This is a genomic window from Spongiibacter tropicus DSM 19543, assembly GCF_000420325.1.
Lineage (GTDB): Bacteria > Pseudomonadota > Gammaproteobacteria > Pseudomonadales > Spongiibacteraceae > Spongiibacter > Spongiibacter tropicus.
On sequence record NZ_ATUS01000001.1, the window covers coordinates 545,147 to 601,578 of the forward strand.

Annotated in this window: 60 protein-coding genes (2 of these 60 running past the window's edge); 18 read left to right on the forward strand and 42 right to left on the reverse strand. The window is 56.8% G+C overall.

Going from position 1 to position 56,432, the window contains the following annotated elements; genetic code table 11:
• The 4 genes from G411_RS0102620 to G411_RS22380 all read right to left on the reverse strand — a co-directional run.
• Positions 1 to 211, reverse strand: partial view of an acyl-CoA synthetase gene (locus G411_RS0102620; protein ID WP_022957618.1) — the 5' end (the start) only. The gene continues 1,421 nt to the left of window position 1, outside the view; 211 of the gene's 1,632 nt are visible here — the first part of the coding sequence; it begins with the start codon at positions 209 to 211; its stop codon lies beyond the left edge, outside the window.
• 206 nt (positions 212 to 417) lie between these two features.
• Complete coding sequence (locus G411_RS0102625; RefSeq protein ID WP_022957619.1) at positions 418 to 1,581, reverse strand: thiolase domain-containing protein; 1,164 nt, start codon at positions 1,579 to 1,581, stop codon at positions 418 to 420.
• Entirely contained in the window at positions 1,581 to 2,639 is a 1,059-nt protein-coding gene (locus tag G411_RS0102630; RefSeq protein WP_022957620.1) for a thiolase domain-containing protein, read from the reverse strand. The genes G411_RS0102625 and G411_RS0102630 overlap by 1 nt, the downstream gene beginning before the upstream one ends.
• 1 nt (position 2,640) lies before the next feature.
• On the reverse strand, positions 2,641 to 3,618 hold the full coding sequence (locus tag G411_RS22380; RefSeq protein ID WP_022957621.1) for a Zn-ribbon domain-containing OB-fold protein: 978 nt from the start codon (positions 3,616 to 3,618) through the stop codon (positions 2,641 to 2,643).
• A 199-nt stretch (positions 3,619 to 3,817) separates the two neighbouring features.
• Here G411_RS22380 and G411_RS19070 point away from each other — a divergent pair, with 199 nt between their 5' ends.
• Positions 3,818 to 4,249, forward strand: coding sequence for a YbaN family protein (locus G411_RS19070; protein ID WP_022957622.1), 432 nt, complete (start codon positions 3,818 to 3,820; stop codon positions 4,247 to 4,249).
• 12 nt (positions 4,250 to 4,261) lie between these two features.
• Entirely contained in the window at positions 4,262 to 4,978 is a 717-nt protein-coding gene (locus tag G411_RS0102645; RefSeq protein WP_022957623.1) for a ZIP family metal transporter, read from the forward strand.
• Between the two features lie 98 nt (positions 4,979 to 5,076).
• Here G411_RS0102645 and G411_RS0102650 read toward each other — a convergent pair whose 3' ends face one another.
• From G411_RS0102650 to rpsB, 37 genes are all read right to left on the reverse strand, one after another.
• The gene (locus tag G411_RS0102650) at positions 5,077 to 5,463 is read right to left on the reverse strand and encodes a group III truncated hemoglobin (RefSeq protein ID WP_022957624.1); all 387 of its coding nucleotides are present in this window, start codon (positions 5,461 to 5,463) and stop codon (positions 5,077 to 5,079) included.
• 26 nt (positions 5,464 to 5,489) lie between these two features.
• On the reverse strand, positions 5,490 to 6,905 hold the full coding sequence (gene der, locus G411_RS0102655; RefSeq protein ID WP_022957625.1) for a ribosome biogenesis GTPase Der: 1,416 nt from the start codon (positions 6,903 to 6,905) through the stop codon (positions 5,490 to 5,492).
• A 37-nt stretch (positions 6,906 to 6,942) separates the two neighbouring features.
• Positions 6,943 to 8,094, reverse strand: coding sequence for an outer membrane protein assembly factor BamB (bamB, locus tag G411_RS0102660; RefSeq protein ID WP_028968080.1), 1,152 nt, complete (start codon positions 8,092 to 8,094; stop codon positions 6,943 to 6,945).
• A 9-nt stretch (positions 8,095 to 8,103) separates the two neighbouring features.
• The gene (locus G411_RS0102665) at positions 8,104 to 8,775 is read right to left on the reverse strand and encodes a YfgM family protein (protein WP_022957627.1); all 672 of its coding nucleotides are present in this window, start codon (positions 8,773 to 8,775) and stop codon (positions 8,104 to 8,106) included.
• A gap of 27 nt (positions 8,776 to 8,802) precedes the next feature.
• The gene (gene hisS, locus G411_RS0102670; protein WP_084495224.1) at positions 8,803 to 10,077 is read right to left on the reverse strand and encodes a histidine--tRNA ligase; all 1,275 of its coding nucleotides are present in this window, start codon (positions 10,075 to 10,077) and stop codon (positions 8,803 to 8,805) included.
• 26 nt (positions 10,078 to 10,103) lie between these two features.
• The gene (gene ispG, locus G411_RS0102675; RefSeq protein WP_022957629.1) at positions 10,104 to 11,216 is read right to left on the reverse strand and encodes a flavodoxin-dependent (E)-4-hydroxy-3-methylbut-2-enyl-diphosphate synthase; all 1,113 of its coding nucleotides are present in this window, start codon (positions 11,214 to 11,216) and stop codon (positions 10,104 to 10,106) included.
• Complete coding sequence (locus G411_RS0102680; RefSeq protein ID WP_022957630.1) at positions 11,213 to 11,992, reverse strand: helix-turn-helix domain-containing protein; 780 nt, start codon at positions 11,990 to 11,992, stop codon at positions 11,213 to 11,215. The genes ispG and G411_RS0102680 overlap by 4 nt, the downstream gene beginning before the upstream one ends.
• Positions 11,993 to 11,994: 2 nt before the next feature.
• Positions 11,995 to 12,795: a type IV pilus biogenesis/stability protein PilW gene (pilW, locus tag G411_RS0102685; protein ID WP_022957631.1), complete on the reverse strand. Its 801-nt coding sequence runs from the start codon at positions 12,793 to 12,795 to the stop codon at positions 11,995 to 11,997.
• 16 nt (positions 12,796 to 12,811) lie between these two features.
• Positions 12,812 to 13,960, reverse strand: coding sequence for a dual-specificity RNA methyltransferase RlmN (gene rlmN, locus G411_RS0102690; RefSeq protein WP_022957632.1), 1,149 nt, complete (start codon positions 13,958 to 13,960; stop codon positions 12,812 to 12,814).
• Between the two features lie 13 nt (positions 13,961 to 13,973).
• Positions 13,974 to 14,402 carry a nucleoside-diphosphate kinase gene (gene ndk / locus G411_RS0102695; RefSeq protein ID WP_022957633.1) on the reverse strand — a complete coding sequence of 143 codons (429 nt, stop codon included), beginning with the start codon at positions 14,400 to 14,402 and terminating at the stop codon, positions 13,974 to 13,976.
• A 109-nt stretch (positions 14,403 to 14,511) separates the two neighbouring features.
• Positions 14,512 to 14,712, reverse strand: a complete 201-nt coding sequence (gene iscX / locus G411_RS0102700) for a Fe-S cluster assembly protein IscX (protein ID WP_022957634.1) — start codon at positions 14,710 to 14,712, stop codon at positions 14,512 to 14,514.
• A gap of 24 nt (positions 14,713 to 14,736) precedes the next feature.
• The gene (gene fdx / locus G411_RS0102705; RefSeq protein WP_022957635.1) at positions 14,737 to 15,075 is read right to left on the reverse strand and encodes an ISC system 2Fe-2S type ferredoxin; all 339 of its coding nucleotides are present in this window, start codon (positions 15,073 to 15,075) and stop codon (positions 14,737 to 14,739) included.
• 10 nt (positions 15,076 to 15,085) lie between these two features.
• Complete coding sequence (gene hscA, locus G411_RS0102710) at positions 15,086 to 16,939, reverse strand: Fe-S protein assembly chaperone HscA (RefSeq protein ID WP_022957636.1); 1,854 nt, start codon at positions 16,937 to 16,939, stop codon at positions 15,086 to 15,088.
• Positions 16,940 to 16,973: 34 nt separating this feature from the next.
• Positions 16,974 to 17,504 (reverse strand): Fe-S protein assembly co-chaperone HscB, encoded by a 531-nt coding sequence (hscB, locus tag G411_RS0102715; RefSeq protein WP_022957637.1) that lies wholly within the window; start codon positions 17,502 to 17,504, stop codon positions 16,974 to 16,976.
• 118 nt (positions 17,505 to 17,622) lie between these two features.
• Positions 17,623 to 17,961 carry an iron-sulfur cluster assembly protein IscA gene (gene iscA / locus G411_RS0102720; protein WP_022957638.1) on the reverse strand — a complete coding sequence of 113 codons (339 nt, stop codon included), beginning with the start codon at positions 17,959 to 17,961 and terminating at the stop codon, positions 17,623 to 17,625.
• A gap of 5 nt (positions 17,962 to 17,966) precedes the next feature.
• Positions 17,967 to 18,347, reverse strand: a complete 381-nt coding sequence (gene iscU / locus G411_RS0102725) for a Fe-S cluster assembly scaffold IscU (RefSeq protein WP_022957639.1) — start codon at positions 18,345 to 18,347, stop codon at positions 17,967 to 17,969.
• A 25-nt stretch (positions 18,348 to 18,372) separates the two neighbouring features.
• Positions 18,373 to 19,587: an IscS subfamily cysteine desulfurase gene (locus G411_RS0102730; RefSeq protein ID WP_022957640.1), complete on the reverse strand. Its 1,215-nt coding sequence runs from the start codon at positions 19,585 to 19,587 to the stop codon at positions 18,373 to 18,375.
• Between the two features lie 79 nt (positions 19,588 to 19,666).
• On the reverse strand, positions 19,667 to 20,140 hold the full coding sequence (iscR, locus tag G411_RS0102735; protein ID WP_022957641.1) for a Fe-S cluster assembly transcriptional regulator IscR: 474 nt from the start codon (positions 20,138 to 20,140) through the stop codon (positions 19,667 to 19,669).
• Between the two features lie 111 nt (positions 20,141 to 20,251).
• A complete protein-coding gene (gene trmJ / locus G411_RS19075) occupies positions 20,252 to 21,055 on the reverse strand; it encodes a tRNA (cytosine(32)/uridine(32)-2'-O)-methyltransferase TrmJ (RefSeq protein WP_022957642.1) in 804 nt (267 codons plus the stop codon).
• Between the two features lie 52 nt (positions 21,056 to 21,107).
• On the reverse strand, positions 21,108 to 22,436 hold the full coding sequence (gene tilS / locus G411_RS0102745) for a tRNA lysidine(34) synthetase TilS (protein WP_022957643.1): 1,329 nt from the start codon (positions 22,434 to 22,436) through the stop codon (positions 21,108 to 21,110).
• An 18-nt stretch (positions 22,437 to 22,454) separates the two neighbouring features.
• Entirely contained in the window at positions 22,455 to 23,405 is a 951-nt protein-coding gene (locus G411_RS0102750; RefSeq protein WP_022957644.1) for an acetyl-CoA carboxylase carboxyltransferase subunit alpha, read from the reverse strand.
• Positions 23,406 to 23,487: 82 nt separating this feature from the next.
• A complete protein-coding gene (gene dnaE / locus G411_RS0102755; protein WP_037508645.1) occupies positions 23,488 to 26,970 on the reverse strand; it encodes a DNA polymerase III subunit alpha in 3,483 nt (1,160 codons plus the stop codon).
• Positions 26,971 to 27,015: 45 nt separating this feature from the next.
• Positions 27,016 to 27,645, reverse strand: coding sequence for a ribonuclease HII (rnhB, locus tag G411_RS0102760; protein WP_022957646.1), 630 nt, complete (start codon positions 27,643 to 27,645; stop codon positions 27,016 to 27,018).
• Complete coding sequence (gene lpxB, locus G411_RS0102765) at positions 27,645 to 28,811, reverse strand: lipid-A-disaccharide synthase (protein WP_022957647.1); 1,167 nt, start codon at positions 28,809 to 28,811, stop codon at positions 27,645 to 27,647. Before lpxB ends, rnhB begins: the two co-directional genes overlap by 1 nt.
• Positions 28,812 to 28,850: 39 nt before the next feature.
• Positions 28,851 to 29,648 carry an acyl-ACP--UDP-N-acetylglucosamine O-acyltransferase gene (lpxA, locus tag G411_RS0102770; RefSeq protein WP_022957648.1) on the reverse strand — a complete coding sequence of 266 codons (798 nt, stop codon included), beginning with the start codon at positions 29,646 to 29,648 and terminating at the stop codon, positions 28,851 to 28,853.
• Positions 29,648 to 30,088, reverse strand: a complete 441-nt coding sequence (gene fabZ, locus G411_RS0102775; protein ID WP_022957649.1) for a 3-hydroxyacyl-ACP dehydratase FabZ — start codon at positions 30,086 to 30,088, stop codon at positions 29,648 to 29,650. Before fabZ ends, lpxA begins: the two co-directional genes overlap by 1 nt.
• Before the next feature lie 3 nt (positions 30,089 to 30,091).
• Positions 30,092 to 31,153 carry a UDP-3-O-(3-hydroxymyristoyl)glucosamine N-acyltransferase gene (gene lpxD, locus G411_RS0102780; RefSeq protein WP_022957650.1) on the reverse strand — a complete coding sequence of 354 codons (1,062 nt, stop codon included), beginning with the start codon at positions 31,151 to 31,153 and terminating at the stop codon, positions 30,092 to 30,094.
• 3 nt (positions 31,154 to 31,156) lie between these two features.
• Complete coding sequence (locus G411_RS0102785) at positions 31,157 to 31,666, reverse strand: OmpH/Skp family outer membrane protein (RefSeq protein WP_022957651.1); 510 nt, start codon at positions 31,664 to 31,666, stop codon at positions 31,157 to 31,159.
• A gap of 30 nt (positions 31,667 to 31,696) precedes the next feature.
• A complete protein-coding gene (gene bamA, locus G411_RS0102790; RefSeq protein WP_022957652.1) occupies positions 31,697 to 34,276 on the reverse strand; it encodes an outer membrane protein assembly factor BamA in 2,580 nt (859 codons plus the stop codon).
• 83 nt (positions 34,277 to 34,359) lie between these two features.
• Complete coding sequence (rseP, locus tag G411_RS0102795; protein ID WP_022957653.1) at positions 34,360 to 35,718, reverse strand: sigma E protease regulator RseP; 1,359 nt, start codon at positions 35,716 to 35,718, stop codon at positions 34,360 to 34,362.
• Positions 35,719 to 35,729: 11 nt separating this feature from the next.
• Positions 35,730 to 36,908, reverse strand: coding sequence for a 1-deoxy-D-xylulose-5-phosphate reductoisomerase (gene ispC / locus G411_RS0102800; RefSeq protein ID WP_022957654.1), 1,179 nt, complete (start codon positions 36,906 to 36,908; stop codon positions 35,730 to 35,732).
• A complete protein-coding gene (locus G411_RS0102805; protein WP_022957655.1) occupies positions 36,908 to 37,744 on the reverse strand; it encodes a phosphatidate cytidylyltransferase in 837 nt (278 codons plus the stop codon). Before G411_RS0102805 ends, ispC begins: the two co-directional genes overlap by 1 nt.
• Positions 37,745 to 37,759: 15 nt before the next feature.
• Entirely contained in the window at positions 37,760 to 38,518 is a 759-nt protein-coding gene (gene uppS, locus G411_RS0102810) for a polyprenyl diphosphate synthase (RefSeq protein ID WP_022957656.1), read from the reverse strand.
• 23 nt (positions 38,519 to 38,541) lie between these two features.
• Positions 38,542 to 39,063, reverse strand: coding sequence for a ribosome recycling factor (gene frr / locus G411_RS0102815; RefSeq protein ID WP_374962710.1), 522 nt, complete (start codon positions 39,061 to 39,063; stop codon positions 38,542 to 38,544).
• Positions 39,064 to 39,130: 67 nt separating this feature from the next.
• The gene (gene pyrH / locus G411_RS0102820) at positions 39,131 to 39,862 is read right to left on the reverse strand and encodes a UMP kinase (RefSeq protein WP_022957658.1); all 732 of its coding nucleotides are present in this window, start codon (positions 39,860 to 39,862) and stop codon (positions 39,131 to 39,133) included.
• A 77-nt stretch (positions 39,863 to 39,939) separates the two neighbouring features.
• Positions 39,940 to 40,803 (reverse strand): translation elongation factor Ts, encoded by an 864-nt coding sequence (gene tsf, locus G411_RS0102825; RefSeq protein ID WP_022957659.1) that lies wholly within the window; start codon positions 40,801 to 40,803, stop codon positions 39,940 to 39,942.
• A gap of 110 nt (positions 40,804 to 40,913) precedes the next feature.
• Entirely contained in the window at positions 40,914 to 41,660 is a 747-nt protein-coding gene (gene rpsB / locus G411_RS0102830; protein ID WP_022957660.1) for a 30S ribosomal protein S2, read from the reverse strand.
• A 289-nt stretch (positions 41,661 to 41,949) separates the two neighbouring features.
• Between rpsB and map the strand changes: the two genes are divergently transcribed.
• The 16 genes from map to G411_RS0102910 all read left to right on the forward strand — a co-directional run bounded on the left by map (position 41,950) and on the right by G411_RS0102910 (position 55,179).
• Positions 41,950 to 42,741, forward strand: a complete 792-nt coding sequence (gene map / locus G411_RS0102835; RefSeq protein ID WP_028968089.1) for a type I methionyl aminopeptidase — start codon at positions 41,950 to 41,952, stop codon at positions 42,739 to 42,741.
• A 6-nt stretch (positions 42,742 to 42,747) separates the two neighbouring features.
• Complete coding sequence (locus tag G411_RS0102840; RefSeq protein ID WP_022957662.1) at positions 42,748 to 45,414, forward strand: [protein-PII] uridylyltransferase; 2,667 nt, start codon at positions 42,748 to 42,750, stop codon at positions 45,412 to 45,414.
• Positions 45,411 to 46,601 carry a succinyldiaminopimelate transaminase gene (dapC, locus tag G411_RS0102845; protein ID WP_022957663.1) on the forward strand — a complete coding sequence of 397 codons (1,191 nt, stop codon included), beginning with the start codon at positions 45,411 to 45,413 and terminating at the stop codon, positions 46,599 to 46,601. The genes G411_RS0102840 and dapC overlap by 4 nt, the downstream gene beginning before the upstream one ends.
• The gene (gene nth / locus G411_RS0102850; protein WP_022957664.1) at positions 46,601 to 47,287 is read left to right on the forward strand and encodes an endonuclease III; all 687 of its coding nucleotides are present in this window, start codon (positions 46,601 to 46,603) and stop codon (positions 47,285 to 47,287) included. Before dapC ends, nth begins: the two co-directional genes overlap by 1 nt.
• Before the next feature lie 73 nt (positions 47,288 to 47,360).
• Positions 47,361 to 47,720, forward strand: coding sequence for an ArsC family reductase (locus G411_RS0102855; RefSeq protein WP_022957665.1), 360 nt, complete (start codon positions 47,361 to 47,363; stop codon positions 47,718 to 47,720).
• Positions 47,721 to 47,739: 19 nt separating this feature from the next.
• Positions 47,740 to 48,777, forward strand: a complete 1,038-nt coding sequence (gene dapD, locus G411_RS0102860) for a 2,3,4,5-tetrahydropyridine-2,6-dicarboxylate N-succinyltransferase (RefSeq protein ID WP_022957666.1) — start codon at positions 47,740 to 47,742, stop codon at positions 48,775 to 48,777.
• Between the two features lie 349 nt (positions 48,778 to 49,126).
• Positions 49,127 to 49,795, forward strand: coding sequence for a PEGA domain-containing protein (locus tag G411_RS21280; RefSeq protein ID WP_169530605.1), 669 nt, complete (start codon positions 49,127 to 49,129; stop codon positions 49,793 to 49,795).
• Positions 49,796 to 49,941: 146 nt separating this feature from the next.
• Complete coding sequence (locus G411_RS0102870) at positions 49,942 to 50,127, forward strand: PLDc N-terminal domain-containing protein (protein ID WP_022957668.1); 186 nt, start codon at positions 49,942 to 49,944, stop codon at positions 50,125 to 50,127.
• A gap of 5 nt (positions 50,128 to 50,132) precedes the next feature.
• Complete coding sequence (locus G411_RS19085; RefSeq protein WP_022957669.1) at positions 50,133 to 50,612, forward strand: MgtC/SapB family protein; 480 nt, start codon at positions 50,133 to 50,135, stop codon at positions 50,610 to 50,612.
• The gene (locus G411_RS0102880) at positions 50,602 to 51,684 is read left to right on the forward strand and encodes an AI-2E family transporter (RefSeq protein WP_022957670.1); all 1,083 of its coding nucleotides are present in this window, start codon (positions 50,602 to 50,604) and stop codon (positions 51,682 to 51,684) included. The genes G411_RS19085 and G411_RS0102880 overlap by 11 nt, the downstream gene beginning before the upstream one ends.
• Positions 51,668 to 52,684: an amidoligase family protein gene (locus G411_RS19090; protein WP_022957671.1), complete on the forward strand. Its 1,017-nt coding sequence runs from the start codon at positions 51,668 to 51,670 to the stop codon at positions 52,682 to 52,684. Before G411_RS0102880 ends, G411_RS19090 begins: the two co-directional genes overlap by 17 nt.
• Before the next feature lie 2 nt (positions 52,685 to 52,686).
• Positions 52,687 to 53,367, forward strand: a complete 681-nt coding sequence (locus G411_RS0102890) for a gamma-glutamyl-gamma-aminobutyrate hydrolase family protein (RefSeq protein ID WP_028968090.1) — start codon at positions 52,687 to 52,689, stop codon at positions 53,365 to 53,367.
• On the forward strand, positions 53,364 to 53,792 hold the full coding sequence (locus G411_RS0102895; RefSeq protein ID WP_028968091.1) for a YqaA family protein: 429 nt from the start codon (positions 53,364 to 53,366) through the stop codon (positions 53,790 to 53,792). Before G411_RS0102890 ends, G411_RS0102895 begins: the two co-directional genes overlap by 4 nt.
• A 17-nt stretch (positions 53,793 to 53,809) precedes the next feature.
• On the forward strand, positions 53,810 to 54,364 hold the full coding sequence (locus tag G411_RS0102900) for a YaeQ family protein (protein WP_022957673.1): 555 nt from the start codon (positions 53,810 to 53,812) through the stop codon (positions 54,362 to 54,364).
• Positions 54,365 to 54,373: 9 nt separating this feature from the next.
• Positions 54,374 to 54,790: a VOC family protein gene (locus G411_RS0102905; protein WP_022957674.1), complete on the forward strand. Its 417-nt coding sequence runs from the start codon at positions 54,374 to 54,376 to the stop codon at positions 54,788 to 54,790.
• Between the two features lie 182 nt (positions 54,791 to 54,972).
• On the forward strand, positions 54,973 to 55,179 hold the full coding sequence (locus G411_RS0102910; protein ID WP_022957675.1) for a hypothetical protein: 207 nt from the start codon (positions 54,973 to 54,975) through the stop codon (positions 55,177 to 55,179).
• Between the two features lie 5 nt (positions 55,180 to 55,184).
• Here G411_RS0102910 and G411_RS19095 read toward each other — a convergent pair whose 3' ends face one another.
• A protein-coding gene (locus G411_RS19095; RefSeq protein ID WP_022957676.1) for a transglutaminase-like domain-containing protein crosses the window boundary here: on the reverse strand, positions 55,185 to 56,432 show its 3' portion. 264 nt of this gene lie beyond the right edge of the window; the window shows 1,248 of its 1,512 coding nt (coding positions 265-1,512); its start codon lies off the right edge, out of view; its stop codon occupies positions 55,185 to 55,187.

Below are 56,432 nucleotides of genomic sequence, written 5' to 3' on the forward strand. Positions count from 1 at the left end.
CCTCCAGATATTCGCTGCAGTTGTACATGTACAGGCCAACGTGATCGCCCGCCTTGACGCCTTGACTGGCAAGGTAGTGGGCCATGCGATTTGCGCCTTTCTCCAGATCGGCATAAGTGGAGCGGCTATCGCCACAGATCAACGCTTCGCGGCTCGGTACTTTGTCAGCGACGGCTTCAAACAAATCCGCAAGATTAAAATGCATGCTCATAGTGGGTCCCTGTTAGATCGATACCGCCCTGTCGCGGCATCTAAAATTGAATTCTTATCACTTCTTGTATTGCGACATTTCTTGTCATTATTACTGCGCAAAGGGCTGTCCGCTGATCCAGCGAACAGCCCAGAACATTAACATGCGGCCGAAATGCGGCCATCCTCCCAAGGGACGAGAATGGGAGAATGGCGCATGACGATTTGTTAATGCTTCTCGCTGCTGACCACCCACATTGAGTAGAACTGGGCACCACCACCGTAGGCGTGACCCAGGGCGGTTTTAGCGCCGTCTACCTGATGGTCGCCAGCCGCGCCGCGTACCTGCTGCGCCGCCTCGGCAAAACGAATCATGCCGGAAGCCCCAATGGGGTTGGAGCACAGTACACCACCGGAACAGTTCCAGGGGATGTCACCGCCTTCTATCAGGGACGTAGCACCGCTCATGGTCAGCTCCCAGCCCTTGCCTTCTTCAGCAAAGCCGAGATTTTCCAGCCACATGGGCTCGTACCAGGAGAACGGCACATAGACTTCGGCACAGTCGAGGTCTTTGCGCGGATTGCTGATACCGGCCTGCTTGTACACATCTTTGGCACAGTCGCGGCCAGCTTGAGGGTTAACCTGCTCGCGACCCGCATACATGGTGGGCTCTGAGCGCATCGCTGCACCGCGAATCCACGCCGGTTTGCCGGGTGACTGAGCCGCCAACTCTTCGTTGGCAATGACCATGGCACAGGCACCATCAGACGATGGGCAAGCTTCCAGGAAGCGCAGCGGCTCCCACAGCATGGGGCTGTCTTCAACTTCTTTCATGTTGATTTCGGGAAGCTGCAAATGCGCCAGCGGATTCTTCGCACCGTGCAGGCGGTCTTTCACTGCCACCTTGATCCCCGCGTCATAGGGCGCTTTGGAACGGCGCATATACTCGCGAATGATCGGCGCGAAGTAACCACCCGCACCGGCATTGAGGTGTGGGGAAAATGGCTGAGGGTTAGACAGCGCCCACATGGCGTTGGATTCTGACTGCTTCTCGAAAGAGACGGTCAAAATGCGCTTGAACACACCACTCTGAACATAGGAGGCCGCCACGATCGCGGTTGAGCCACCCACCGAGCCGGCCGTGTGAACACGCAGCATGGGTTTGCCGTTACAGCCCAGTGCATCGGTCAGATACAGCTCGGGCATGATCACGCCTTCAAACATATCGGGGGCTTTACCCAGGATGACCGCATCGATTTCATCCCAGCCCAAACCGGCATCATTCAGGGCATTTTGCGCAGCTTCGCGCACCAGGCCGGCGATAGATACGTCGGCACGCTTGGTTTTGTATTTGGTCTGACCGACGCCGACCACAGCAGCTAATTGAGCCATTATTGGGCCTCCAGTACAGTTACCAGGTTCTGTTGCAGACACGGACCAGAAGTCGCATGCGCCACACCGCGCTTGCCTTCGCCGTTGATCAAACGCATGGCGACTTCGCCGATGCGAGACAGACCAGAGGCCATCATCAGATTTCCGGCCAACACACCACCAGACTGGTTGACTTTAGTGCTGTCGCCTAGGCCAAGTGCCCGACGCAGAATAATTTCCTGATGGCTGAACGGCGCATAGATTTCAGCGATATCCACATCACCATTGCCCAGGCCAGCGGCCTCAGCAGCTTGCTTGGTAGATACCGATTGAGTCAGGTCGCGCGAACCAATGTGATGAGTCTCGATACGGTGGTCGATACCCTTGATTACCGCGTAGGGCTTGCCCCACTCTTTCGCCTTCTCGACAGTACAGATCACCATGGCGCAGGCACCGTCGGAAATCGGGCAGCAGTCGTGGCGACGCAGGGGCGCCTCGTAAACCGGCTCTTCCAGCAGTTGCTCGGCAGAGACATCGCCCTTCAACTGTGCGTGGGGATTGTTCATGGCGTTGCGACGGGAGTTGGCAACCACCTCGGCCATGTCTTTCTCAGTGATCAGCCCCTGATCCAGCATGGTCCGCGCTTGCATCGCTGCAAAAGCGATGGTGTCTACCCACAATGGCGCCAGGTAGTAGGGATCCAGTTGCTGAGACAGAACGATAGGGAGTTCACCGGGAGACGATTTACCGAAACCGTAAATCAGTGCCGATTCGGCCTGTCCCATCTGGATTTTCAGCCAGGATTCGTACAGCGCCCAGGCAGCATCCATTTCAACGTGAGATTCTTTGATCGGCGGTACGGCACCCAGAGCATCGACACCTGCCACAAAGGCAAACGCGGCGCCCTGCTGGTAGTCGCAGCTACCCGAGCAAGTGAAATCTACATCCTGTGCACTCTGCAAACCGGCCTGTTTATAGACTTCGGTGAGCACGGGCATGATCAGCTCAACTTCGTTGCGCGCACCGGCGTCACGCATACAGTCGGACTGGGCAAAAGCTACAATCGCTACATCGCGCATCTTAACGGCCCTCTTTTTTCAGTTTGCCAATTTCTTCCACCGGAACATCGGGCTCGTCGATGGGCTTGAAGTACTGGATATTCTCCATGGCGTGCGTCCACTCCTCTTCGGGCTTCCACACTGCCTCAACACGCATACCAATGCGTACGTCTTCGTTCTTACACTCGCTCAGCAGGTGCAGGAAGCTGATGTTGGCACCATCGAGAACCAGGTTCGCAATCACGTATGGCGGCTTGATCGGGTTGTTCGGAATCGGAATGTAAACGATGGTGAACGACTCAACGGTCGCCTTGTTACCCAACTCAACTTCGTCAGTCGTTGCCACACCGCAGGCCGCACAGCTTCCGCGGGGCGGAATGTAAACGTTGGAGCAAGAAGGACAGCGCTGACCTACCAGCTTGCCTTGCTTCAGCTTGACCAGGTAGCGCGCTGTCGCTGCACCGGCGGTGAAGTTATAAGTGAGGTAGCTGGGAGCATCGATACCAGTAACCGGCTCGTCACTTTCATTGGGCTGATAGTCTTCCACCAAGGTGGTCGCTTCGGGAACGAAGCCGTTGATGTCGCTAATCTGGCCTTGCGTCTGCGCAGCCCAGCGAACTTTAACGCGCATACCCGTGCTCATGGCGTCGATGCTTTCTGCATCCACCCAGTGCAGCATGGGCGTATCGGCACCATCCAGTTGAATCAGTGCCCAGGCGAAAGGCCGGTCTGAGGGGTGTGCTTTGCGGGGTTCAGTAACCCAGGCCCAGGTTTTAACAACACCGGTATCCGCGACATCGACAAACTCGCTCAGTGCTTCCGCACTGACGGGGTCGAACTCAACGGGCGGCATCAGCACCTTGCCATCGCTGCCCTTGATGCCGACCATTTTGCGGTCGCGCAGGGCGGTGAAAAACTTCCCGACAACGGGACCTGTCGAACGGGTATAGGTATACCCTAAGGTAAAGGCCTGACTTAGAATTTCAGCCGATGAAGACATCTCGTCTCTCCTTGGTAATGTGCCCTGCCCCGAACCCCCCGGCCAACTCGGTGGTCACAGCAGCAGAAACAGGTGCAGATTTGGCTTGCCGAGCGAGTATCCCCGTGGGGCTAAAATCAGACAATGTCGCTGCTGATCAAGGCGCTGACAAAAACGATCAGCTTGCAAACTGCCGGAGAGAGGATATTCTCACTGCCCCATGAAACCGCCTTTTGAACACCGCAACCCGGTCATTCGCTACAGCCTGATTTTTATCGGTTGGCTGTCTTTTGTACTGGGCATGATCGGCTTGCTGCTGCCGGTGGTGCCCACTTCGCCCTTCCTGATACTCAGCGCGGCCTGCTTTTTGCGCAGCTCACCACGGTTTTACTATTGGCTGACAGAGCACCGCTGGTTCGGTCGATACATCCGCTACTACATTGAGGGCGAGGGAATTCCCCGGCGCATTAAATGGATCATTCTGCTGGTGCTTTGGACCACAATATTGACCAGCGCCCTCCTGATCGTGCGAATACAGTGGGTATCGATAGCCATGATCGGCATTGCAGTGGGCGTCTCCATCTACATCATTCGCCACCCCGAACCCCGGGAAACGCCGCCGGAAGAGCCACCGGCCGACCCAACGGACTGAGAGCCCTAATCCATGGATGAGATTTACCAGATTATTCTTCTTGCCGGGCTCTCTGGCGCGGCCATTCCGCTGGGCGGCCTGCTGGCCCAGATCAGCCGCCTGCGGCCGCAGTGGCTGGAAAAGGAGTTTCGCCATTTCGTCATCGCGTTTGGCGGAGGCATTCTGCTGGGCGCGGTTGCGCTGGTACTGGTGCCGGAAGGGGTCGACGCCAGCCCCCACCCGGCCCTGTCCATTCTGCTGATCGTCGCGGGGGGTGTCTGTTTCTTTTTCCTTGAACGGGCGCTGGGACTGCGCCGTCATGAGTCACCACAGTTAATGGGCATGTTGTTGGACTATGTTCCCGAAGCGATTGCCCTGGGCGGCCTCATCGCCAGCGGCTCGAGTACCGCCGGACTGATGGCGCTGCTGATTGGCCTTCAGAATCTACCGGAGGGATTCAACGCCTACCGTGAATTGATCCGCGTACAGCGAAGTTACGGACGTACCATGATACTCATGTTGGCGCTGGTGCCTATCGGCCCCATCGCAGGCCTGCTGGGCTACAGTTTATTAGGCGATTATCCCGCCGCACTCGCCGCAATTATGCTGTTTGCCTCCGGGGGCATCCTGTATCTGATCTTTCAGGATATCGCGCCGCAATCGCGACTGGAGCGCCACTGGGCACCGCCATTGGGCGCGGTAATGGGGTTCTGCCTGGCCTTGGCAGGCACCCTCGCTCATCAGGGCTGAGCGCTCTGGCTCGGCAACTGGAAGGCTCAACAACTGAAAGGGTTAGCGACTGAAAGCGTCAGCAACTCAAGAGGCCAGCAACTCAAGGGGGAGGCAACTCAGGAGTTCAGCGACTTTTCCATGTTTGCGGCAATGCGACTGGCAATCAATTTAGCGCGCTCTGTTTTCGGGCCCTGAAAGTAGCGATCTGCCGTGTCGTGGAAATACTGCAGCCAGCGCGTGAAATCCTCATGCGTCAGTTGCTGTTTGTCGTTCAGTACGCGGTGGATATTCATCGTATGCCGATGATAGTCATCCCTGCCCAACAGCAGTTTCTCCCAGTACGCCTGTATACGGGGGAAGTGCTCACGGATATCGATGGCGGCCACATCGATAAAAAGCGGGGCCAGCTGCTTATCGGCCAGCAACTGCTCATAGAAGTGTTCAACGAACAGCCGGATCTGCTCCGGACTGTCCATATCGGGCTTGGCAGGTGAATCCATCATAGTAAAACAAGGCTCGGGCGCCGCAATCAGCGCCCGCGCTTTTTCTTGTTCTCTTTCTTCTTCACAAAGCTGACCAGGCGACGTTTGCGGTCAATCTGACGCTTGCTGAGCTGATTCTTTCGCCCCTCATAGGGGTTGTCAGAGGTTTTGTATTCTATGCGGATCGGCGTACCGACCATGTTCAGCTCACGACGGAAGACTTTTTCAAGATATCGGGTATAGCTCTGCGGAACCTTATCGGTCTGATTTCCGTGAATCACCACGATGGGAGGATTGTGTCCACCGGGGTGGGCGTAGCGCAGTTTGATTCGGCGACCGTTGATCATCGGTGGCGCATGGTCGTATACCGCGCCTTCAAGAATCATGGTCAGGCGGCGAGTCTGCAGGTCCTGGGTCGCCGATCGGTAGGCCTTTTCGATAGATTCGTAAAGATGCCCGACGCCCGTGCCATGCAAAGCAGAAATAAAATGTACTTCGGCAAAATCGATAAACTGCAGTCGGCGATCCAGCTCGGTCTTGATGCGATTCTTCTGGTCGGCAGTGAGGCCATCCCATTTATTGATAGCCACCACCACGGCCCGGCCGGCATCCACAACCTGACCCAGCAAATGCAGGTCCTGCTCAACGATATTCTCGCGGCCATCCATCACCAGAATCACAACGTTGGCATCGTCGATGGCTTTCAGGGTTTTAACAATAGAAAACTTTTCGACCGCCTCGTTGATATGGCGGCGCTTGCGTACCCCGGCAGTATCTATCAGCGTGTAGGCTTCGCCGTCGCGCTCGTAGTTGATATAAACGCTGTCGCGAGTGGTTCCCGGCTGGTCATACACCACCACGCGGTCTTCTCCCAGCATGCGGTTGACCAGCGTCGACTTGCCCACATTTGGACGTCCCACCACGGCAATCTTTTTACCCGTTGCTTTCTCCTGCTCCCCTGCCTCATCGGCTTCCGGGAAGAGTTCAAGCACATCTTCAACCAGCTTGCGCACGCCTTTGCCGTGGGTGGCTGTCAGCGGATAGATATCGGCAGCACCCGTCTGGTAAAACTCAGCCATGGCGACATTGGGGTCGGCGCCATCAATTTTATTGGCAACCATGAACACGGGCTTGGAACAGCCGCGCAAGTGCTCAATTAGACCCTGGTCCGCAGGCATAAGACCTGCGCGAGCATCCAGCATCAGCAACACGGCATCAGCTTCGTCAATGGCCTGCAGAGACTGCTGTGCCATCGCCTCATCAATACCCTCTTCATCGCCATTGATACCCCCTGTATCAATTACGATAAAGCGGCGATCCCCAAGCACCGCATCCCCATACTTGCGGTCACGCGTCAGGCCGGGAAAGTTGGCGACCAGCGCGTCACGGCTCTTGGTGAGGCGGTTGAACAGGGTCGATTTGCCCACGTTGGGGCGTCCAACCAGGGCGATTACGGGAACCATAGTGTGTTTACCTGAGTGCGCTGGCGCCGGGTGGCGCTCAGCGATCCTGAATCTTGTAAGCGACCAGTTTGCCACTGTTGCCATAGACATACAGCAGTCGGCCGTCGACCAGCATGGGTGAGCGCAGGCCATCACTGTCGACACGGCTGCGACCGACCAACTGACCATCCAGCTGTCCCAGCAGGTGGAGATAACCGTCAAAGTCGCCGACCGCAACGACACCGCTCAACACTGCGGGTTCGGTGAGACGACGGCGTGCCAGCACGGTCTGCGTCCAGGCAATACTTTGTCCGCCTTCCGCGATAGCACTGACACCGCCCTCGGCATCCACTACATACACATTGCCAAGCGCCTCGGCAGCACCGACATAGCTGGAGTTATCTTTGGCCCACAATGGACGGCCGCTATTGATATCAATAGCCATCACCTGCCCCTGGTAGCCGTTCACCACCACGATGCGCTCGTTCTCAATCAGTAGCAGGCGGCCATCAATATCGACCAGACGGTCAATTTCCGTGCTGCCTTGGGGAACCGAAATACGCTGATCCCAAAGGATGCTGCCGTTTTCAGCATTGAAGGCCATCAGCCGGCCACTGGCGAAACCGACCAGTGCAACGCCGCGGACAATCAACGGGCTGCTGGTACCGCGCATGGTCAACCGTGGCACCTGTGAGGTGTAGGTCCACAGGCGTTTGCCATCCTCGGCATTAAAGCCGTGCACAAGACCGCTGTAAGTCTGAACAATCACCACCCGACCATCGCCTGCCGGGGCGCCCAGCACTTCGCCATTGACTTCGGCACGCCAGAGAATGTCGCCATTCTCGCGATTCAAGGTCACGAGTTCGCCATCGGCGGTACCGACGTAAAGTTGATCACCGGCCACGCCGATGCCACCGGAAATGTTCAGCTCATGGAACACCTTCCAGCGTTTCTTTCCCGTCTTTTTGTTCAGCGCCGCAACGCCGCCGTCCATAGACAGGGTATAAATTTCATCGCCATCGATAGCCGGCGTAAAACGGTAGTAAGCCTCTTCCTGACCATCACCCAGCGAATACGACCAGACTTTTTTCAGGCGTTTGCTTTCCTGGAAATCCGTCAGCGGCGCCGGATCATTGCTCTTTGGTGTCGATGAACAGGCCACCAGAAACAGGCCGATCACCACCACCGCGAGGGTGCGAAACACAGACATGGGCATCCCCTATTCCTCAGCAGCGGCGTGGATCGCCGACAGACTGTTGATTTTCATTTCCAGCAACGGGCTGTTCAGCGGGCTTTGCTGCTGCGCATTCACGGCCTTGGCCTGTTGATATGCGGCCAACGCCTCAGGGAAATCGCCCTGTTTCTGCAATACATCGCCACGCAGCTCCAGTGCCTGCACCGCAGCCGCACCATCGAGCAAAGGCTGTAAAGCGGTCAGCGCGGCATCGTAATTTTGCTGAGCATATTCCAGACGTGCCAGACGCAGTTGGGTCTGGGCTTTCACAGCGGGTTCCGGCTGCTGATCCAACACCCATTGCAGCTCGGTTTCTGCGGCCGCATAGTCACCGTCCTTGACCGCATACTTGGCCAGTATCAGCGCGGCATAGTGCGCGTAACTGTGGGCACTGAAGCCATCTTTCAATGTTGTCGCCAGGTGCTCGGCCGTCGCCCGTTTTGTCGGATCACGTTCAATCAACTGATCAGTTTGCAGAAGATTGTCATAAATCAGCGAGGCATCGCCGGCACGCTCGACTTGATGAGCATTCCAGCCACGCCAGCCAAATACGGCGGCCAGCGCCAGCGCCACGCCGATGACGGTGAACTTGCCATTCTCCTGCCACCAGCGCTTGATGGCTTCGAGTTGTTCTTCTTCTGTACGGTAGGTATCCACAGCTATCCCCAAACGAGTCTGCACTGATCAGTGCAGCGCATTTTCAATGTAATTGGCCAATTCTTCCAGCGCGACGCTCTGTTGTTCGCCGTCACCGCGCAGCGGTTTTACTGCAACGCGCCCCGCTGCCAGCTCATCTTCGCCGAGCACTATAGCCAGTGCAGCACCGCTCTTGTCGGCCTTTTTAAACTGGCTTTTAAAGCTGCCGCCACCGCAGTTAAGCAGCACTTTTATACCCGGTTGCGCATCGCGAAGCTGCTCGGCAATACTCAGCGCACGCACTTCACAATCCTCGCCAGTCGCCACGATGTAGACGTCCGCGAGCGGCGCAGGTTCCGGCAAGGCATCGAGGGTTTCCAACAGCAGACAAAGGCGTTCAAGCCCCATTGCGAAGCCCACCGCCGGGGTCGGCTTGCCGCCGAGCTGCTCGACCAGCCCATCGTAGCGACCGCCCGCACATACTGTGCCCTGGGCGCCCAGTGCAGTGGTGGTCCATTCAAACACCGTCAGGCCATAGTAATCCAGCCCCCTGACCAGTTTGGGGTTCAGCGTATAGGCAAGTCCGGCGGCATCGAGACGGGCACAAAGGCCATCGAAATGGGCTTTGGACTGTTCGTCCAGATAATCATTTAACACCGGCGCGTCGGCCAGCAGCGCCTGAGTTTCAGGCACTTTACTGTCGAGAATACGCAGCGGGTTGCTGTCCAGACGGCGCAGGCTGTCGGCGTCCAGTTGGTCCTTGAATTGACCAAGATAGTCCACCAGCGCCTGGCGATAGGTCGCGCGGGATTCACTGCTACCGATGCTGTTCAGCTCCAGGGTCAGCGCCTCGCTGATACCCAGCTCCTTCCATAGACGCGCGCTCAGCAGAATCAGCTCGGCATCGATATCCGGACCTGACATGCCAAAGGTTTCGACACCGATCTGGTGGAACTGACGCAGGCGACCCTTTTGCGGGCGCTCGTGGCGAAACATGGGGCCGGCATACCACAGGCGCTGCAGCTGATTGTGCAGCAGACCGTTTTGGTCACAGGCGCGTACACAGCTCGCCGTTCCCTCAGGGCGCAGTGTCAGGCTATCGCCATTGCGGTCCTCAAAGGTGTACATCTCTTTTTCGACAATATCGGTGACCTCACCGATAGAACGCTTAAATAACTCGGTCTGTTCGAGAATGGGAAAGCGAATTTCACGGTAACCGTAGCGTCCCAGCAGGCGCGCCACAGTGGACTCCAGATACTGCCAAAGCGGTGAATCGTCGGGAAGAATATCATTCATCCCGCGGATGGATTGAATACGTGCCAATTGGATACCTTGCTAAATCCTTGCGCCTAACTGCGGGCGATCAGATCCTTGTCCTGTTGTTCTTTAAGGGCGACTTTTTCTCGAATCAGTTTTTCGAGATGGTCGATCAGCTCGGGGTTCTGCACCTTGTGATCTTTCTGGCCATTCACATACACCAGGTTGTTCGGGGTGCCACCCGTCAAGCCGATATCGGCTTCTTTGGCTTCGCCCGGACCGTTAACGATGCAGCCGATAACTGCCACATCCAAGGGTGTCGTGACATCCTCAAGTCGAGACTCCAATTCGTTCATGGTGCCGATCACATCGAAGTTCTGTCGCGAGCAGCTCGGGCAGGCAATGAAATTAATCCCTTTGCTGCGCAGCTTGAGACTTTTCAGAATTTCGTAGCCAACCTTGATCTCTTCAACCGGATCGGCGGCCAGCGAAATCCGAATCGTGTCGCCGATGCCATCCATCAGCAGCATCCCCAGCCCCACCGCTGACTTGACGGTGCCGCCACGCAAACCCCCTGCTTCGGTAATGCCCAGATGCAGCGGTTGCTCAATCTGGGAGGCCAGTTGCCGATAGGCCGCTACCGCCATGAAGACATCAGAGGCTTTCACACTGACCTTGAAGTCCTGAAAGTCCAGGCGATCGAGAATATCGATGTGCCGCATGGCCGATTCTACGAGTGCTTCTGGCGTCGGCTCACCGTATTTGCGTTGCAGCTCTTTTTCCAGCGACCCGGCATTCACACCGATACGGATAGGAATATTGCGTTCTTTCGCCGCATCAATCACCGCCTTCACCCGATCTTCCCGGCCGATATTGCCAGGATTGATGCGCAGGCAGTCCACGCCGTATTCCGCCACTTTAAGTGCAATCTTGTAATCAAAGTGAATATCCGCCACCAGTGGGACGGTCACTTGTTCGCGAATCTGCTTAAAGGCCTCGGCGGCCTCCATGCTGGGAACCGACACCCGCACGATGTCGGCGCAAGCGTCTTCCAGACGCCGAATCTGTGCGACCGTCGCCGCCACATCGCAGGTATTGGTATTGGTCATGCTCTGCACCGAAATCGGCGCATCGCCACCCACTGCCACATTGCCAATATGAATCTGGCGAGATTTGCGGCGTTTTATGGGTGATTCCATCTTCATAATTCACCTATCTGTACGCGTACCGCGTTACTTTCGGCAAGCCCGTCCAAGGCGACGTCTTGCTGGTTGTACTGAATACGAACGGCAGGCCAGTAAGCCACGGCCAGCTGCACCGGGCCCTTCACGTCCAGGCTCTGCGACTGCCCCGCCTCCAACTGGCCACGAAACTGTACCGTGCCATCGGCATCGCGAAGCTCAAGCCACACGGTTTGCACAGCGTCCAGACGCACACTGGCCGGGTGCGAGAGCAGTTCCGGGGAGAGCTCAGCGTCGCTGACCGTGGTGGGCACCTGCAACAGCGATTCGCCCAACAGCGAGCGACTGCGCAGTTCCTGCAGGGGAACGTAACGCTCTTCCATCAGGCTGACATCAAGTCTGGGCTTGGGCTCACCGCCGAACAGCAGGTAACTCACTCCCCAAATAATCAAGGCGACCAGCGCGGCCACTGAGAGACGTGCCTGTATAGGGGCCTGTGTACTGCCTTTGGGACGGCGCTGCTGCGCCTGCTCTTCATCGCGACGACATATCCGCTCGCTGTCTTTGAGCAGCGGTGCCTCATCCAGACCAAAATGGCGGGCATAGCTGCGGATGTAACCACGCGCAAACATCGGCGAGTTAAATCGTGAGTAATCATTACACTCAAGCGCTTCAACGTGGGTGGTGAGCAAATTCAATGCTTCCGCCACCTGCTCCACCGATTTTCCTGCGCTAAGCCGGGCGTCTCTCAGTACAGACCCCGGTGGCGCAATATAGTTATCGCTGTGCGCCTGATTCATGCTTACTCAACTCCGCTGTTGGTCAGAGAGGCCTTGTACAGCAGATATTCTTCCGATTTGGGAAAAAGATTCTTCAGCGCCAGTGCGTAACTGGCATAGGCATCTTCATCATCAAACACGTCTGCCAGGCGAATACCCAGCCACAGCGAAGCCGCCGACTGGCGGGGATTCATTTCACGGAATGCGTCGTAGTAGCGCTGCGATTGGGGGTAATCCTGTTTGCGAAAACTCACTTCCGCCATCGACAACACAACGGTGGGATCATCGCGTTCCATCAGCAACGCGCGCTTGAATGCACCTTCGGCACGATCCAGTTCATTTAATTTCAAATAGCAGCGCCCGAGATTAACAAAGGCATCGACGCGACGCTCATACAGCAATTCGCCGACCACAACCTCAAGCTGCGCAGCCGCCTCTCGATACCGCTCCTGCTCGTAGAGATAGGCAGCGTAATTATTGCGGATACGCATGGCTTTCGGGTCTTGCTCGATAGCGCGGCGATAGTAGTTCTCCGCCATCTCCAGCTCCCCGGTATTCTGGTAGACCAGCGCAAGGGCTTCCAAGGTTTCGGGGTTGTGCTTGTCGACCGTTTCCACATACTTCAAATGGCGCTTGGCCTGCTGCCAATTGCCGTTGGAAATGTAGGTTTTGGCCAACTGCAGGGAGGTTTCGTAGGCTTTTTTCTCATCGGCCTTTTCGGCAAAGCCGCCGGTCTCGGTGGTGACGCAGGCGCAAAGCAGAAGCGCCAGCACACTCAGAAGCAAAACCCGGCCATGACGGCTTAATCGCGGTACTCTCGACATCACTGGCCTGTGCTCCTCACGTAATACGAATGGCTTGAAGTTCTTCCGATTTTCGGCGGTGACGCTCCGCGCGGCGCGTACGGTCCTGCACCTGCCCGGCAAGCTGACCGCAGGCGGCGTCAATGTCGTCGCCGCGAGTGGTGCGAACGGTTGTTACGTAACCGGCATCGGTCATCACTTGCCAGAATCTCGATACGGCATTTTTTGACGGACGACGATAGTCTGACAAGGAGAACGGATTAAAGGGAATCAGATTCACTTTGCACGGCAATTCGCGGAGAACGTCCGCCAGCTCTCTCGCCTGCTCGACGCTGTCGTTGACGCCGGCAATCAGGGTGTACTCAACAGTAACCACACGGTGTTTATCAGGCTGTTTATCGAGATAACGACGACAGGCAGCAAGAAGTTCGGCAATGGGGTAACGGCGATTGATCGGTACCAGCTCGTTGCGCAGCGCATCGTTAGGCGCATGCAAGGAGACAGCCAGGGACACTTCTGACACATCGCCCAGCTTGTCCAGCATCGGCACAACACCGGAGGTACTGAGGGTAACCCGACGCTTGGACAAGCCGTAACCGAAATCGTCCATCATCAGGCCGGTGGCATCCACCACATTGTCGAAATTGAGCAGCGGCTCACCCATGCCCATCATCACCACATTGGTGACTACCCGTGAGCTGCCTGCTTGAAAAGCGTCGAACGACTGAATCGCCAGCCAAACCTGACCGATAATTTCTGCGGCTGTCAGGTCGCGCTGGAAACCCTGTTTGCCGGTAGAGCAAAAACTGCAATCCAGACTGCAACCTACCTGCGACGAGACACAGAGAGTGCCCCGCTGCCCGTCGGGAATAAAGACGGTTTCAACCAGATTGTTGCCACCGACTTCGATGGCCCACTTGCGCGTGCCATCCTTGGAATCCAGTTGGCGCACCACTCGCGGGGGCCGAATCTCGGCAATCTCGGCCAGCTTGGCACGCAAGCCTTTGCCGAGGTTACTCATCTGTTCGAAATCATCGATACCCGAGTGGTGAATCCATTTAAGAATCTGTTGGGCACGGAACGGCTTTTCACCAATAGAAACCAGCCAGGCCTCCATTTTCTGGCGTGTCATGCCAAGCAGGTTTACACGCTCAGGCTGTTGAATCACCGCCTCTTGCACGTCCATGCCCGGTGCCTCCTCAGGCGCGCTCGCAGAGCTCGCTGGTAGCGAAGAAGAAGGCGATTTCGCGAGCAGCAGAGGCTTCGGAGTCAGAACCGTGAACGGCGTTGGCGTCGATAGACTCGGCAAAGTCCGCGCGAATAGTGCCCGCCTCAGCTTCTTTGGGGTTAGTGGCACCCATCAGTTCGCGGTTTTTCGCAATAGCGCCTTCGCCTTCCAGCACCTGGACGGTAACCGGACCGGAGGTCATGAAATCAACCAGCGCGGGGAAGAACGGACGACCTTTGTGCTCGGCGTAAAAACCTTCTGCCTGCTCGCGGCTCAGACGCAGCATTTTCGCTGCAATAATCTGCAGGCCAGCTTTCTCAAAACGGCTGTAGATTTCGCCTACAACGTTTTTGGCAACCGCATCGGGTTTAACAATGGAAAGGGTGCGTTCTACGCCCATGTAAGTATCTCCGGCTTAAAGTTCAAACGGTGGGGCGGTGCCCCGAAAAAATAGGAGGGAATTATACGCGCATTCGCGGCAAATAGGTACGCAACCGCCCCTGGCTGTGTCAGTCGCGCTCGTCGAGCCAGGCCGCTTGAATTGCCTCCAGAATTTTCTCGCCACTGCGCTTGGGGTCGTCGTCAAAATCATCCAGCGATACAACCATTTTATGCAGGTCGACAAAGTTGATATACGTCGGGTCAACATCCGGGTGCGACTCCGCCAGCTCAATGCCAATATCCAGCACATCAGTCCATTTCAGTCCCATGACAGTCTCCTCTCAAGGCAGCGATCAGTGGCGCTCAGACACCATATTGATGGTATAGCGGGGAATTTCCACAACCAGATCTTCATCCGCGACCACAGCCTGACAACTCAGGCGCGACTCCGGCTCCAGCCCCCAGGCTTTGTCGAGCATATCCTCTTCCAGCTCGTCGGCCTCGTTCAGCGAATCAAAGCCTTCGCGCACCACAACGTGGCAAGTCGTGCAGGCACAGGATTTTTCACAGGCATGCTCGATGTCGATACCATTGGCCAGCATGGCATCGCAGATGGTTTCACCACTGGCCACTTCCAACACTTCACCCTCCGGGCAAAGCTCTTCATTTGGCAGTACAACTATGCGTGGCATCGGGAACTCCTCAAAGGTCGTCCACTCGCCGACCGGCGAGGGCTTTCTTGATACTGGCGTCCATACGACGCTCAGCAAAAGTTTCACTGGCGGCACCGACAATTTCAATCTGCCGGGCGATACTGGCCGCCGTGCCGCTATCTTTTTCGCGGTGCAGCGCTTCCATTTTGTCCAGCAGCTCGCGCTGTTCGGATTCGCTGAGCAGCGCCTCACCGTCAGCTAGCAGCGCCGCAGACAGTGACTGCAATAGCGCTTCGGCATCTACCTGTTGCTCGCGCAAGGCACGGGCTTCTTTATCCTGGCCCGCCGCCTCAAATGACGAGGTCAGCATATCGGCGATATCGTTGTCGCTGAGGCCGTAGGACGGCTTCACCTGTACCTGGCTCTCTGCGCCGGTGGTCTCCTCCCGGGCAGATACTTGCAACAGACCATCGGCATCAACCTGGAAGGTAACGAGAATGCGCGCCGCCCCCGCCACCATGGGTGGAATACCACGCAATTCAAAGCGCGCCAGTGAGCGACAATCGTCTACCAGCTCACGCTCGCCCTGCACCACGTGAATCGCCATGGCCGTCTGACCGTCTTTGAAGGTGGTAAATTCCTGCGCCATCGCGACCGGGATGGTGGTGTTGCGATGAATGACTTTTTCCGTCAGCCCCCCCATGGTCTCCACACCCAGCGACAGCGGAATGACATCCAGCAACAGCGTTTCCTCGCCACTGCGATTGCCGATCAACTGTTCGGCTTGCGACGCCGCGCCCAGCGCAACCACTTTATCCGGATCGATATCCACCAGGGGCTCGCGGCCGAACCACTCAGCCACCCGCTCCCGCACACGCGGCACGCGAGTCGAACCGCCGACCATCACCACATTGAGAATCTCATCACTGCGCAGACGGGCATCTCGCATCGCTCTTTTGCAGGCGCGGATCGCGCGATCAATCAAGGGATCCACCAGCGTATTGAACTCTTCTCGGCTCAACACCAATTGCTGCGAATCCAGACTGACGTCCACCTGCTCAGCGCCCGTCAGCGCTTCTTTCGCAGCGCGACTGGCATCCAGCAAACGACGGCGCTGCTTGCCGTCCAGTGAATCGAGGCCGGTTTTTTCGATGAACCAGGCCGCTATCGCCTGATCGAAGTCGTCGCCACCCAGCGCCGAATCACCGCCTGTCGACAGAACCTCAAATACGCCCTTACTCATCTGAAGTACCGAGATATCGAAGGTGCCGCCACCGAGATCAAAAACGGCAATAGCCCCCTCTTCTTTCTCGTCCAGACCGTAAGCCACGGCGGCTGCAGTCGGCTCGTTCAGCAGACGTAAGACATTGAGCCCTGCCAGTCGCGCCGCATCTTTGGTCGCCTGACGCTGACCGTCATCGAAATATGCGGGAACGGTAATCACAACGCCTTGCAGTTCATCACCCAGACTACGCTGCGCACGATCAGCCACGCTGCGCAAAATATCTGCAGAAACCTGCACCGGCGACAAGTCGCCCGCCTGGGTCCGCAGCTTCACCATATCGTCGCCGCAATCCACCAGCGTATAGGTCGACAGCACTTCCGCGGCACTGGCATCGGCATAGCTGCGCCCCATCAGGCGCTTTATCGACGCCAGCGTGTTTTCGGGATCGTCAGCCGCCATGGCCTGAGCCGCAGCACCCACTGCATCGGCGCCCTGCGCGCCGTAGTGCACAACCGATGGCAACAGGTGTCTTCCCTGCTCGTCCGGCAGTGTTTGCAGGTGGCCGTTGCGGAATGCCGCAACCAGCGAATTGGTGGTGCCGAGGTCTATCCCCGCCGCCAGCTTGCGCTGGTGGGGTTCGGGACTCTGCCCCGGCTCTGAAATTTGCATTAATGCCATAAGATAAATTCGGTCCGTTTACGGGCTCTGCCGTTCAGTAGTCCAGCAGTTCACTCTCTTTCTGCTCCGCTTCGCTACGCAGCTTTTCCAGAAACTGCAGCTTGGCGTAGGCCGCCTTCGCCTGCTCGATATCGGCATCCAGCCCTGTGACAAAGACGGCCTTTTGCTCAGCCATGGCGTTATCCACGTCGCAGTAGAAGGCATCGAGCGCCGCCTCGGGGTCCGTCGCATCATGCAGGTCTGACAATTCTTCGCGAAGCTGCAACTGCTGCATCAGAAACTCTGGGTCGCTGAAAGTAGTATTACTGGTATCCACTGGATGACCAGCCAGCTTGAGCAGGTAGGCCGCGCGGCGCGTTACCGAGCGCAGTGTTTCGTAGGCTTCATTGATCTGCGAGGATTTTTGCACCGCCAGACGTCGCTCTCGGTCGCTGCCACCAGCGAAGCGATCAGGGTGCACACTGCGCTGCAGCTCTCGGTAGGCGCGGGTCAGTGACGCTTCGTCCACGTCAAACTGACGCGGCACACCCAGCATACTGAAATAGTCTGCTGCCTGTTCGCTCATAACACCCTTCTCCGCAACTGAGGGTTCACACCAGAGAGGCTGAAAATCACCTCCGCAAATATGCAAAAGGCGCGATCGGCCATCCACCGAAACGCGCCAGCACTCGCTCACACAGCCGTTAAACCGTGAAGCTCTCTCCGCAACCGCACTCCGCAGAGACATTGGGGTTGTTAAATTTCAGCCCTTCGTTCAAGCCCTCTTTGACAAAATCCAACTCCGTGCCATCGAGGTAAACCAGGCTTTTGGGATCGACATAAATCGACGCCCCAAAGGCTTGAAACACTTTATCTTCGGGCTGCGGCTCGTCGACAAACTCAAGGACGTATGCCATACCGGAACAGCCCGAGGTACGAACGCCCAGGCGAATACCCAGGCCACGCCCACGACCTTCCAACTGGCGTTTGATATGACCAGCCGCAGATTCCGTCAGGCTGACTTTCATATCTACTTCAGCCATCAGACTCAGGCGCCTTTCTTCTTGCGATAATCGGAAACAGCGGCCTTGATCGCATCTTCAGCCAACACAGAGCAGTGAATCTTCACCGGAGGCAGAGCCAGCTCCTGCGCAATTTCCGTGTTTTTGATGTGTTCAGCTTCTTCCAGCGTTTTGCCTTTAACCCACTCTGTGAGCAGTGAGCTGGAAGCAATCGCACTGCCGCAGCCGTACGTTTTGAACTTGGCGTCTTCGATGACACCCTCGTCGTTCACTTTGATCTGCAGACGCATCACGTCACCGCAGGCCGGCGCGCCGACCATGCCAGTACCGATTTCATCACTGTCATCGAATTTACCGACATTACGGGGGTTCTCGTAATGGTCCAGTACTTTTTCACTATATGCCATGGTTAATCCCTCCTCTTGAGTCGGCTCAGTGAGCCGCCCATTCAATGCTGTCCAGGTCGATACCGTCTTTGTACATATCCCACAGCGGCGACAATTCTCTCAGCTTGTCGACCGCCTTGCGAACCTGGGCAGCGGCGTAATCTACTTCCTCTTCAGTGGTAAAGCGACCGAAGGAAAAACGCAGCGAGCTGTGGGCGAGTTCATCGTTCAAACCCAGCGCACGCAGCACGTAAGAAGGCTCCAGACTGGCCGACGTACAGGCCGAACCGGATGATACCGCCAGATCTTTCAGCGACATGATCAGCGATTCGCCCTCAACAAACGCCAAGCTGATATTCAGGTTACCCGGCAAACGGTGCTCCAGCGAACCGTTCACGTGCACCTGTTCGATATCCTTCAGTGCTTCCCAGAAACGGTTGCGCAAGGCCAGCGAGTGCGCCGCGTCTTTTTCCATCTCCAGGCGCGCCAGCTCACAGGCTTCGCCCATGCCCACAATCTGGTGGGTGGCCAGCGTGCCGGAGCGCATACCGCGCTCATGACCGCCGCCATGCATCTGCGCCTCCAGCCGAACCCGTGGCTTGCGGCGTACATACAGCACACCAATGCCCTTCGGTCCGTAGAGTTTGTGCGCCGAAATGGACAGCAGGTCCACTTTCATCGCTTCCATATCCACCGGAATCTTGCCGACACTCTGTGCGGCATCGACATGGAAAACGACTTTGCGTTCGCGGCACAACTCGCCGATGGCAGCGATATCACTGATCGTGCCGATCTCGTTGTTGGCGTGCATGATGCTGACCAACACCGTGTCATCGCGCATTGCCTGCTCGACGGCTTCAGGCGTGATAATACCGTCGGCATTGGGATCCAGGTAGGTCACGTCGAAACCTTCCCGCTCCAGCTGGCGGCAGGGGTCCAGCACAGCTTTGTGCTCAATTTTCGAGGTGATTATGTGTTTGCCCTTCTTGCTGTAGAAGTGGGCAGCACCTTTAATCGCCAGGTTATCGGACTCCGTCGCGCCCGAGGTCCAAACAATTTCGCGGGGGTCAGCATTAATCAGGTCAGCGACCTGGCGACGGGCATTTTCCACCGCTTCTTCCGCTTTCCAGCCAAACAGGTGAGAACGCGACGCAGGGTTACCGAAATTCCCCGCGGTCGTGAGGCAGGTCATCATTTTCTCGGCAACACGCGGGTCTACCGGCGTGGTTGCGGAGTAATCCAGATAAATCGGCAACTGCATAGCTCTCTCCTCATGTCGGCCGCACGGAACATCAGCGCGGCCTGGTCGCTCACAGTTCAACTGTGACAAACCGTTAAGCCTATTCGATGGTTGTCAGCGCGATGGTCTGACCAGGTTGGCTGCGTCGTTGACGTGCAGACACGGCCTGCACGTCGCGGCGCTGCACGAGACTTGCCAGACTGATATCACTGAGAAAATGGTGTATCTGATCACTCAGGTCAGACCAGAGGTGATGGGTCAGACATGTGTGCCCATCCTGACAATCGCTGTTCCCGGAACAGCCGGTTGCGTCTACGCGCTCGTCAACAGCATCGATGATTTCGGCAACAAATATTTCTTCGCCGGGACGATTAAGACGATAACCACCGCCCGGGCCACGGATGCTGCGCACCAGCTCCCGACGTCGCAGCTTGGCGAACAGCTGCTCCAGATATGACAGTGAAATATCCTGTCGACCGGAAATATCGGCAAGGCTGATCGGCCCCTGGTCGCCATAAAGCGCCAGATCCAGCATCGCCGTTACCGCATATCGTCCTTTGGTCGTCAGTCGCATAATCGTACCTACTCTCCGTAGGACAAATTATGCAATAACCAAGTATTTCTATCAACTATTTACCTGATTAAAACACTCGGCTTTTGCCGATGGCAGCAAAAAACGGCGGCATTATAGCGATTCATCGCTTTCCGCTCCATCGCCCTTCTGCGGGAGAGCCTCGCCGCGGGCCTTGCGCACCCAATATTGGGTGGACGTGAGAATGCCGCGCAAAATATTGACTTCCATTTCGTCCAAGCGGGTACGCTGGTACAGGCGACGCAGGCGCAACATCAATTTCTTCGGCGCCTGCGGCCGCAGGAAATTAATGTCGTACAGCGTCTCCTCCAAGTGAACAAGATAGCGCTCCAGCGCCTCGGCATTCGCTACCGGCTGATCCCACTCCGCCATCGCATTGGCATCCAGCTCACCCGATACCTGCAGCATCCGCAGCTCATAAGCCATCACCTGAACAGCCATGCCCAAATTCAGCGAACTGTATTCCGGGTTGGAGGGAATATGCACATGCAGATTGCAGCGCTGCAGTTCTTCGTTGGTCAGTCCACGGTCTTCACGACCAAACATGAGGGCGATTTTGTGCCCACCCTGCGCTTCTCGGTAGGCCTCCTGCATGCAGTGACGCGGATCCAATAGCGGCCAGGGGACTGTACGCTCACGAGCACTGGTCCCCACCACCAACTGGCAATCGGCGATCGCCTCGTCGAGCGTTTCGCAGACCACGGCATTCTCAAGGATATCGGTGGCGCTGGCAGCACGCCATGTGGCCTCATCGTGGGGAAACTTGCGCGGCGCCACCAGATACAGCTGCGACAGACACATGTTTTTCATCGCACGCGCCACCGCGCCGATATTGCCCGGATGCGAGGTATTCACCAGTACGATGCGGATGTTGTCGAGTGAGTTTGTCTGAGTCATAAGCGCCGCCCTGTTTGCAAGCGGCGCATTCTATCAGAGGCCGGATGACGGGTCAGCGATCAGCGGCATCTTGCCAATGAAGCGCAACCCCCTGCTCACCGGGTTGCGCCAGATACCCCTCGCATATCGCAAGATCAGCAATCGCAGCCAATTGGCCGTCACAATAGATCAACGGCAATCGCTCGCGACGGCGCGGGGCAAGCTGCCAAGCCTGAAGTAGCTTTTTCAGTGCCCGACTATGAGTTTCGCCCGCCAACTGGCAGCGCTCTCCGCCCTGCCGGAAGGCGACCTCCACCCGGCCGCGAGGCGCGAAGCTGCCGCCGGGGGCCGCACTCAGCCGCCCTTGAGGCAATTCCAAGGGCATATCGACTCCCCAAGACTGAACAGCAGGCAGCCCCTCTTGCGCCAGGGTTTCCGGCTCGGCGATCAACTGTCGGGCAAAGCGGTAGAACCGCCAACCGTCAACACAGACCTCTGGCACGGCATCCACATCCGCCGTCAAAAACTGCCCGGCAAAATCCTCAAGCTGCGGGCGACTCAACACGACTCCCCAGCAGCGCTCAAGATATCGCCGCAGCAAGGCGAGCTGACGATACTCAGCCAGATCACCGAGCGGCCCCAGTGACAGCGCCTTGCCATCGAGCAAAGGCGCCAGGTCAGCATCCAGGTAGTCATTTAACAAGGCCTGACTGTCACGCAGATTCTCCGCCGCCCGCGACAGGGCTTGCCGGTAGCTCGACCAGCGCTCTGCCATGGCCGGCATGACACGATGGCGAAGATAATTGCGGTCATAGCGCGCATCTTGATTACTGGGGTCTTCCAGCCACTTTAAATTTCGCGCGTGAGCGTAGACCTGAAGCTGTGAGCGCGGCGTCGTCAGCAGCGGCCGCAGCAGTCGCCCCTGACCCAAAGCGCGCCCATGAGGCATGGCCGCCAGTCCGGCCAACCCCGCACCACGCAGTAAGCGGAGCATCAGGGTTTCGCATTGATCATCGAGGTGATGGGCCTGCAACAGCAGTTCGCCGCGACCGAGCAGTGACTCAAACACCCGGTAGCGCGCCAACCGCGCTTCCGCTTCCGGCCCCTGCCCACCGGCCTGCGGACTCACCACGACCCGCTTAATCACACAGGGAAGGCCAAGCGTTTCAGCCACCACCAGACAATGCTGAGCCCAGACTCCGGAGTCAGCCTGTAAGCCATGATCAACATGTATCAGAGAGAGCGGCGGGAAGTCGCTGCACTGTTCGCGCAGCTCCATCAGCAAAGACAGCAGTACCCGCGAATCCATGCCGCCGCTGAAGGCCAGCCACAACCGGGGAACAGGGAGAATATCGCGCAGCGACTGTTCGAGCTGCGCGATCAGTGTCGCGCCGTCAGCCATGGCTCACAGCGCAAATCATCAGACGGTGCCGTAGGACATCAATCGGTCGTAGCGGGTTTCCAGCAGTTCTTTCTCAGGAAGCGCCTGAAGCTTCTCCAGCTCCTTGAGAATATGCGCTTTAACCCGGCTGGCGCTCTCGTCGATGTCGCGGTGTGCGCCGCCCTGAGGCTCCGGAATAGTCGCGTCGACAATGCCCAGCTCTTCGAGCACCGTTGAAGTCAAACCCATTGCCTCGGCGGCATCAGGTGCGTATTCACTGCTCTTCCAGATGATATTCGCGCAGCCTTCTGGGGAGATAACGAAATAGGTCGAGTACTGAAGCATGGCGATATGATCGCCCACCCCGATCCCCAGCGCACCACCGGAGCTGCCCTCACCGATAACAATGCAGATGATCGGCGTTTTGAGGCGGGACATCACTGCCAGGTTTTGCGCGATGGCTTCCGAAATGCCCCGCTCTTCGCTGTCGATCCCCGGATAGGCCCCCGGGGTGTCGATCAGAGTAACAATAGGTAAGTTGAACCGCTCGGCCATTTCCATCAGACGCAGCGCTTTGCGATACCCCTCAGGCTTGGGCATACCGAAATTGCGTTTCACTTTTTCGGTAACACCGCGGCCCTTTTCCTGGCCGATCACCATTACCGGCTTGTCACCAATACGGCCAATACCACCGACTATCGCCGAGTCATCACCGAAGTGGCGATCACCGTGCAGCTCGTCAAAATCCGTGACAATGCGGCGGATATAGTCCAGCGCATAGGGACGCATAGGATGACGGGCAATCTTCACCACATCCCAGGGACGCAGCGAGGAGAAAATTTTCTCGGTCAGCTTGCTGCTCTTGTCCTTGAGCTTGGCGATTTCCTCACTGATATTAATATCGTTGTCGTTGCCGACGAGTTGCAGCTCTTCAATCTTGGCTTCCAGCTCGGCGATTGGTTGTTCAAAGTCGAGGTAGTTCGGATTCATTGCTCTGTTTTATTCGCTCTGTTGACGTGTTGCCCACATAGTTTCAATGAGAAATGGGGACATTCATGCCGGTGATTATACGTTAATCGTATTTGATCACCACGTTATTTGCCCCACAGTCTTCGCGCAAGCGAATCAGCACATCTTCCTGTGGAAGTATGCGCCAGTCGCCACTCAATCTCAGCCGCGCCTCACCTTCTGGACGCCGGTAGCGGATCACCACGGGGCAGTTCCCCCCGCGCACACTGCCCAGCGCCGACTTGAGCCGCTGCAACTGTTCTGCACTGCTGTGCTCTGATTCGATCAACAGCTCAAGCTCCCGCGCGTGGTGCTCCCTGGCCTCGGCCAGACTGCGCAGGGATTTGACCCGCATTTTTTTGCCGCCGCTGTACTCGTCAAAGCTGCATACACCTTCGACAACCAGCACCGCGTCTTTCACCAGTTTGTCTCGACACTCTTCATACACGTCACTGAACAGGGCCACTTCTATTCGGGCCGTGCGGTCATCCAGCAACAGGAAGGCCATGGTATCGCCGCGCTTGTTTTTCATGGTGCGCATATTCACCACGAGACCGGCAACGGTCTGCGCCTGCTTGTCGGGATTCAAATCGACAATGCGGCGTGGCACAAACTGGCGCAGCTCCGCCTCGTAATCGTCGATGGGGTGGCCGGTCACGTACAGACCCAGCGTGTCCTTTTCCCCCTGCAGGCGCTCTTTGGTCGTCCAGCGCCGGGCATCGCGGTAAGGCTCATACACATCGCGATTATCCACCGCTAAAGTGTCACCAAAGAGATCAACCATGCCGATTTCGCTGTTGCGCGCGGCCTGCTCCGCCACTTGCACCGCTTCGGGCATGGCCGCCATCAATACCGCACGGTCTTCGCCGAGATCGTCAAAGGCGCCACTGCGAATCAGTGCTTCAATCGCTCGCTTGTTGACCTTGCGCGGATCGGTGCGTTCGCAGAAATCGAACAGATTCTTGAAGGGGCCACCGCTGCTTCTTGCAGCAATAATATTTTCTACCGGACCTTCACCCAGCCCCTTGATCGCCCCAAGACCGTAGACAATCTGTCCCCGGTCATTCACGGTGAACATATACTCGCCCTCGTTCACCGAGGGGAGTTTGTAATCCAGCTTCATCTCGCGGCATTCTTCGATGAACACCACGATTTTGTCGGTATTGTCGAGTTCGGAGCTCATTACCGCCGCCATAAACGGCGCCGGGTAATGGGTCTTCAGCCAAGCAGTCTGATAGGAGACTAAGGCGTAAGCAGCCGAGTGCGACTTGTTAAAACCGTAGCCCGCGAACTTCTCCATCAGATCGAAGATGTTGGAGGCCAGCTCTTGATCAAAGCCCTTCTCTACCGCCCCGGCCAGGAACAAGCCCCGTTGCTTTTCCATCTCTTCGGGCTTTTTCTTACCCATCGCCCGACGCAGCAAGTCAGCGCCGCCCAGCGTATAGCCGCCCATTTCCTGCGCGATCTGCATAACCTGTTCCTGATACAGGATGATGCCGTAGGTCGGCTGCAGTATCGGTTGCAGGCATTCGTGTTGATACTGGGGGTGAGGAAAAGCCAGTTCGGCGCGGCCGTGCTTACGATTAATAAAGTCGTCTACCATGCCGGACTGCAGCGGCCCCGGACGGAACAGGGCCACCAGTGCGACGATATCTTCAAAACAGTCGGGCAGCAGCTTCTTGATCAGCTCCTTCATGCCGCGTGATTCCAGCTGGAATACTGCCGTGGTTTCCGCGGACTTGAGCAGATCGAACGTCTTCTTGTCTTCCAGCGGAATCGCCATGATATCCAGCGGATCTTCGCTGACCTTGGCTCGCTGGGCATTAACGATTTTCAACGCCCAATCGATGATGGTCAGAGTCCGCAGACCGAGGAAGTCGAACTTGACCAGCCCGGCATCTTCAACGTCGTTCTTGTCGAATTGGGTCACCAGACCACTGCCGGTTTCGTCGCAGAACAGCGGCGCAAAATCCGTGAGCTTGCTGGGCGCAATCACCACGCCCCCGGCGTGTTTACCCACACCTCGCACGACCCCTTCGAGCTGCTCCGCCATATCCCAGATTTCCTGAGCCTGTTCATCGGCCTCCAGAAACTCCTTGAGAGCAGGCTCCTGCTCCAGCGCCTTACTCAACGTCATCCCCACTTCAAAGGGGATCAGTTTGGAGAGCTTGTCGGCCAGACCGTAGGACTTGCCCTGCACCCGCGCCACGTCCCGCACAACAGCCTTGGCGGCCATTGTGCCGAAAGTGATGATCTGACTCACCGCGTCACGACCGTAGTTATCGGCCACGTAACTGATCACCTGATCGCGACCGTCCATACAGAAATCGACGTCGAAGTCAGGCATCGACACCCGCTCCGGATTGAGGAATCGCTCGAACAGCAGGTCGTACTCAATCGGGTCGAGGTCGGTGATCTTCAGTGCATAAGCGACCAGCGACCCCGCACCGGAACCCCGACCCGGTCCGACTGGAATATCGTGGTCCTTGGCCCACTGGATAAAGTCCATCACGATCAGGAAGTAGCCGGGGAACCCCATCTGCAGGATGATATCCAGCTCAAAATCCAGCCGCGCGCGGTATTCCTTTTCAGTATCGGCAAAGCTTGGTGCGGCGCGATCGAAGAGAAAATCGAGCCGCTCATCCAAGCCCTTATGACACAACTCACGAAAGAACTGCTCCTGCGTCATACCTTCAGGAATCGGGTATTCAGGCAGGTAATAGGTGCCCAGCTTGACGGTCAGGTTACAGCGCCTCGCGATCTCAACACTGTTTTCCAGCGCCTCGGGAATGTCGCTGAACAGCTCAAGCATTTCCTCGGTACTGCGCAGGTATTGCTGATCACTGTAATTGCGTGGCCGACGTGGATCATCGAGCACCCGGCCATCGCGAATGCATACTCGGGCTTCGTGGGCCTCAAACTCATCACTGTGGATAAAGCGCACATCATTGGTCGCCACCACCGGACACGATAGCTTAGCCGCCAGGGCAACAGCATCGTGAATGTAGTCCTCTTCGTAGGGCCGACCAGTACGCTGCAGCTCCAGGTAAAAGCGATCCCCAAACACCGACAGCCAGCGCGATAGCCGCGCCTCTGCCAGCTCACGCTTACCCGACACCAATAGCTGCCCGACATCGCCGTCACGCCCCGCCGACAGTGCAATCAAGCCCTCGCTCTGCTGCTCCACCCAGCTACGGTAGACATAGGCCTTGCCCTGCCACTGTCCCTCCAGATAAGCGCGAGAAATCAGATCGGTAAGATTGTGATAGCCGGTCTCGTTCTGCACCAACAGGCATAAGGTGCTTATCTGTTCCGGGTCATCATCGTCGCGCAACAGCAGATCACTGCCGTATATGGGCTTAATCCCCGCCCCTTGCGCGGCCTTTTGGAACTTGATCAATGCATAGAAATTACACAGGTCAGTCAGTGCCACCGCAGGCATTCCCAACGCAGCGGTGTGCTTGCACAGGTCTTTGACCCGCACCAGGCCATCGACCAGCGAGTACTCGGAGTGCACGCGAAGATGAACGAAACTTTCATTCAGCATGGTCATACCTATGTCGTGATACACCGCCTTGATAGCGGCCAGAAATTACGATTGGGCGCTTTCCAGCAGAGCCCTGACCGGCGCGTAGCTGCGGCGGTGAATCGGCGTAACACCCAGTGTACGCAGCGCTTCCAGATGAGCCTTGGTCGGATAACCTTTGTGCCCCGCCAGACCATAGCCGGGGTAACGGGCGTCAAGCTCACACATTTCCCGGTCGCGCACCACCTTGGCAAGAATCGACGCAGCAGCAATGGCTGCCACCTTGCTATCACCCTTCACAATGGCCTGAGCACGGTAGGACCAGCGCGGCAATCGATTACCGTCAACCAGTACCAGCTCCGGCGTTATCGCCTGCCCCTGTCGCTGCAAGCCCTCAACCGCTCGGGTCATGGCCAGCATACTGGCATGCAGGATATTCAGCCTGTCGATTTCCTCGACGCTGGCTCGCGCCACACAAAACGCCAGCGCCTTGCCGCAAATTTCGTCAAACAGAGCCTCGCGACGCTTCTCCGTGAGCTTTTTGGAGTCGTTGAGGCCGGCGATAGGCTGCGCCGGATCAAGAATAACCGCAGCGGCAACCACGTCACCACACAGCGGCCCTCGCCCGACCTCATCAACACCGGCGGTCAAGGCAGGAAAATCGTCTACCGCTGCAAACAGATCCGCCGTTTCCACTACTCAACCGCCTCATCGCGAGACGGCTTGCCAGCAACCTGCAAGACGACTTCAGCCGCCTGCTCGCTGGCGTTGCGCGCCAGATTCACATGAATACGCCGGAACTCGGCAATCAACGCCGCACGCTCATTGCTGTTGCTCAACTGTTCCAGAATCAGCGGCCCGATGACCTCGGCAGCCACCTCTTCCTGCAATAGTTCAGGCACCAGTGAGCGCTTGGCCAGTAAGTTGGGCAGTGAGAAGAACGGTGTTTTCACCAAGCGCGACAGCAAGGCGAACGACAGCTTGCCAAAACGGTAGCAGACCACCATTGGCCGCTTGAGTAACAGCGCCTCGAGGCTAGTTGTGCCGGACGCCATCAGCACTGCATCGGATGCCGCCATCACCGTGCGGGACTGCCCAAGTACCACCCTCACCGGCAAGTCAGCCGTCTGATTCGCGATAGCATCGAGAATCTGGCGACGGCGATCTTCATTGGCGGCAGCGACCATGAACTCAATGTTCGGCAATGCCCGTCTCAGCCACTGCGCCGACTCCAAAAACGTCGCGATCAACTGCGACACTTCGCCGCCCCGGCTACCCGGCAGCAGCGCCACCATTGGCTGATCACCCTCGATGTCCAGTTCGGTCCTGGCCTGCTCTCGCTGGTCGTCCAGAGAAATCTGGTCGGCCAGGGGATGCCCGACACAACTGACTGGCACACCATGCTCCCGATAGAAATCTTCCTCGAAGGGAAACAGGGTCAGCATATGGTCCACAGACTTGGCGATGTTTTTGATGCGCCCGCGCCGCCACGCCCAGACCGAGGGGCTGACGTAGTGCAGCGTAGGCACACCCTGGTTGCGCATAAAGCGCTCAACATTCAACGTAAAATCAGGAGAGTCGATACCAATCAGCACATCGGGCTGCCAGTTCAACAGGTGCTGTTTCAGATGGCGACGAATGCGCAGTAACTCCGGCAGACGCTTCAGCGGTTCTGAAAAGCCCATTACCGACAAGCGGTCCATATCGCAGATGCTGTGAAAGCCCTCCGCCAGCATCAGCGGACCACCGATACCTTCGAATCGCGCGTGGGGGTAGCGCCGCTTGATCGCTTTCATCAGGTCGGCACCGAGGATATCTCCGGATGCCTCACCCGCAACAAGCGCAATTTTCAATGAAGCCATAGCACATCAGGCCGGCGGAGCCGGCTCCAGTATCAAGCGTTAGCGGACAATACCGCGTTGGGAGTTCTTCAGAGAGTCGGCCATCAGGCCCACGGTAGGCTGCTCATCAATCAGCGGCTGCAACGCGGCCAGCGCTTCTTCCACAGTCAGGCCATGCCGGTAGATAATTTTATAGGCACGGCGGATAGCCGCGATGGCCTCCGCGGAAAAGCCTCGGCGCTTCAGGCCTTCCACGTTGATGGTTTTCGCCTCGGCAGGGCTGCCGCTAACCGTCACGTAGGCGGGTACATCTTTACTGATGTGACAGCCAAAGCCGGAAAAACTGTGGGCACCAATATGGCAGAACTGGTGGACCAGCGAGTAGCCGCTCAGGATCGCCCAATCTCCCACTACAACGTGCCCGGCCAGCGATGCGTTATTCACCAGAATACAGTGATCGCCCACTACAGAATCATGCCCAATGTGGGCATAGGCCATAATCAGATTATCGCTGCCGATCACGGTCTTACCCTGATCCTGCACCGTGCCGCGGTGAATCGTGACGCCTTCGCGGATGATGTTGTTGTCGCCAACAATCAGTTCGGTGGGCTCACCTTTGTACTTGAGATCAGGGGTATCTTCACCCACCGTGGAGAACTGATAAATCGTATTGTTCTTGCCAATACGCGTAGGCCCGTTAAGCACAACATGAGAACGGATATCACAGCCTTCGCCCAACTCAACATGCGGACCAACAAGCGTCCATGGTCCGATCTTGACGTCGGCAGCAATGATCGCCGTGGGGTCAATAATCGCCCGAGGGTCTATTTGCGCACTGGGGTGAATATGTCCCGACATCACTTCTTCCGATCAATACACAAAATGGACGCGGAACAGGCGAGCTGGTCTTCTACATAGGCCTGACATTCAAATTTCCACAAGCCCCGGCGATCGGACACATACTGGGCTTTCAGGATCAACTGGTCTCCCGGCACCACCTGCCGCTTGAAGCGTGCGTTGTCGACACCAGCGAACATATAGATCGAACCGTCTGACGGCTTTTTCTCCAAGGTTTTGAACCCGAGGATACCCGCGGCCTGAGCCATCGCCTCGATAATCAGTACGCCCGGCATGATCGGCATGCCGGGAAAATGACCGTTAAAGTGGTTCTCGTTGCCAGTCACGTTTTTGACGGCCACGATAGACTCACCGGGAGTCAGTTCAATGACTTTATCGACGAGCAGAAACGGATAACGCTGAGGCAAATATTCCTGAACTTCATTAATGTCCATGAGCATGGCTTAACTCTTGTCCTCATGTAGCTTTTTTAATTGTTTTTCCAAGGCTTGAACCTGGCGATACAGCTCGTCAAGTTTGCCGAAACGGGCGGAGTTTTTGCGCCACCTCGCTGTTTCCATCAAAGGGCTGCCACCACTGGAGTAGGTGCCCACCTGATCAATAGATTTGGTTACCAGACTGCGTGCCGTTAAATGCACGCCGTCGGCGATCTGAATATGACCGACCACGCCGACATTCCCTGCCAAAGTACAGTGCTTGCCGATTTTTGCACTGCCCGCCACCTGGTTACAGGCAGCCATGGCCGTGCCCTCGCCCACTTCAACGTTGTGAGCGATCATCGTAAAGTCGTCCATGATAACGCCATCGCCAATTACCGTGTCATTCAGTGCGCCACGATCGATACAGGAGTTGGCACCGACTTCCACACGATTGCCGATTCGTACACCACCCAACTGGTGAATTTTCACCCAGCCATCTTTTGACGGTGCAAACCCGAAGCCATCGCCACCAATCACCACACCGGAGTGGATAATGCACTCATCGCCGATGCTGACGCCGTGGTACACCGTGACATTGGCATGCAGGTAGCTGTACTTACCGATCTGGCTGCCGCGACCAATCACTGTTCCCGGTGCAATCACCGTGCCTTCGCCAATCTCGGCACCAGCCTCAATCACGCAGTTTGCGCCAATGCTGGCGCTGGGGTGCACTTGGTCGGACTCGACAACGGCACTGGGGTGGACGCCAGCACGGGGTTTTTCCAGCGGCTCAAACAAGGCACTGGCTTTCGCATAGGCGAGATAAGGGTTGTCTGAGACCAATATCACCCGGTCATCACCGGCGGCCTGAGCCTCTGCCAACAAGTCAGGGTGAACAATCACCGCTCCCGCCTGGGTCTCAGCCAGCAAGCGGCGATATTTAGCGTTTGCCAGAAAACTGAGCTGGTCGGCTTGGGCGCTGTCTAGTGCGCCGATTCCCCTGACCTGCCGCTGGCCATCGCCATGCAGCGACAACCCCAAAAGCCCGGCCACTTCGGCCAGGCTCAGTACTTTCTGGTCGGGCATGGATTACTTCGCCTGATTCAGCTTATCAGCCACTTTGGCGGTGATATTGTAACCGGCATCTGCGTGCATAACGGCTTTGGCGGGCAGCAGCAGACCAATGTTTTCTTCCTTGATGATTTCGGGCAACAGTTTTTGCAGTTTGGGGCCGATTTCGGCCATGATGGTCTGCACTTCCTGCTGCTGAGCCGCTTCAATTTTACGTGCCAGATGCTCACCGTCAGAACGCTTGGTGTCGATTTTGTTCTTGGCCAGCTGACGTTGCTCGGCGCTGAGAATTTCCAGATCTTTCTGGAACTGCTCTACCAGCTTTTCGTAGTCTTTGCGCACCTGCTCCAGCTCTGAAACATTGTTCTTGAACTCTTTCTGGTTACGCAACGCGTTCAGGCGCTGTTTGGCAACGTCGGTGTTCAGTACAGCCGCTTCCAGATCGAAGACAGCGATGCGGCCCTGTGCCAACGCCACTGAACCCCAAAGCATGGCAAAAACCAGGACGGCAAATTTTATCGTTTTCATGACAGACTCCTGAAACAGTTTTCGGATAAATTAAAAAGTGCGACCGAGTGAGAACTGGAAAATCTCGGTCTCGTCGATTTTCTCATCGTTTAGGGCACGTCCCAGACTGAAGGTCAGCGGCCCGAAGCCGGTAATCCAAGTCACACCAAAACCGGCCGAATAGCGTAACTCACTGGCTTTTGGCGATGAACAGTTCAGCTGAGTAGCACCACAACTGGTGCTGAACACATTACCCGCATCGATAAACAGACCGCTGCGCACGGAACGCTGGTCTTTCACGAACGGGAGCGGGAACAGTAGCTCAATACTCCCCTCCACCAGCACGTTACCACCGAAGGGATCAGAGTCATCGTCAAACGACGAGGTATTGACCTCCAGCTTGCCGGTATCGGGATTCAGCACATACGCACCCTGCGCTGACAAGGCGGTCGCATTACCGCTCGCATCGATAGCTGTGGCGGCCTGACTGATACTGTAGATATCTGCCGGCGTGCTGCGCGGGCCCAAGGTATTGGCTCGGTAGCCACGCACTGAGCTGAAACCACCCGCATAGAAGTGCTCGAAGAACGGCAGTTTATCGATATTCCCATAGCCGTCGCCATAGCCCAACTCGGTTCTGAAACGCAGGGTCAAGCTGTTGGTTACCGGCACATAGAGCTGGCCATTGTAAGTCAGTCGGAAATACTCCAGATCGGAGCCGGGAATAGCGGCCTCGAGTGACACCGACTGAGAAGCACCACGGGTTGCCAGCAGACCGCGGTTCAGGGTTGACTGACGCCAGGAGATGCCTGCCGTGTAGTTATGGAATTCATCACCGTACTCATCGAGGAAACCCGGCTCCGTGCTGTCGACGAGCGCACTGTCAGGCAGGTTTTCAAGGTCTTCCAAAACTTCCGCAACTGTATACCGACCCGTACTACTGTCCATCTGGCTGACAAAGTAGTGATCAATCGCATCGAGAATACGCGGGCTGGTTTTAATTTCTTTTACTGCCGCCACACCCGCTTCGATCGTGGTGTAGGTATAGCCCAGCTCGAAGCCCAAGCGCTGTGTTTCTGAAATCGGATAGCCGAAATTCACACTGGTGCCGTAGGTATCAGTGGTGTAGCTGGCAACGTTGACTTCTTCATAGTCCGTCGCGCGGTAAAATACCGAGAAACCCCGGCTCACGCCGTCTTCTGTAAAGTAGGGGTCAACATAGTTAAAGCTGGCACTTTGCAGGAAGTCACTGCGCGACACGCCGAAACCTACCTGCTTACCGGTGCCGAGGAAGTTGTTCTGCTGGATATTGGCACTCAGCAGCAGACCGCTGTCCTGAGAGAAACCCACACTGGCCCCCAGGCTGCCCGAGCTTTGCTCCTCGACCGTATAGGTCAGGTCAATCTGGTCGTCAGTGCCCGGAACTTCGTTGGTCTCGACCTGTGCACCTTTGAAGTAACCCAGCCGTTCGAGTCGAATTCGCGATAGCTCAATTTTGTCTGCGGACGCGGGTGCCGCCTCCATCTGGCGCATTTCCCGACGCAACACCTCATCGGCGGTTCGCGCATTACCCTCAAAGCTGATGCGGCGAACATAGGTACGTTTACCCGGATCGACGAAGAACTTCAGGGCAACCGTGCCCGCCTCTTCATCCACTTCGGGAATGCCTCGGACCTTGGCAAAGTTATAGCCTTCGTTACCGAGGCGCTTCACCATGAATTCTTCGGTGCTGGTCACCAGGGCTTGCGAGAAAACCTGCCCTTCACGCACCAGAATAAAGCGTTTCAGATCGTCCTCGGGAAGCACCAGGTCCCCGGACAGCTCCGCGCCGCTCACGGTGTACTTATCACCTTCTGTGACATTGACGGTGATGTACACGGATTTGCGGTCGGGACTGATCGATACCTGGATGGAATCGGTATTAAATTGCAGATAGCCGCGATCGAGATAATAGGAGTTAAGCTTTTCCAGATCGCCTTTCAGCTTCTCCCTGGCGTACTTGTCACTGCTACTGAAAAAAGAAAAGAAGCCAGCAGGCTTCAATTCAAACTGTTCCAGGAGTGTTTCATCGTCAAAGACGGTATTGCCGACAATATTGATGTGCTTGATCGATGCCGTGCTGCCTTCATCGATATTGATGGAGATTGACACCCGGTTGCGAGGTTCAGCGACAACATCTGTTTCGATACCCGCATCGTATCTTCCCTGAGACACGTACTGACGGGTCAGCTCCATGCGCATATTTTCAAGGGTCGCGCGCTTGAAGACCTGCCCCTCTGCAAGACCGGCATTTTTCAGGCCATCCATCAGCGCATCGGTTGCCAGAGCCTTGTTGCCTTCAATGTTGATCTTGCTGATAGAAGGACGCTCTTGAACCTTGACGACCAGCACGTCCTGATCGATACCTATGCGAATATCGTCAAAGTTGCCTGTCGCGAACAACGCTCGCGTCGAGCGAGAGATCGCTTCTTGCGTAACAAGGTCACCCACGTTCAACGGCAGGGCAGAAAACACGGTTTCCGCGGCGATACGCTGCAGGCCCTCTACCCGAATATCGTTAAGACGGGTCTGAGCGAGGGCATAGGGGCTTGTCAGACAAAAAAGAACTGCGTACAGGAAAATACGTTTCATCAAAAACCAGCAACCAAGGCTAGGGGTTCACCCGCTCAGATCCGGGCGAGCCACTGATTAAAAAATATCGCTAAGCTCGAATATCAGAGGCGCAATACATCGTTATATAAAGCAAAAAACATGACACCGACCACCAACGCCAATCCGACTTGGTTTGCCAATGCCTGAACCTGTTCTGTTACCGGCTTGCCACGCAACCACTCCAGCGTCGCGTAAACAATGTGTCCACCGTCCAATATGGGAATCGGCAACAAATTTAATACCGCCAAACTGATGCTCAGCAAGCCCAGAAAATTCAGCCAGGAGAAAAACCCGTACTGTGCGGAAGAGCCGGCCACTTTAGCAATCGTTATCGGGCCACTCAAGTTTTTCGGCGACAACAGGCCGGTCAACATCTTCTTCAGCGATTCCAGAGTGAAGACACTCATCTGCCAGGTTTTGTTCAGCGCCGCCGTCATAGCCGAAACCGGGCCGTAGTGCATCTCTCGACGCATCTGCTCAGGCCACTCTGGAATTTCTGCTGCGACCCCAACAAAACCCACAGCCACCCCATTATCTTCAAGCTTGCGCTCGGGCGTGAGGCTGATCGCCAGCGGCTGTCCGTCTCGCTCCACGGATAGCGCCAACGTTATCGACGGACTCGCCCGAGCGATTTGCACCCAGCCCTGCCAGTCTTCAATGCGTTTACCGTCAACACTGACAATACGATCACCGGGCTTCAAACCCGCTCGCGCCGCCGCACTGCCATCAACCACCTCACCAACAATTGGCAGAAACTCGGGCATATACAGCGTGACACCCAACTCCGACAGAGGGTTGGGCTCTTCCAGTCCCTGCATCCAGCGGTCAATCGCCACGGTATTCTGATAAGTGAGGTCACTATCGGGCCATTTTACCGACAGCGTCAGATTGCCGGTCTCACCAATCCGCTCCAGCAGCTGCATTTGCAGGCTTTCCCAGGTTGGCGTCTCTTCACCGTCTACGGCAACAATTTCCTGGCCGCTTTCCAGTCCTGCCCGCTCAGCCAGTGAGCCAGGCATGACGTCACCGACGATGGGCGCAACACCGCCCACGCCATTCATGAAAATCGCCCAGTAGGCAACAATCGCCAACGCAAAATTAGCCAGCGGCCCAGCCGCCGCAATCGCGATACGGCGGGCGGGCGTTGCGCGGTTAAAGGCCATATGAGTCATATCTTCCGGCACGTCACCCTCGCGCTCGTCCAGCATTTTGACGTAGCCGCCCAGTGGTATCCCCGCCACCGCGTATTCAGTACCGGATTTATCGCGCCAGCTGAGCAGCGGCTTGCCAAACCCCACCGAAAACCGCAGCACTTTGACACCACAGCGGCGCGCCACCCAGAAGTGTCCGAACTCGTGGATAGAAACCAACACCCCAAGGGTGACAATGGTGATCAGTATGGTTTGAAGAATCTCTAGCACCGTCCTACCTCTCAGCCCCGTTTGTACTCAGGAATCAATGCTGCGGCTCGCTCTCTCGCCAGCCTATCCGCGGCTTTGACATCATCCAGCGATGTCGGTTCAACGTTCTCAAAGCACTCCATGACCGATTCCAGCACTCGCGGAATCGCTGTAAAAGGCAGGGATTCCGCGAGAAATGCCTCAACGGCGACTTCATTAGCCGCATTCAGCACGGCACTGGCCACCCCACCGGCTTCTGCGGCCTCTCGAGCCAGACGCAAACAGGGGAAACGCTGCTCATCCGGCGCTTCAAAGTCCAGCCTTGCCTGCATAATCAGGTCGAGAGTGGCCACTCCAGACTCCATTCGCCCGGGCCAGGCAAGCGCGTGGGCAATAGGCGTTCGCATATCCGGCTGCCCCATTTGCGCCAACACCGACCCATCAACATATTCCACCATTGAATGAATAACGCTTTGAGGGTGAACGACCACCTCGATTTTCTGTGGGGGACAATGGAATAACCAACAGGCCTCAATCAGCTCCAAGCCCTTGTTCATCATGGTGGCAGAATCAACAGAAATCTTCCGCCCCATTGACCAGTTGGGATGAGCGCAGGCCTCATCGGGCGTCACCGCAGCCAGCGAATCCAGCGGACGCTGGCGGAAAGGACCTCCGGAGCCCGTCAGCAGAATGCGCCGCACCCCCTGCGCCCCCAGGCCGCGACGATCGATACCCGGCATGCATTGAAAAATGGCGTTGTGCTCGCTGTCGATCGGGAGCAGCGTCGCACCGTGATCCTCGACAGCCTGCATAAACAGTCGACCCGCCATAACCAGCGACTCTTTGTTCGCCAGCAGGACTTTGCCACCGGCCTTAACGGCTGCCAACGTAGGCATTAGCCCAGCCGCGCCTACAATTGCCGCCATGACCGTCTCGGCCTGACTGGCAACCTCACAGAGTCCCTGCTCGCCTTCCAACACCTCAGTGTCACTGCCCGCCTCTTTGAGACGCTGCCGTAGCTGGTTGGCAGAGGACTCATCCCGCAGCACCGCGTAGCGAGGCGCATGCGCCATGACCTGATCGAACAGCACATCGATACTGCGATTGGCGGTGAGCGCGAAAATTTCATACTGCGAGGGATGGCGCGCCAGTACGTCGAGCGTACTGACACCAATCGAGCCGGTAGACCCGAGAATGGCAACTTTCTCCATTACTGCCAGCCCACCGACATCAACCCAAGAGCGAAGACAGGCGATGCCGCCGTCAAGCTATCCACTCGGTCCATAATGCCGCCGTGCCCGGGCAAGATGTGGCTGCTGTCTTTAATCCCGCGATGGCGCTTGATCATGCTTTCGAGCAGATCCCCCAGCACTGACGCCAGGACCGTTATCGCAGCAACCACAAGCATCGGCAACAGCCCTACCGGCATCCCGGCAGGCCAAACAAGCCAAAGCACGGCCATCAGCGAAAGGCTGCACAGCACCCCGCCCCAAAATCCGGCCCAGGATTTACCCGGACTCACGGCCGGAGCCAACTTGGCCTTGCCGAATGCCTTGCCGAAAAAATACGCACCAATATCTGCCGCAGCGACCAAGGCCACCAGCATCACAATCATCCAGGCGCCATTTTGCATGGCGCGCAGGTAGCTCAGCGCAACCCAGGTGGGCAACAATACCAACACCCCGATAAACAGGCGCATCAGACGGGAGCCCCACAGGCCGGCACTGGCCGGGTAGCTTTTCACCCATAGCAGCGCGATGGCCCACCACAAACAGCCCGCAACAAGCACATCGCGGACCGGAAGCGGGTTAAGGGAATCATAAAAACCAAGATGCATGGCCGTAGCAGCGATCAAGCCGCCGATACCGGCAACGTATAACAGCCGTGCAGGCAGGCCCTGCAAGCCACTGAGATCCGACCACTCCCAGGCAGCCAGCAAAACAATCGCAGCAAACACGAGAGACAATTGCGAGGGAGACAGTCCAGCGATCGCCGCCAACAGCGCCACAACAATCAGAACGGCGGTGATAACCCGCTGTTTGAGCATATACAGATCTCCGGTTTACTTGCCGTCGTCGTTATCGTTATCACGGCCACCGAAACGGCGTTCGCGATGCGCAAAAGCATCCAGGGCCTTGGCCATTTCCGCCTCGTTAAAGTCGGGCCACAGGCAGTCACAGAAATAAAATTCGCTGTACGCCAGCTGCCACAACATGAAATTACTGATTCGCTGCTCACCCGCCGTGCGTATACACAAATCAGGTTTCGGCAAGTCCGCCAGCGCCAACTGCTGGTCAAAGAGCGTAATATCAATATCTTCAGCACGCAATTGCCCTGCCTCGACCTGCCGGGCAAGGCGGCGCGCCGCGCTGACAATATCCCACTGACCACCGTAATCCACGGCAATCACCAGCGTTGTCTGGGTGTTATTTCGGGTGAGCTGCTCGCTGTGCTCCATCTGCTTGCGAAGTCCGGCAGAAAAGCGGTCGCGCTCACCAATGAAGCGCATGCGCACACCGTCTTCATGCAACTGCGCGGTCTCGCTCTCCAGATAATTGGAAAACAGACGCATCAGCGCCTGAACTTCGAGACTCGGACGCTGCCAGTTTTCGCTGGAGAAGGCAAAAAGTGTGACCACCTCCACCCCGCGCTCGCGACAGCTTCTGAGCAGGCCCCGAATAACTTCAACACCAGCTCGGTGGCCGCCTGCCGCCTTCAAACCCCGCTGCCGGGCCCAGCGATTGTTACCATCCATGATGATGGCGACGTGCTTCGGCGCGGCGGGGCCATCTGGGGCATTGCGCCCCTTACTTGCTACCATGTAAAACGCTGCTTCTCGGCCGATCAGATTTCCATCAGATCTTTTTCTTTCACCGCCAGAGCCTTGTCCACTTCAGCGATATACTTGTCAGTGATTTTTTGCACGTCATCCTGGGCACGACGCTCTTCGTCTTCACTGATGTCTTTTTCTTTCAACAGCTCTTTGATATCGGCAAGCACATCGCGACGCGTGTTTCGAATAGATACGCGTGCGCTTTCCGCTTCCTGTCGAGCCTGTTTGATATAGCCCTTACGCGTCTCTTCAGTCAGCGCCGGCATCGGAATGCGGATCACCGCCCCGGCCGTGCTCGGATTCAAGCCCAGATCCGATTTCATGATCGCCTTTTCGACGTCGGGCACAATATTCTTTTCCCACGGGGTCACAGTCAGTGTGCGCGCATCTTCAATACCGATGTTTGCCACCTGTGACAGCGGGGTTTCTGAGCCGTAATACGACACGCGAATACCGTCCAGCAAACTTGGGTGAGCACGTCCAGTACGAATTTTATTGAAGTTTGATCCCAGCGCCTCAATTGTCTTAGCCATGCGCTCTTGCGCATCCTGCTTCAGTTCATCAATCACTATTCTGTCTCCTAGTTTCGCACCAACAGGATCACTCCGCAGACACCAGCGTGCCGTCGCTACCACCCACAACAATGTTCAAGAGGGCGCCCTGCTGTTCCATCGCAAACACCCGCAACGGCATATTGTGATCCCTGCACAGGCAAATTGCGGTGAGGTCCATCACTTCCAGCTTTTTATCGAGAACCTCGTCATAGGTCAGGTGCTCGTATTTTTCTGCGTCGGGGTCAATCATCGGGTCGGCACTGTACACGCCGTCAACCTTCGTGGCTTTCAATACGAGGTCGGCATCGACTTCAATGCCCCGCAGGCAAGCCGCCGAATCGGTCGTAAAAAACGGATTGCCCGTACCCGCGGCAAAAATCACCACTTCGCCACGACTGAGCGCGCGAATGGCCTTGCGGCGATCGTAGTGGTCGACCACACCGCTCATCGGAATCGCCGACATCACCGACGACTTGATATTGCTCCGCTCCAAGGCGTCGCGCATCGCCAGCGCATTCATCAGCGTCGCCAGCATTCCCATATGATCACCGGTCACCCGGTCCAGGCCTGCGCTCTGCAGCGCCGCTCCACGAAACAGATTACCGCCGCCGACAACCAGCCCGACCTGAACACCAATACCGACCAGCTGCCCCACTTCAAGGGCCATGCGGTCCAGCACCTTGGGGTCAATACCAAAGCCCAGCTGCCCCATCAGGGCCTCGCCACTGAGCTTGAGAAGAATTCGTTTGTACTTTTTGTCCCGACTCTGAGTGGACATGCCTCACCCCATACACCGCATTAATTGAAGCTTATACACAAAGAAAAACGGGGCCCTGCGGCCCCGCTCGCGACTTATCAGCCTTTGAGCTGCGCAGCCACTTCGGCTGCAAAGTCGACTTCTTCTTTCTCAATCCCCTCGCCCACTTCAAAGCGGATGAAGGTCTGAATCTCGGCACCGCCGTTTTTCAGCAGTTTGCCAACCGTCAGCTCGGGGTCTTTAACGAAAGGCTGATCAACCAGCGCATTCTCAGACAGGAACTTACGGATACGGCCTTCGATCATCTTCTCGATAATCTCGGCGGGCTTGCCACTCTCTTGAGCCTGAGCGGTGAAGATTTCGCGCTCTTTATCCACTTCCTCTTGCGGCATATCTTCCTGCTTGGCAACACGGGGGTTAACCGCGGCTACGTGCATAGCTACATCGCGTGCCAGCTCTGCGTCGCCGCCTTTCAGCGCAACGAGAACCGCAATGCGATTATTGGAGTGGACATAAGTGTCAACAACACCGCTATCAGCAGCCAGTACCGATACGCGGCGAACAGAAATGTTCTCACCGATTTTTTGAACCAGCGCTTCGCGAGCTTCTTCCAGCTCACCAGCCATCAGCGCGGCAACATCGTCCTGCTTGTCGGCAAAAGCTTTGTTGGCGACTTTGTCTACAAACGCCAGGAAGCCGTCGTCGCGGGCAACGAAATCGGTTTCACTGTTCACTTCTACAACCACCGCATAGCTACCGTCTTCAGCGACTTTAGTTGCGACAACACCGTCTGCTGCAGTACGACCAGCTTTCTTAGCTGCCTTCATACCGCTGGACTTGCGCAGTTCTTCAATTGCCAGCTCAATATCACCATTGGCTTCGTTGAGCGCTTTCTTACACTCCATCATGCCAAGACCGGTGCGATCGCGGAGTTCTTTTACCATTGCTGCTGAAACAGCCATCCTAAGATCCTCTTTGTATGGGCTAGTGCAGAGCGGCCTGTACCGCCCCACTCAATGGGTATCCAAAAAAAGGGGGCCTTGCCCCCTCTCGTAGCGAATGTACAGCCTGCTTACTCAGCGGCCGCTTCGCCTGCTTCCTGTGCGACTTCAACGAACTCGTCACCAGCGACGGCTGCGTTGGCACTCGCATTAATAATCGTGTCGGCAACCGCAGTCACATACAGCTTGATAGCGCGAATCGCATCGTCGTTACCGGGGATAACGTAATCAACGCCTTCCGGGTTGCTGTTGGTATCAACGATACCGAATACCGGAATACCCAGTTTGTTAGCTTCCTGAATAGCAATACGCTCATGATCAACATCGATCACGAACAGCGCGTCAGGCAGGCCAGACATTTCTTTGATACCACCGATGGAACGCTCAAGCTTTTCCATGTCGCGGTGACGCATCAGTGCTTCTTTCTTGGTCAGCTTGTCGAATGTACCGTCCTGGCTTTGGGTTTCCAGCTCGCGCAGGCGACGTACTGACTGACGAATGGTTTTGTAGTTGGTCAGCATACCGCCCAACCAACGGTGGCTCACATAAGGCATGCCAGCACGGGCAGCCTGCTCGGCAACAATTTTACCGGCCGCGCGCTTGGTGCCAACAAACAATACTTTGTTTTTGTTAGCAGCCATTTTTGACAGGGCGTCCAGCGCACTGTTCATAGCGGGCACAGTGTGCTCGAGGTTAATGATGTGGATCTTGTTGCGGGCACCAAAGATGAACGGTGCCATTTTGGGGTTCCAGTAACGAGTCTGGTGACCGAAGTGAACGCCGGCTTGCAGCATTTCACGCATAGTGACGTGAGCCATGGTATTTTTCCTTGCTTGTCATCGGGTTAGGAACTTGTACCCATCCCGCAACCCAACTACAGCCTCGCTGCAGCACCCGGGATTACGTGTCGATGGATACGCGTCGTTTATGCCCCGCGCAGCGCACTGCGATTTCGGGGCGCGTATTTATACCACAGCCCCCACCCCGCATAAAGCCCAAATAGAGAGAAAACAGCATTCTGCGCCACCGCAGTCATCGCCTCATCGACGGCGATAGTCTACAATGTGTCGCTTTCAGTATTTTGACAGCCCGGACCCGCCGTTACCCATGAATGTAAGCATTAAAACGCCCGAAGAAATCGCCGCTATGCGCGTGGCAGGAAGACTCGCCTCCGACGTACTGGAAATGATTAGCGAACACGTCCGCCCCGGCGTGAGCACTGCCGAGCTGGACAAAATCTGCCACGACTATATTGTCAATGTGCAACACGCCATACCCGCCCCTCTCAATTATCACGGTTTCCCCAAGTCCATCTGCACATCGGTCAACGAGGTGATTTGCCACGGCATTCCTTCAGACAGCAAAATCCTGAAGAACGGCGATCTGTTGAACATCGATGTCACCGTCATCAAGGATGGCTGGCACGGCGATACCAACCGCATGTATTACGTGGGTGACGTTCCCGAGCACGCCAAGCGCCTGTGCGTAGTGACACAGGAATGTCTCTACAAAGCCATTGATATGGTAAAACCTGGCACCAAACTCAGTGAAATTGGCACAGTGATCGCGAAACACGCCCGCAACAATCACTACAGCGTCGTTGAAGAGTACTGCGGCCACGGCATTGGCCGAGGCTTCCATGAAGACCCGCAGGTACTTCATTACGGCGAGGGCTACCACCGCGGCAACGATCTGGTATTAAAGGAAGGCATGACCTTCACCATTGAACCCATGATCAACGCGGGAAAAAAGCAGACCAAACTCAACAAGAAAGATGGCTGGACCGTAACCACGCGTGACCGCCGCCTGTCGGCACAGTGGGAACACACGCTGGCCGTCACCGCTGATGGCGTGGAGGTACTGACCGCCCGTCCCGACGAGCCGTTCTACAAGGGTTAATCCCATATGAGCAGTAGCCTGCTAAACACCGAGGCGCTGCGCGAAGCCGCAGCACAATCCAATACGATGATTTCCCTCTGCAAGCGCTATCTCGGCGAATTGCAGGATGAATTAAGAGCCCGCTTCTACGCGGACGAACCCATTCAGACACTGGTCCGGATGCGCTCCGAAAAGCTGGATATTCTGCTGCGATTCCTCTGGAGCCGCTATGACTGGGGCGATGACATTGCCCTGATTGCTGTCGGTGGCTACGGGCGCGGCGAACTGCACCCCCACTCCGATATCGACCTGCTGATTCTCACCGATGACAAGGCCGCTGATTACCGCGAGAACATCGAGAGCCTGATCACTCTGCTGTGGGATATTAACCTGGAGATCGGTCACAGTGTGCGGGGCGTGAGCGAGTGTCGCCAGGCCGCCATCGACGACATTACCATCGTCACCAATCTGATGGAGTCCCGCCCACTGAGTGGCAACGCCGAACTTCACGAACAGCTGATGGCGCTGGTTGGGCCGGATCAAATCTGGCCGAGTGCCGAATTCTTCCGGGCGAAATGGGACGAGCAAATCCTTCGCCACCGTAAGTATGCCAACACCGAATACAATCTTGAGCCGAATATCAAAAGCTCTCCCGGCGGGCTGCGCGATATTCAAATGATTGGCTGGGTCATTAAGCGCCACTTCGGCGCGCAATCCATCGATGAACTTCGCGATCGCCTGTTCCTGAGCCAGGAAGAGCTGGACACCCTGAAAGATGGCCAGAATTACCTGTGGCGTCTGCGTTTCGCCCTGCACCTGATCACCGGTCGTGAAGAGGACCGGATGTTGTTTGATCACCAACGCACCCTCGCCGCGCAATTCGGCTACGAAGACGACGACAACAAACTGGCCGTCGAGCGCTTTATGCAGCAGTACTACCGCTGGGCCCAGCATTTGGGCGAGCTGAACGACGTACTGATGCAGCACTTCGACGAAACCATTCTACGGGCCTGCGAGGCGGAGACGGTGCTGGAAATCAATCCGCGCTTCCGCATCCGTAACGGCCACATTGAAGTAACCAACGACAAGGTCTTTGAAAAAACCCCGTCGGCACTGATGGAAATTTTTGTGCTGATGGCCCATCACGACGCGATAGATGGTGTGCGCGCCAGTACGATTCGCCTGATTCGTAAATCCCGCCACCTGATTGACGAGCAGTTTCGCGCCGACCCGCGCAATAAACGTTTCTTTCTGGAATTATTGCGTGCCCCTCAGCGGGTCGCACTGAACCTGCGTCGCATGAAGCGCTTCGGCGTATTGGGCAAGTTCATCCCGGCCTTCGGCAAAATCGTCGGCCAGATGCAGCACGACCTGTTTCATATCTATTCGGTCGATGCCCACACCTTGGAACTCATCAAGAACATCAGCCGCTTCCGCTATCCGGACATGGTCAAGCGCTACCCGATGGCCTGCCGTATCATGCAGCGGCTACCCAAGCCGGAACTGCTGTTTCTGGCCGGACTGTTTCACGACATTGCCAAAGGCCGCGGCGGAGACCACTCCACCCTCGGCGCAGTTGACGCTCGGGAGTTCTGTGAATACCTGGGTTTGAATCGACGCGACACCAATCTTGTATCGTGGCTGGTCGAAAAACACCTTGAGATGTCGTCCGTCTCCCAGCGCAAAGACATTCAGGATCCCGATGTCATCCGCGACTTCGCTCTGATGGTGGGTGACCAGCAACACCTCGACTATCTCTTCTGCCTGACTATCGCCGACATCAACGCCACCAATCCGAATCTCTGGACCTCCTGGCGTGCCTCACTGATGCGCCAACTGTATGCCGAAACCCGCCGCGCCCTGCGCCGCGGGCTTGAAAACCCCATCGACAAGCAGGAATGGATTACCGAGACCCAGAACGAAGTGCTGGAAAAGCTTGAGGACTATGGCTTCACCGAAGCCGAAGTGCGCGAGCTGTGGGGAAACACCGGCGAAGACTATTTCATCCGCGAGCAGGTGGACGATATCGTCTGGCACTGCCGGGCCATTGCCCAACGCACCTCTCCCCAGGCCTCGTTGGTTCTCGTTAAAAAAGGCGGACTACTCGACCACGAAGGCGCCACCCAGATCTTTGTGCACACGCCATCCAAGAAAGGCATCTTCGCCGTACTGGCCGGCGCCCTGGAGCAGCTCGACCTGAGCATTCAGGATGCCCGTATATATAACTCTGGTACCGGCTATACACTGGATACCTTCTACGTGCTCGGAGCAAACGGCGAACCCATCGGCGACAATCCCGTGCGAATACAGGAAATTACCGACTACCTCGTTCAGCAGCTCAGTCAGCCAGAGGGGTCACCGGAGGAAGTGCACCGCCGCATGCCCCGTCAAATGCGCCTGTTTTCCACACCCACGCGCACGAGCATGGCGACCGACCTCAACAAGGGGCATACGGTACTGGAGGTCATCACCCCCGACCGACCTGGACTCCTCGCACGACTCGGTACAATTTTCAACGACTACAATATCCGTCTGCAGAACGCCAAAATCGCCACCCTTGGCGAGCGGGTTGAGGACGTCTTCTTTATCACCGATGAAGAAGACCGCCCCATTAACGACCCCGATCTCTGCACCCAGATCCAGAAAGCCATCTGTCGCGAGCTGGATGAGAAAGCGAGCAAGCAAGCCCTATGAACCCCCGTCTCCAGGCTCTTCAGGCCTACCCTTTTGAAAAGCTGCGCGCCCTGCTGGGCAGCAGCCGCAGCGAGCAGGCGCACATCCCGCTTTCTATCGGCGAACCTCGCCATCCCGCCCCGCAATTTGTGGCACAGACATTGGCCGCCGAACTGGGCCGTCTCAGCAATTACCCCAGCACCAAGGGGATTCCCGAACTGCGTGAGGCGATTCGCGAATGGGCCTGCCGCCGTTTTCAGCTTGCCGGGCTGGACGCCGAACATCAGGTGCTCCCGGTAAACGGCACCCGAGAGGCCCTGTTCGCCTTTGCTCAGGCAGTGATTGACCCCAACAGCGACGCCCTGGTTTGCAGCCCCAACCCCTTCTATCAGATCTACGAAGGGGCGGCACTGCTGGCTGGAGCACAACCCTATTTTCTACCCTGCCTTGCCGATAAGGGATTTATTCCCGACTACGACGCGGTTGCGCCTGAGATCTGGCAACGTTGCCAGCTGCTCTATTTGTGCACCCCCGGCAATCCCAGCGGCGCGGTCACCGATATCGCAACACTGCAGAAATTGATTCGACTGGCCGACCAATACGACTTCGTTATTGCCAGTGACGAATGCTATTCCGAACTCTATTTTGACGAAGACGCGCCGCCACCCGGCCTGCTTCAGGCCTGCGCAGAGATGGGACGCAACGACTATCACCGCTGCGTGGTGTTCCATAGCCTGTCCAAGCGCTCCAATTTGCCGGGGCTGCGCTCTGGCTTTGTCGCGGGCGATGCCACGGTACTGGCGAGCTTCCTGCTGTACCGCACCTATCACGGCTGCGCCATGCCCGTTCAGCACCAGCTCGCCAGCGTCGCCGCCTGGCAAGATGAAGACCACGTGAAGGAAAACCGCGATCGTTACCGGGAAAAATTTACCGCGGTTCTCGAGGAGCTGGACGGTTGTCTGGACGTCGCCCAGCCCGATGCCTCGTTTTATCTGTGGGCCAAAACCCCAATTGCCGATACCGACTTTGCACAGCAGTTGTTTGAGCAACAGCATGTCACGGTACTGCCCGGCTCTTACCTCTCTAGAGAAGTCGATGGCCTCAACCCCGGTCGCGGCTATGTGCGTATGGCGTTGGTCGCCGAGCTGGACAACTGTGTAGATGCCGCCCGCCGAATTCGCCGCTTTGTCGAGGGGCTGCCCCGCTAATGTGTGAAGCCAGCAAAACAGCGCCCCGCAACCTGCTTAAGGCCGAGCGCGTCGCCTATATTCTGCAACGCCTCGACGAGCTCTACCCCGAGCAGCCCATCCCGCTGGATCACCGCGATGCCTACACGCTGCTGGTCGCCGTATTGCTGTCGGCACAGTGCACCGATGAGCGCGTCAACCAAGTGACCCCTGCACTGTTTGCGCTGGCCGACAATCCCTTTGATATGGCTAAGCAAAGCGTTGAAGCCATTCGCGAGATTATTCGTCCCTGCGGCCTCTCCCCGCAAAAATCCAAAGCGATTAAACGGCTCTCGGAAATACTGGTAGAACAATACAACGGCGAAGTTCCACAGGACATGGATGCACTGGAAGAACTTCCCGGTGTCGGCCACAAAACGGCCAGCGTGGTAATGTCTCAGGCTTTTGGGGTCCCCGCTTTCCCCGTCGATACGCATATCCATCGTCTCGCTCAGCGCTGGGGGCTGAGCAGCGGTAAAAGCGTCGCGCAGACCGAGAAAGACCTGAAAAGATTATTTCCCAAAGACCGCTGGAATGCCCTGCACCTGCAGATCATCTATTACGGCCGGGAATACTGCAGCGCCCGCGGTTGCGATGGCACGGTCTGCGAAATCTGCCGACACTGCTTCCCTGCCCGCAGACATCCCAAGAAAACCCGCAAAGCCTGATGGCCTGTCGCCGTGAACCGTCGGCGGCTTTTTGCTATGATGTCGCGCCGTTTGAAACGCAGAAAACATAGCCATGAGCATCACGCTATACGGAATCAAGAACTGCGACACTGTGCGCGCCGCCCGGCGCTGGCTGGAGCAGCATCAAATCGAGCACCGCTTTCAGGATGTCCGCGACGAATCCCTGAGCACTGAGCAGTTGCAACAGTGGCTCGCCGAACTGGGCAGCGACAAACTGGTAAACAAACGCAGTACCACCTGGAAACAACTGAGCGACAGCCAACGCCAAGCACTGAGCGATGACACGGCGGTCGCCCTGCTGCTGGAGCACCCCACTCTGATGAAACGCCCGCTGCTGGACACCGGCAACGAGCGAGTACTGGGCTTTAAAGCCGACCAGTACCAAAACCTTTTTACCCATCACACGCTTTAAGCCTGCAAGAGAGAATCTAATGAGCGAATCACTTTTCAGCCTGGGCCTCGGCCTGGGTAGCCAAAACAGCAAAGGCGAATGGCTGGATATTTTCTACCCCCAGCCGCTGGTACAACCCAGCGACGCCCTGTGCAAGGCCATTGCCCCCATCGTGGAATACAAAGGCGGCAATGCCGCTATTGCCGTCAACAGCGAGCAAATGAGCCGTGTGGCTGAAGCCGCCAAAGCCGCGGGCGACAGTGCCCAGGCCGATATCGCGGCACAATTGGCCAGCAGCTCCCAGCCGCTGGTGGTTACCCTGTTGGCCGAAGACGCGGCCCCCAGCTCGGTGCCCGAGGGCTATCTGAAACTGCATCTGCTTTCTCACCGCCTCGCCAAGCCACATTCACTGGATCTGACCGGCCTGTTCGGCGTACTGCCCAATGTCGCTTGGACCAACCAGGGGCCGGTAGACCTGCGTGAACTGCCCCAGCGCCAGCTCGACGCCAGAATGAAAGGTGAGCTGCTGGAAATCATGTCAGTGGATAAATTCCCGAAAATGACCAACTACGTGGTTCCCGCCGGCGTGCGCATTGCTCACACCGCGCGTGTTCGTCTCGGCGCTTACCTCGGCGAAGGTACCACCATCATGCACGAGGGCTTCGTCAACTTTAATGCTGGCACCGAAGGCCCGGGCATGATCGAAGGCCGTATTTCGGCAGGTGTAATGATCGGTGCGGGCTCCGACCTCGGCGGCGGTTGCTCCACCATGGGTACGCTGTCCGGCGGCAACAATATTATTATTTCCATCGGCAAAGAGTGCCTCGTCGGTGCCAACGCCGGTGTGGGTATTCCGCTCGGCGACCGCTGCACGATCGAAGCCGGCCTTTACATCACCGCGGGCTCAGTCGTGGCGATGATTGACGATAAAGGAGAGCAAGTCGGTACCGCCAAAGCCCGCGACCTGGCAGGCCAATCTGACCTGCTGTTCCGCCGTAACTCCAAGAACGGTGCTATCGAAGTTCTCACCAACAAATCAGCCATCGCGTTGAACGAAATGCTTCACGCACACAACTGACTTTCAATAAAAGCCCTTTCTCACCCGGCCCATAGAAGTATTTGTGAGCCGGGTGACGACCATCCGCATACATCAAAAACCTAGCTATAAATTATCGACCTGACCAAAAGTGCTTTAGAAGAATTTTCCCATCTGACACACTGAAAAAGGCGCGACCTAAATGCGTTGACTAATGCACATATGTATGGAAAAGTTCCCTTACCTTCCCTCGCAAAGGATTTGCGAAGTCTCACTAGTCATGTGAGCACTCCTACCATTGCGTGAACGTCACAACCACTAAAAGGATTTTTTCATGCGATGTTTGCCACTCCACCTCATGGCGGTGTTCCTGCTTTCCGGCTGTGCCTCTATGATCAGTACAGGCGATCAGGAAATAGCTCTTCGCTCCGAACCTGCAGGAGCAGAGGTCTGGGTAGACGGGCTTAGGCGCGGCGTAACGCCGATGATGCTTGAGCTTGATCGCCAGAGCGATGACAGAAAACTGAGCCTGCAAAAATCTGGCTACGAAGCTTATGAAACAGTGTTAGAGAGCAGCTTCAATGGCGTGGTTCTCGGTAATATCCTGCTAGGTGGCATCATTGGTCTTGCCGTGGATGGAATGACGGGAGCCTTCTGGCGATACGACGTCGACAGCATTGATGCGGAACTGAAGCCCGGAAATGGTCAAATGGTGGTCGCATCCAACTCCACGCTTCCCCAACAATACGTCGGTACAACCCCCCCGGCAAATCCAGCCACGGACGAGGGGAAGACTTATACTCCCCGTCAGGTTCCCAGAAATGCCGCTATCGATGAAGATTACATCGCCAGGCAACGCGCCTATGTGGAAAGCAATACGGACGCCATTCGTCAGGAACTCGAGAAGGGCTACCCAGGCGACGTACTCGGCATGATGCTGGTGAGCTTCAACGTCCCCGTCGCCGAAATCCCTCAAAATATTCAGGTTCTTTCAGCAATTTCAGACCAGCACCCCAGCGACAGCAGTTTTGTAGATGCGGTAATGGATCACTACTACTGACCCCTGAGACATACGGCATCCATGCTTTCATTCGTGCCTGAAAAAGACTTATCAGGCACGTAACACCTTGCCAAGCTCGGAAATTCATGTGAACTCTCCGCCCATCGTCTACTCTATTGTGTAAGCAAATAATGGGAGGAGAACAGATGGAGTTGCAAATTACCGGCCTGCTTGGACTGCTGGTATTTATCGCCGATATCTGGGCCATTCTTAATATTGTTCAAAGTCGCAACAGTTCCGGCAGCAAGCTGCTGTGGATTGTGCTGATTCTTCTGCTGCCGGTGCTCGGACTGGCGATCTGGTTTTTTGCGGGGCCCCGGGAACCTCGCTGAACCTTATGACGTTATTGCCAGATATCAACTGGCCACTGATTGCTCACCACCTGACTCAACTCGCCATTGCCTATGTGTTGTCGGTTCCCATCGGCTGGAACCGGGAAGCGGCATCACGCGGGGTAGGTCTGCGCACATTTCCGCTGGTCGCGATTGCCTGCTGCGCTTATCTGCTGATCGGTCGCGACGTCCTCAGTGGTTCAGAATCCCATGCGCGCTTAATGTATGGTCTGATGAGTGGCATCGGCTTTATCGGCGGTGGCGCCATTCTCAAACAAGAGGGCACGGTCAGTGGCACCGCCACAGCAGCAGCCATCTGGTCAACCGGTGCCATTGGCACAGCGGTTGCGTGGCAGCGCTATGAAATCGCCATTGTAGTAAGCATCATTACAGTTATTACACTCAGGGCGCTAAGCCCGCTGAAACGCTTTGCTCACAGCAACGACAAACGCAAAAAGCGATACCGGGAGACACATGGAGAGTAAGCAAGCGAAGATCAACGACTGGGCCTTGGCGCTACTGGCCTTGCTCGCAGTGCTGTATACATTGCGACTGGCCAGGGACGTGCTGCTGCCAATCACACTGGCATTGATCTTCGCCCTGCTGCTGGCCCCCGCCGTCAGTCGTCTTCAACAGTGGCGCGTTCCCCGCAGTCTTGCAGCGCTGCTGCTGATTGCCATCAGCGTCGGCGGTATTGGCGGCGGTTTTTATGCATTAGCTTCCCCGGCCAGCGAATGGCTTCAACGCGCACCGGAGGCCGTATCGGTGATTCGTGATCATCTGCACGATGTGAACGGCGATACCGGCGACGTCGATGCGGCCACGGCCAGTCTGGATTCGCTCGCCAAGGAATTCTCCAGCCCTTCAGACCCCGAAATCAAGAAGGTACTTATTGCCGACCCCGGCTGGCGGGGAGAAGTCTGGGAGACACTGAAGAATTTTGGTGTGTATGGCACGCTGAGCGTCATCATGTTGTTTTTTCTACTCAGCTCTGGCGAAGCGCTCATCCAACGCTTCATCAACAGCCTCCCCAGCCACCGCGACAAAACGACCGCCAAAGAACTGGTCGGGCAAGCGCAGCAGCAAATGTCTCGCTATCTGCTGACGATTACCCTGGTTAATGCAGCGGTCGGTGCAGTAACGGCCTTTGGTCTCTGGCTGATTGATTTCCCCGACCCGGCTCTGTGGGGCGCCTTAGCCGCCTTACTGCGTTACATTCCCTATCTTGGGGTCAGCATCACGGTCATGCTGCTGTGTATTGTCAGCGCGGTAAGCTTTGACAGCCTGACGGGCATATTGATCGCGCCACTGGGCTACGCGCTTTTTACCGCGATGGTCGGACAATTTGTCGACCCCTTCGTGCACGGAATGCGTTTCAGCCTGAACCCTATTGTGGTGTTTCTCTGGATCTTTTTCTGGGGCTGGCTGTGGGGTGCGCCCGGCGTCCTGCTGGCGGTGCCTCTGCTGACCCTGTTTCAGGTCGTCTGCCAACACGTAGAACGCCTGCAAGCTATCGCTCACATCATAGGAGAAGACGCTGATGTTTCCAGGTCTTGAGCAATACCGTGCCCAACTGTGGCCCCTGCCCCCGCAACGCGACACCCGCGAGGGGAAAGAGCGCCGCCTGGGCGTAGAGATTGAATTCACCGGCATGGATATGCCGGAGATTGCCCAGTGCATTACCGAGCAGTTTGGTGGCGAGATTCAGCGCGGCTCCGAGTATGAATACACCGTCGCCAATACCGAGTTTGGCGACTTCGGCATCGAACTTGACTCCGCCTACATCAAACGCCTCGGCCGCGAGCGGGAAGAAGCCGGGCAGGCCAGCGAATTTGAAGAGCTGACAGAATCGCTGGTGGGACTGGTTGCCCGCCAGTTGGTGCCGTTTGAAATTGTGGCGCCACCAGTCGAAATCAGCCAGCTCTGGCGATTGGAAGATCTGTTCTTGATGTTGCGCAAAGAGGGCGCAGAAGGCACGCAGGCATCAGCAAAAAACGCGTTTGGCTTGCAACTGAATCCGGAGATGCCCGATTGCGAGGCGGACACCATTCTGAACTACTTACGGGCATTCCTGTGTCTATATGAGTGGTTGATCTGGCGCAGCCCCGTGGACTTCAGCCGCCGACTGACCAGCTATACCGATCCATTCAAGCGCGAGTATCTGCGACATGTCCTCGCGCCGGATTACCAACCGGATATCGGCACGCTGATCGACGATTACATTCGCTTTAATCCCACCCGCAATCGCGCCCTGGACTTGCTGCCACTGTTCGCGCACGTCGACGAAGAAAGGCTGCGCGCAAAAATTGACGACCCGCGAGTCAAAGCCCGACCAACACTGCATTACCGGCTACCGAACAGTTTGATTGGCGACCCGCAATGGGGGCTGATTCACCCTTGGCGCGACTGGCTGCAAGTGGAGGCACTGGCTGCCGATACAACGCGACTCAATGCGGTATGTCGTCACTATCGAGAGCACATTGAGAGTGCAACCAGCGGTTTATTCAGCGATTGGGCGCAGCGAGTCAGCCTGCATTTGATACCGGAGCTGTTGTAGACGTGTCGATACTTCACCGCCACCACCCTGTTATCGGCGTGACCGGCGAAGACCGCCGCCTGCCAATTTCCTGGTGGTTTATTCGCTCAGCGCTGCGACGCGTCGGTGCGCAGGCGATTCACCTGACTCCAGCTCACAAGGAGATACCCCTGCACCTGGATGGCCTGATTATCAGTGGCGGCGACGATATTGATCAGGGCCTGTATTTACCCGAAGCGCCGGAAGTGGCGCCGATGAATCCGCGGCGTGACCGCTTCGAGATTGCGGTGCTGGAGCGGTTTCTTCCACGCTCACTACCTATTCTCGGTATTTGCCGGGGAGCGCAGCTGCTGAACGTGGTGCTCGGCGGCAGCCTGCATGTCGACCTGCGTCACTTGCGTCGACGCACCAGCAATCGCCGCATGCTATTACCCCATAAAACACTGATGCTGGATGCGGGCAGTCATATGGAGGAAATCCTGGGGACTGAACGCTGCCACATCAATAGCCTTCACCATCAGGCCATCGACCGTCTCGGCGAAGGCATGGTGGTCAGCGGACGAGACCTTGACGGTATTACGCAGGCCGTCGAGGCCGCCGACGGGCATTTCCGCATGGGTGTGCAGTGGCACCCGGAGTACCTTCCCTTTCAGCGTCCCCAGCGCCGCCTGTTCAAAGCCCTGTGCGAGGCCGCGAGCCAATGATCAGTCAATATCTCCTGCTGTTCGCTGCGGCTTTTGGCGCCGCGACCCTGCTGCCCTTCTATTCAGAAATTCTGTTAATTGCGCAACTGGAGTCCGGACTCACTCCCCTTTGGCTGTGGCTGGCGGCCAGCGCCGGCAATACCCTCGGCGCCGGGGTTAACTGGTGGATGGGTATGAAGTTGAGCCACTACGCCGATCGCCGCTGGTTTCCCGCCCGCAAAAAAGACCTGGAACGCGCACAAGGCTGGTTCGGCCGCTACGGCAAGTGGACATTGCTCATGTCCTGGCTGCCGGTGGGTGGTGATGCCCTGACAGTGGTGGGCGGTATCATGCGCGTCCCGCTGCCGAGCTTCTTCTTGTTAGTCGCCACGGGCAAAAGTCTGCGCTATGCCATTCTCATCCTCGGGTACAATGCAGCGGTTTAAACTTCAGGACGTGAGTCATGGCACTGAGCGCCAGTATTTTTAAAGCCGATATCGATATCAGTGACCTTCGTCGCCATTACTATCATTCACACAGCCTCACCCTCGCCCGCCATCCGTCAGAGACCAACGAGCGAATGATGCTGCGTCTGCTCAGCTTCGCGCTGTTTGCCGATGAACAGCTGAGCTTCACCCGCGGCCTCAGCAATGACGATGAACCCGACCTCTGGCTGAAGGAATTACACGGCGGCATTCGGCTGTGGATCGAACTCGGCCAACCCAGTGCCAAACGACTCCGCCGCGCACGCAGCCAGGCAGAACATGTTGTCGTTATCAGCTACGGCGGCCGCCCGGCTTCGCAGTGGTGGCAGGATGAAGGAGAACAGCTATCGAAGGAAAACTGGCTGAGCGTGCTGGAAATCCCCAGCGATGCCTCCCAAGCACTGGCGGAGTGGGCGCAACGCGGTATGCAGCTGCAACTCACGCTGGATGAAGACAGTATCTGGGTGTCCAGCGCCGAGCAGTCGTTACAAATTCAGCCTGTGCTACGCTGTGGCAACATCCTCAACCACTGATCGGACATCATGATTCATATTCAAGGCATTGATCACGTCGTGCTCCGCTGCGCGCGCATCGATACCACCCTCGCGTTCTATCGCGACACGCTCGGCGCAACCGTGGAGCGCACACTCGAAGAACTCGGGCTTTACCAGCTTCGCGTCGGCACAGCCCTCATTGATCTGGTACCGGTAGACAGCCCCTTGGGGCAGGAAGGTGGTGCCGCGCCGGGACTGGAGGGGCACAACATGGACCACCTGTGTTTGCGCCTGGAACCCTTCGACGGGGCCGCCATTCTCAACTACCTGGATCAGCAACAGATTCCCCATGGCGGCCTTGAACGGCGCTACGGCGCGAGCGGTTTTGGTCCATCCATTTACTTGACCGACCCCGAAGGCAACCGTATTGAATTGAAAGGCCCTGCCGACTCACTGCAAAAGTGACAGGAATAGGTCATGAACATCAAAAATTCATGACAAATTCATATAAAAACCGACGTTGAAACAAATTCGTCATCAAGATGTAACAGACGCCCCGCATACTGCGCAGCATCGAAAAGCCTTTGTGCCGATTCCATTATTTCATTGAACCGACAGGCTGCCCGCGCAGCTATAGGGAGCGTTTTATGTCACTGATCTCTACATGCAAAAAACTGATCGCCGGTGCTGCACTGGCTGCGGCGTCACTGCTGGCCGTTGCCGATGAGCCGCAACTGCTGCTGGAAGAAGTGACCGTTATCGGTGCCGTTCGCGCGTCCGATGCCGTTCGCGTTGACAACATTGACGTCGCTGGCGACGAGCAACTGGTCGAGATGCCGGTCGCGTACGAGTAAGGGCATCACGGCTCGGCGGGACGGCTTCTCAGCTGTACCGCCGAATCAATACTCAGCGTATCCAACAAGGCATTCATTGCCAGAAAACTGGCCTGATCGCCTTCAGCACTCAGCGCCAGCGCGATATAACCGGCGGTAAACGCACCCAAGCCGCTGTCAAAGCTTTCCCAGCGATCACCCGTCCAGGCCTGTACCCACATATGGGGCACAAACACAAAGCGCCTACCTAAAAAGCGTTCATTGTTATAGGCCAAGCCCATTACTAAACGGCTGGGAATTCCAGCGGCACGCCCCAGTGCCGCCAATAACAGCGCGTGCTCCGTGCAATCTCCATGGCCGGACTGCAGAGCATCCAACGCCGTGCCATAACCGCTGTAGGTAGCCACTTCATCCATATGCCCGGTAACAAAGCGGGTCAAGCGCTGCATGGCTGCTCGCGGGCTCAATTCCGCATCGCCAAGCACCTCCTCCACCACCCGCTGCATGGCGGAATCGTGGTGTGGCAGCCAGTAGTTGGCAGCCATCGCTGCCTGCAATGGTCCTCTGTCGGGGGCTGATTCATCACCGCAATCGTCGCAAATGCTGACCAGCAACTTGTCGTCTTGCCGACGCACCTGCTGTTCACCTGTCGCAGGAAGCTCAGCATCAGCCACACCGCCAAGCTGGTAGCGGATCTTTCCGCGCAGCGCCTCATCACTGATGCGATAGGGAGAACGAATCAAACGCTGATACACATGCTGCGGCGGCTGTAGGGCCTGATCCCGGCAACGCTCGTCACAAGGCAGCAGCCAGAGATCACTCCCCGCCGAAAGATTGCGCTCGGCAATCGGCGTAAAGTTCACATCGCTGAACCATTCCGCTTGCCACTGCCAGCCCCGCTCTGTTTGCCGCTCACGATCGATGCGCCAAGCAATCTGCTGCAGCCAGGGCAGCAACAGCTCACGCTGCTCGGGATCCAGCGGAGACTGACTGATCGGTGTAAAACGGTAGCGAATGGTCTCCAGCGTCAAGCTCGAAAAACTCCACTCTCGGGTTACCAAGGGAGCCTGCCCCCGGTTTTCCAACATGCTGCGCTGCAGTGCCACAGGAAACAGCGGGGCCGACTCCAGGCGGATCGCATTTCTGCGCTCGGCCTGTTGCAATTGCCAGCCATCCCCCTGCCTGATCAACTGCAAACGGTGATTAGCGGCCTTGGAGCGGAGTTGTTTGCTGGCTGATAACCCCTGTGCATCCCGCGATTCCACATAATCCAG

What these genes read in the sequence shown, in the direction of transcription:
- G411_RS0102625 (WP_022957619.1), bottom strand. Translation starts at nt 1,581, where the DNA reads ATGGCTCAATTAGCTGCTGTGGTCGGCGTCGGTCAGACCAAATACAAA.
- G411_RS0102630 (WP_022957620.1), bottom strand. Translation starts at nt 2,639, where the DNA reads ATGCGCGATGTAGCGATTGTAGCTTTTGCCCAGTCCGACTGTATGCGT.
- G411_RS22380 (WP_022957621.1), bottom strand. Translation starts at nt 3,618, where the DNA reads ATGTCTTCATCGGCTGAAATTCTAAGTCAGGCCTTTACCTTAGGGTAT.
- G411_RS19070 (WP_022957622.1), top strand. Translation starts at nt 3,818, where the DNA reads ATGAAACCGCCTTTTGAACACCGCAACCCGGTCATTCGCTACAGCCTG.
- G411_RS0102645 (WP_022957623.1), top strand. Translation starts at nt 4,262, where the DNA reads ATGGATGAGATTTACCAGATTATTCTTCTTGCCGGGCTCTCTGGCGCG.
- G411_RS0102650 (WP_022957624.1), bottom strand. Translation starts at nt 5,463, where the DNA reads ATGATGGATTCACCTGCCAAGCCCGATATGGACAGTCCGGAGCAGATC.
- der (WP_022957625.1), bottom strand. Translation starts at nt 6,905, where the DNA reads ATGGTTCCCGTAATCGCCCTGGTTGGACGCCCCAACGTGGGCAAATCG.
- bamB (WP_028968080.1), bottom strand. Translation starts at nt 8,094, where the DNA reads ATGTCTGTGTTTCGCACCCTCGCGGTGGTGGTGATCGGCCTGTTTCTG.
- ispG (WP_022957629.1), bottom strand. Translation starts at nt 11,216, where the DNA reads ATGAAGATGGAATCACCCATAAAACGCCGCAAATCTCGCCAGATTCAT.
- G411_RS0102680 (WP_022957630.1), bottom strand. Translation starts at nt 11,992, where the DNA reads ATGAATCAGGCGCACAGCGATAACTATATTGCGCCACCGGGGTCTGTA.
- pilW (WP_022957631.1), bottom strand. Translation starts at nt 12,795, where the DNA reads ATGTCGAGAGTACCGCGATTAAGCCGTCATGGCCGGGTTTTGCTTCTG.
- rlmN (WP_022957632.1), bottom strand. Translation starts at nt 13,960, where the DNA reads ATGGACGTGCAAGAGGCGGTGATTCAACAGCCTGAGCGTGTAAACCTG.
- ndk (WP_022957633.1), bottom strand. Translation starts at nt 14,402, where the DNA reads ATGGGCGTAGAACGCACCCTTTCCATTGTTAAACCCGATGCGGTTGCC.
- iscX (WP_022957634.1), bottom strand. Translation starts at nt 14,712, where the DNA reads ATGGGACTGAAATGGACTGATGTGCTGGATATTGGCATTGAGCTGGCG.
- fdx (WP_022957635.1), bottom strand. Translation starts at nt 15,075, where the DNA reads ATGCCACGCATAGTTGTACTGCCAAATGAAGAGCTTTGCCCGGAGGGT.
- hscA (WP_022957636.1), bottom strand. Translation starts at nt 16,939, where the DNA reads ATGGCATTAATGCAAATTTCAGAGCCGGGGCAGAGTCCCGAACCCCAC.
- hscB (WP_022957637.1), bottom strand. Translation starts at nt 17,504, where the DNA reads ATGAGCGAACAGGCAGCAGACTATTTCAGTATGCTGGGTGTGCCGCGT.
- iscA (WP_022957638.1), bottom strand. Translation starts at nt 17,961, where the DNA reads ATGGCTGAAGTAGATATGAAAGTCAGCCTGACGGAATCTGCGGCTGGT.
- iscU (WP_022957639.1), bottom strand. Translation starts at nt 18,347, where the DNA reads ATGGCATATAGTGAAAAAGTACTGGACCATTACGAGAACCCCCGTAAT.
- G411_RS0102730 (WP_022957640.1), bottom strand. Translation starts at nt 19,587, where the DNA reads ATGCAGTTGCCGATTTATCTGGATTACTCCGCAACCACGCCGGTAGAC.
- iscR (WP_022957641.1), bottom strand. Translation starts at nt 20,140, where the DNA reads ATGCGACTGACGACCAAAGGACGATATGCGGTAACGGCGATGCTGGAT.
- trmJ (WP_022957642.1), bottom strand. Translation starts at nt 21,055, where the DNA reads ATGACTCAGACAAACTCACTCGACAACATCCGCATCGTACTGGTGAAT.
- tilS (WP_022957643.1), bottom strand. Translation starts at nt 22,436, where the DNA reads ATGGCTGACGGCGCGACACTGATCGCGCAGCTCGAACAGTCGCTGCGC.
- G411_RS0102750 (WP_022957644.1), bottom strand. Translation starts at nt 23,405, where the DNA reads ATGAATCCGAACTACCTCGACTTTGAACAACCAATCGCCGAGCTGGAA.
- dnaE (WP_037508645.1), bottom strand. Translation starts at nt 26,970, where the DNA reads ATGCTGAATGAAAGTTTCGTTCATCTTCGCGTGCACTCCGAGTACTCG.
- lpxB (WP_022957647.1), bottom strand. Translation starts at nt 28,811, where the DNA reads ATGGCTTCATTGAAAATTGCGCTTGTTGCGGGTGAGGCATCCGGAGAT.
- lpxA (WP_022957648.1), bottom strand. Translation starts at nt 29,648, where the DNA reads ATGTCGGGACATATTCACCCCAGTGCGCAAATAGACCCTCGGGCGATT.
- fabZ (WP_022957649.1), bottom strand. Translation starts at nt 30,088, where the DNA reads ATGCTCATGGACATTAATGAAGTTCAGGAATATTTGCCTCAGCGTTAT.
- lpxD (WP_022957650.1), bottom strand. Translation starts at nt 31,153, where the DNA reads ATGCCCGACCAGAAAGTACTGAGCCTGGCCGAAGTGGCCGGGCTTTTG.
- G411_RS0102785 (WP_022957651.1), bottom strand. Translation starts at nt 31,666, where the DNA reads ATGAAAACGATAAAATTTGCCGTCCTGGTTTTTGCCATGCTTTGGGGT.
- bamA (WP_022957652.1), bottom strand. Translation starts at nt 34,276, where the DNA reads ATGAAACGTATTTTCCTGTACGCAGTTCTTTTTTGTCTGACAAGCCCC.
- ispC (WP_022957654.1), bottom strand. Translation starts at nt 36,908, where the DNA reads ATGGAGAAAGTTGCCATTCTCGGGTCTACCGGCTCGATTGGTGTCAGT.
- G411_RS0102805 (WP_022957655.1), bottom strand. Translation starts at nt 37,744, where the DNA reads ATGCTCAAACAGCGGGTTATCACCGCCGTTCTGATTGTTGTGGCGCTG.
- uppS (WP_022957656.1), bottom strand. Translation starts at nt 38,518, where the DNA reads ATGGTAGCAAGTAAGGGGCGCAATGCCCCAGATGGCCCCGCCGCGCCG.
- frr (WP_374962710.1), bottom strand. Translation starts at nt 39,063, where the DNA reads ATGGCTAAGACAATTGAGGCGCTGGGATCAAACTTCAATAAAATTCGT.
- pyrH (WP_022957658.1), bottom strand. Translation starts at nt 39,862, where the DNA reads ATGTCCACTCAGAGTCGGGACAAAAAGTACAAACGAATTCTTCTCAAG.
- tsf (WP_022957659.1), bottom strand. Translation starts at nt 40,803, where the DNA reads ATGGCTGTTTCAGCAGCAATGGTAAAAGAACTCCGCGATCGCACCGGT.
- rpsB (WP_022957660.1), bottom strand. Translation starts at nt 41,660, where the DNA reads ATGGCTCACGTCACTATGCGTGAAATGCTGCAAGCCGGCGTTCACTTC.
- map (WP_028968089.1), top strand. Translation starts at nt 41,950, where the DNA reads ATGAATGTAAGCATTAAAACGCCCGAAGAAATCGCCGCTATGCGCGTG.
- G411_RS0102840 (WP_022957662.1), top strand. Translation starts at nt 42,748, where the DNA reads ATGAGCAGTAGCCTGCTAAACACCGAGGCGCTGCGCGAAGCCGCAGCA.
- dapC (WP_022957663.1), top strand. Translation starts at nt 45,411, where the DNA reads ATGAACCCCCGTCTCCAGGCTCTTCAGGCCTACCCTTTTGAAAAGCTG.
- nth (WP_022957664.1), top strand. Translation starts at nt 46,601, where the DNA reads ATGTGTGAAGCCAGCAAAACAGCGCCCCGCAACCTGCTTAAGGCCGAG.
- G411_RS0102855 (WP_022957665.1), top strand. Translation starts at nt 47,361, where the DNA reads ATGAGCATCACGCTATACGGAATCAAGAACTGCGACACTGTGCGCGCC.
- dapD (WP_022957666.1), top strand. Translation starts at nt 47,740, where the DNA reads ATGAGCGAATCACTTTTCAGCCTGGGCCTCGGCCTGGGTAGCCAAAAC.
- G411_RS21280 (WP_169530605.1), top strand. Translation starts at nt 49,127, where the DNA reads ATGATCAGTACAGGCGATCAGGAAATAGCTCTTCGCTCCGAACCTGCA.
- G411_RS0102870 (WP_022957668.1), top strand. Translation starts at nt 49,942, where the DNA reads ATGGAGTTGCAAATTACCGGCCTGCTTGGACTGCTGGTATTTATCGCC.
- G411_RS19085 (WP_022957669.1), top strand. Translation starts at nt 50,133, where the DNA reads ATGACGTTATTGCCAGATATCAACTGGCCACTGATTGCTCACCACCTG.
- G411_RS0102880 (WP_022957670.1), top strand. Translation starts at nt 50,602, where the DNA reads ATGGAGAGTAAGCAAGCGAAGATCAACGACTGGGCCTTGGCGCTACTG.
- G411_RS19090 (WP_022957671.1), top strand. Translation starts at nt 51,668, where the DNA reads ATGTTTCCAGGTCTTGAGCAATACCGTGCCCAACTGTGGCCCCTGCCC.
- G411_RS0102895 (WP_028968091.1), top strand. Translation starts at nt 53,364, where the DNA reads ATGATCAGTCAATATCTCCTGCTGTTCGCTGCGGCTTTTGGCGCCGCG.
- G411_RS0102900 (WP_022957673.1), top strand. Translation starts at nt 53,810, where the DNA reads ATGGCACTGAGCGCCAGTATTTTTAAAGCCGATATCGATATCAGTGAC.
- G411_RS0102905 (WP_022957674.1), top strand. Translation starts at nt 54,374, where the DNA reads ATGATTCATATTCAAGGCATTGATCACGTCGTGCTCCGCTGCGCGCGC.
- G411_RS0102910 (WP_022957675.1), top strand. Translation starts at nt 54,973, where the DNA reads ATGTCACTGATCTCTACATGCAAAAAACTGATCGCCGGTGCTGCACTG.